The sequence below is a fragment of the Arthrobacter sp. UYNi723 genome, from assembly GCF_054057635.1.
The window spans coordinates 1-56137 of the sequence record NZ_JBSRZM010000011.1; the positions used below are offsets into that span (position 1 = coordinate 1).

At 66.2% G+C, this 56137-nt stretch carries 50 protein-coding genes and 4 pseudogenes (1 of these 54 cut by a window edge); 18 read left to right on the plus strand and 36 right to left on the minus strand.

All coding sequences use genetic code 11. From position 1 onward, the window contains the following. Positions 1-553: 553 nt before the first annotated feature. The 8 genes from ACVWY0_RS10290 to ACVWY0_RS10325 all read right to left on the minus strand — a co-directional run bounded on the left by ACVWY0_RS10290 (position 554) and on the right by ACVWY0_RS10325 (position 6874). Complete coding sequence (locus ACVWY0_RS10290) at positions 554-1102, minus strand: carboxymuconolactone decarboxylase family protein (protein WP_485836612.1); 549 nt, start codon at positions 1100-1102, stop codon at positions 554-556. A 106-nt stretch (positions 1103-1208) separates the two neighbouring features. After that, positions 1209-1997 (minus strand): Crp/Fnr family transcriptional regulator, encoded by a 789-nt coding sequence (locus tag ACVWY0_RS10295; protein WP_485836613.1) that lies wholly within the window; start codon positions 1995-1997, stop codon positions 1209-1211. Continuing rightward, a complete protein-coding gene (locus tag ACVWY0_RS10300) occupies positions 1987-2448 on the minus strand; it encodes a hypothetical protein (protein ID WP_485836614.1) in 462 nt (153 codons plus the stop codon). The genes ACVWY0_RS10295 and ACVWY0_RS10300 overlap by 11 nt, the downstream gene beginning before the upstream one ends. 330 nt (positions 2449-2778) lie before the next feature. After that, on the minus strand, positions 2779-3873 hold the full coding sequence (locus tag ACVWY0_RS10305) for an ABC transporter ATP-binding protein (protein ID WP_485836615.1): 1095 nt from the start codon (positions 3871-3873) through the stop codon (positions 2779-2781). Further along, on the minus strand, positions 3870-4304 hold the full coding sequence (locus ACVWY0_RS10310; protein WP_485836616.1) for an ABC transporter permease subunit: 435 nt from the start codon (positions 4302-4304) through the stop codon (positions 3870-3872). The genes ACVWY0_RS10305 and ACVWY0_RS10310 overlap by 4 nt, the downstream gene beginning before the upstream one ends. Positions 4305-4306: 2 nt before the next feature. Then, positions 4307-4735 carry an ABC transporter permease subunit gene (locus ACVWY0_RS10315; protein WP_485836617.1) on the minus strand — a complete coding sequence of 143 codons (429 nt, stop codon included), beginning with the start codon at positions 4733-4735 and terminating at the stop codon, positions 4307-4309. Next, complete coding sequence (locus ACVWY0_RS10320) at positions 4726-5622, minus strand: ABC transporter permease subunit (RefSeq protein WP_485836618.1); 897 nt, start codon at positions 5620-5622, stop codon at positions 4726-4728. Before ACVWY0_RS10320 ends, ACVWY0_RS10315 begins: the two co-directional genes overlap by 10 nt. Further along, positions 5609-6874, minus strand: coding sequence for an ABC transporter substrate-binding protein (locus ACVWY0_RS10325; protein WP_485836709.1), 1266 nt, complete (start codon positions 6872-6874; stop codon positions 5609-5611). Before ACVWY0_RS10325 ends, ACVWY0_RS10320 begins: the two co-directional genes overlap by 14 nt. On the opposite strand from ACVWY0_RS10325, the pseudogene ACVWY0_RS10330 reads away from it, so the two are divergent. Both ACVWY0_RS10330 and ACVWY0_RS10335 read left to right on the plus strand, forming a co-directional pair. Further along, positions 6764-7087: pseudogene (locus ACVWY0_RS10330) on the plus strand (integrase core domain-containing protein); the annotation flags it as partial. The gene ACVWY0_RS10325 and the pseudogene ACVWY0_RS10330 overlap by 111 nt on opposite strands. A 664-nt stretch (positions 7088-7751) precedes the next feature. After that, positions 7752-8021 (plus strand): annotated as a pseudogene (locus ACVWY0_RS10335) (NlpC/P60 family protein); the annotation flags it as partial. 69 nt (positions 8022-8090) lie between these two features. Here ACVWY0_RS10335 and ACVWY0_RS10340 read toward each other — a convergent pair. From ACVWY0_RS10340 to ACVWY0_RS10350, 3 genes are all read right to left on the minus strand, one after another. Continuing rightward, positions 8091-9554: a protein adenylyltransferase SelO gene (locus ACVWY0_RS10340; protein ID WP_485836619.1), complete on the minus strand. Its 1464-nt coding sequence runs from the start codon at positions 9552-9554 to the stop codon at positions 8091-8093. Positions 9555-9679: 125 nt separating this feature from the next. Beyond that, a complete protein-coding gene (locus tag ACVWY0_RS10345) occupies positions 9680-10657 on the minus strand; it encodes a dienelactone hydrolase family protein (protein WP_485836620.1) in 978 nt (325 codons plus the stop codon). A gap of 73 nt (positions 10658-10730) precedes the next feature. Continuing rightward, positions 10731-12206 carry an acyl-CoA dehydrogenase family protein gene (locus ACVWY0_RS10350; RefSeq protein WP_485836621.1) on the minus strand — a complete coding sequence of 492 codons (1476 nt, stop codon included), beginning with the start codon at positions 12204-12206 and terminating at the stop codon, positions 10731-10733. Between the two features lie 242 nt (positions 12207-12448). Here ACVWY0_RS10350 and ACVWY0_RS10355 point away from each other — a divergent pair, with 242 nt between their 5' ends. Then, positions 12449-12997, plus strand: coding sequence for a recombinase family protein (locus tag ACVWY0_RS10355; RefSeq protein WP_485836622.1), 549 nt, complete (start codon positions 12449-12451; stop codon positions 12995-12997). A 57-nt stretch (positions 12998-13054) separates the two neighbouring features. Here ACVWY0_RS10355 and xylB read toward each other — a convergent pair whose 3' ends face one another. Further along, on the minus strand, positions 13055-14455 hold the full coding sequence (gene xylB / locus ACVWY0_RS10360) for a xylulokinase (RefSeq protein ID WP_485836623.1): 1401 nt from the start codon (positions 14453-14455) through the stop codon (positions 13055-13057). After that, positions 14452-15402, minus strand: coding sequence for a sugar-binding transcriptional regulator (locus ACVWY0_RS10365; protein ID WP_485836624.1), 951 nt, complete (start codon positions 15400-15402; stop codon positions 14452-14454). The genes xylB and ACVWY0_RS10365 overlap by 4 nt, the downstream gene beginning before the upstream one ends. Before the next feature lie 227 nt (positions 15403-15629). On the opposite strand from ACVWY0_RS10365, the gene ACVWY0_RS10370 reads away from it, so the two are divergent. The 6 genes from ACVWY0_RS10370 to ACVWY0_RS10395 all read left to right on the plus strand — a co-directional run bounded on the left by ACVWY0_RS10370 (position 15630) and on the right by ACVWY0_RS10395 (position 22399). Beyond that, positions 15630-16979 carry an ABC transporter substrate-binding protein gene (locus tag ACVWY0_RS10370; RefSeq protein WP_485836625.1) on the plus strand — a complete coding sequence of 450 codons (1350 nt, stop codon included), beginning with the start codon at positions 15630-15632 and terminating at the stop codon, positions 16977-16979. 65 nt (positions 16980-17044) lie between these two features. Continuing rightward, the gene (locus tag ACVWY0_RS10375) at positions 17045-18013 is read left to right on the plus strand and encodes a carbohydrate ABC transporter permease (protein ID WP_485836626.1); all 969 of its coding nucleotides are present in this window, start codon (positions 17045-17047) and stop codon (positions 18011-18013) included. Beyond that, positions 18010-18927, plus strand: coding sequence for a carbohydrate ABC transporter permease (locus tag ACVWY0_RS10380; RefSeq protein ID WP_485836627.1), 918 nt, complete (start codon positions 18010-18012; stop codon positions 18925-18927). The genes ACVWY0_RS10375 and ACVWY0_RS10380 overlap by 4 nt, the downstream gene beginning before the upstream one ends. A 39-nt stretch (positions 18928-18966) precedes the next feature. Continuing rightward, positions 18967-20028, plus strand: a complete 1062-nt coding sequence (locus ACVWY0_RS10385) for an NAD(P)-dependent alcohol dehydrogenase (RefSeq protein WP_485836628.1) — start codon at positions 18967-18969, stop codon at positions 20026-20028. After that, positions 20028-20693 (plus strand): nucleoside/nucleotide kinase family protein, encoded by a 666-nt coding sequence (locus ACVWY0_RS10390; protein WP_485836629.1) that lies wholly within the window; start codon positions 20028-20030, stop codon positions 20691-20693. Before ACVWY0_RS10385 ends, ACVWY0_RS10390 begins: the two co-directional genes overlap by 1 nt. A gap of 227 nt (positions 20694-20920) precedes the next feature. Continuing rightward, positions 20921-22399 carry a mannitol dehydrogenase family protein gene (locus ACVWY0_RS10395; protein WP_485836630.1) on the plus strand — a complete coding sequence of 493 codons (1479 nt, stop codon included), beginning with the start codon at positions 20921-20923 and terminating at the stop codon, positions 22397-22399. Between the two features lie 249 nt (positions 22400-22648). On the opposite strand, the gene ACVWY0_RS10400 is transcribed toward ACVWY0_RS10395, so the two are convergent. The 3 genes from ACVWY0_RS10400 to ACVWY0_RS10410 all read right to left on the minus strand — a co-directional run bounded on the left by ACVWY0_RS10400 (position 22649) and on the right by ACVWY0_RS10410 (position 27333). Next, a complete protein-coding gene (locus ACVWY0_RS10400) occupies positions 22649-25717 on the minus strand; it encodes a Tn3 family transposase (protein ID WP_485836631.1) in 3069 nt (1022 codons plus the stop codon). A 65-nt stretch (positions 25718-25782) separates the two neighbouring features. Further along, positions 25783-25917, minus strand: a complete 135-nt coding sequence (locus ACVWY0_RS10405) for a hypothetical protein (protein ID WP_485836632.1) — start codon at positions 25915-25917, stop codon at positions 25783-25785. 51 nt (positions 25918-25968) lie between these two features. Next, positions 25969-27333, minus strand: coding sequence for a flavin monoamine oxidase family protein (locus ACVWY0_RS10410; RefSeq protein WP_485836633.1), 1365 nt, complete (start codon positions 27331-27333; stop codon positions 25969-25971). Positions 27334-27863: 530 nt separating this feature from the next. On the opposite strand from ACVWY0_RS10410, the gene ACVWY0_RS10415 reads away from it, so the two are divergent. Next, positions 27864-28550 carry a hypothetical protein gene (locus ACVWY0_RS10415; RefSeq protein WP_485836634.1) on the plus strand — a complete coding sequence of 229 codons (687 nt, stop codon included), beginning with the start codon at positions 27864-27866 and terminating at the stop codon, positions 28548-28550. A gap of 430 nt (positions 28551-28980) precedes the next feature. Here the strand turns inward: ACVWY0_RS10415 and ACVWY0_RS10420 are convergent. The 17 genes and pseudogenes from ACVWY0_RS10420 to ACVWY0_RS10500 all read right to left on the minus strand — a co-directional run bounded on the left by ACVWY0_RS10420 (position 28981) and on the right by ACVWY0_RS10500 (position 46323). Continuing rightward, a pseudogene (locus ACVWY0_RS10420) lies at positions 28981-29376 on the minus strand (transposase). Between the two features lie 25 nt (positions 29377-29401). Further along, complete coding sequence (locus ACVWY0_RS10425) at positions 29402-29875, minus strand: IS110 family transposase (protein ID WP_485836635.1); 474 nt, start codon at positions 29873-29875, stop codon at positions 29402-29404. Between the two features lie 409 nt (positions 29876-30284). Then, positions 30285-31379 (minus strand): COG1470 family protein, encoded by a 1095-nt coding sequence (locus tag ACVWY0_RS10430; RefSeq protein ID WP_485836636.1) that lies wholly within the window; start codon positions 31377-31379, stop codon positions 30285-30287. 53 nt (positions 31380-31432) lie between these two features. Then, positions 31433-32008: a hypothetical protein gene (locus tag ACVWY0_RS10435; RefSeq protein ID WP_485836637.1), complete on the minus strand. Its 576-nt coding sequence runs from the start codon at positions 32006-32008 to the stop codon at positions 31433-31435. Positions 32009-32105: 97 nt separating this feature from the next. Continuing rightward, a complete protein-coding gene (locus tag ACVWY0_RS10440; RefSeq protein WP_485836638.1) occupies positions 32106-32666 on the minus strand; it encodes a hypothetical protein in 561 nt (186 codons plus the stop codon). 477 nt (positions 32667-33143) lie between these two features. After that, the gene (locus ACVWY0_RS10445; protein ID WP_485836639.1) at positions 33144-34883 is read right to left on the minus strand and encodes a GMC oxidoreductase; all 1740 of its coding nucleotides are present in this window, start codon (positions 34881-34883) and stop codon (positions 33144-33146) included. After that, positions 34880-36469, minus strand: coding sequence for a succinic semialdehyde dehydrogenase (locus tag ACVWY0_RS10450; protein WP_485836640.1), 1590 nt, complete (start codon positions 36467-36469; stop codon positions 34880-34882). The genes ACVWY0_RS10445 and ACVWY0_RS10450 overlap by 4 nt, the downstream gene beginning before the upstream one ends. Before the next feature lie 84 nt (positions 36470-36553). Then, positions 36554-36751 carry an ANTAR domain-containing protein gene (locus ACVWY0_RS10455; protein ID WP_485836641.1) on the minus strand — a complete coding sequence of 66 codons (198 nt, stop codon included), beginning with the start codon at positions 36749-36751 and terminating at the stop codon, positions 36554-36556. A 97-nt stretch (positions 36752-36848) separates the two neighbouring features. After that, positions 36849-37976, minus strand: a complete 1128-nt coding sequence (locus ACVWY0_RS10460; protein WP_485836642.1) for an XdhC family protein — start codon at positions 37974-37976, stop codon at positions 36849-36851. A gap of 8 nt (positions 37977-37984) precedes the next feature. Next, the gene (locus tag ACVWY0_RS10465; RefSeq protein ID WP_485836643.1) at positions 37985-38761 is read right to left on the minus strand and encodes an SRPBCC family protein; all 777 of its coding nucleotides are present in this window, start codon (positions 38759-38761) and stop codon (positions 37985-37987) included. Beyond that, positions 38761-40014 (minus strand): vWA domain-containing protein, encoded by a 1254-nt coding sequence (locus ACVWY0_RS10470; protein WP_485836644.1) that lies wholly within the window; start codon positions 40012-40014, stop codon positions 38761-38763. The genes ACVWY0_RS10465 and ACVWY0_RS10470 overlap by 1 nt, the downstream gene beginning before the upstream one ends. Next, positions 40007-40930, minus strand: a complete 924-nt coding sequence (locus ACVWY0_RS10475; protein WP_459311528.1) for an AAA family ATPase — start codon at positions 40928-40930, stop codon at positions 40007-40009. Before ACVWY0_RS10475 ends, ACVWY0_RS10470 begins: the two co-directional genes overlap by 8 nt. Next, complete coding sequence (locus tag ACVWY0_RS10480; RefSeq protein WP_485836645.1) at positions 40927-41568, minus strand: nucleotidyltransferase family protein; 642 nt, start codon at positions 41566-41568, stop codon at positions 40927-40929. Before ACVWY0_RS10480 ends, ACVWY0_RS10475 begins: the two co-directional genes overlap by 4 nt. Beyond that, positions 41552-42511 carry an XdhC family protein gene (locus ACVWY0_RS10485; protein WP_485836646.1) on the minus strand — a complete coding sequence of 320 codons (960 nt, stop codon included), beginning with the start codon at positions 42509-42511 and terminating at the stop codon, positions 41552-41554. Before ACVWY0_RS10485 ends, ACVWY0_RS10480 begins: the two co-directional genes overlap by 17 nt. Position 42512: 1 nt before the next feature. Further along, the gene (locus ACVWY0_RS10490) at positions 42513-44906 is read right to left on the minus strand and encodes an aerobic carbon-monoxide dehydrogenase large subunit (protein ID WP_485836647.1); all 2394 of its coding nucleotides are present in this window, start codon (positions 44904-44906) and stop codon (positions 42513-42515) included. Beyond that, positions 44903-45439 carry a (2Fe-2S)-binding protein gene (locus ACVWY0_RS10495; protein ID WP_058932301.1) on the minus strand — a complete coding sequence of 179 codons (537 nt, stop codon included), beginning with the start codon at positions 45437-45439 and terminating at the stop codon, positions 44903-44905. The genes ACVWY0_RS10490 and ACVWY0_RS10495 overlap by 4 nt, the downstream gene beginning before the upstream one ends. Positions 45440-45444: 5 nt before the next feature. After that, the gene (locus ACVWY0_RS10500) at positions 45445-46323 is read right to left on the minus strand and encodes an FAD binding domain-containing protein (RefSeq protein ID WP_058932300.1); all 879 of its coding nucleotides are present in this window, start codon (positions 46321-46323) and stop codon (positions 45445-45447) included. A 122-nt stretch (positions 46324-46445) separates the two neighbouring features. Here ACVWY0_RS10500 and ACVWY0_RS10505 point away from each other — a divergent pair, with 122 nt between their 5' ends. Together ACVWY0_RS10505 and ACVWY0_RS10510 are read left to right on the plus strand one after the other, a co-directional pair. Beyond that, positions 46446-47423: a LysR family transcriptional regulator gene (locus ACVWY0_RS10505; protein ID WP_485836710.1), complete on the plus strand. Its 978-nt coding sequence runs from the start codon at positions 46446-46448 to the stop codon at positions 47421-47423. Between the two features lie 30 nt (positions 47424-47453). Beyond that, a pseudogene (locus ACVWY0_RS10510) lies at positions 47454-47804 on the plus strand (IS701 family transposase); the annotation flags it as partial. 219 nt (positions 47805-48023) lie between these two features. Here the strand turns inward: ACVWY0_RS10510 and ACVWY0_RS10515 are convergent. Next, complete coding sequence (locus tag ACVWY0_RS10515; RefSeq protein ID WP_485836648.1) at positions 48024-48338, minus strand: hypothetical protein; 315 nt, start codon at positions 48336-48338, stop codon at positions 48024-48026. Positions 48339-48424: 86 nt separating this feature from the next. Between ACVWY0_RS10515 and ACVWY0_RS10520 the strand changes: the two genes are divergently transcribed. After that, the gene (locus ACVWY0_RS10520; protein WP_485836649.1) at positions 48425-49489 is read left to right on the plus strand and encodes an FAD-dependent oxidoreductase; all 1065 of its coding nucleotides are present in this window, start codon (positions 48425-48427) and stop codon (positions 49487-49489) included. 6 nt (positions 49490-49495) lie between these two features. Here the strand turns inward: ACVWY0_RS10520 and ACVWY0_RS10525 are convergent, their stop codons facing one another. After that, a complete protein-coding gene (locus ACVWY0_RS10525; RefSeq protein WP_485836650.1) occupies positions 49496-50230 on the minus strand; it encodes an NUDIX hydrolase in 735 nt (244 codons plus the stop codon). A gap of 63 nt (positions 50231-50293) precedes the next feature. Between ACVWY0_RS10525 and ACVWY0_RS10530 the strand changes: the two genes are divergently transcribed. The 3 genes from ACVWY0_RS10530 to ACVWY0_RS10540 all read left to right on the plus strand — a co-directional run bounded on the left by ACVWY0_RS10530 (position 50294) and on the right by ACVWY0_RS10540 (position 53249). Further along, a complete protein-coding gene (locus tag ACVWY0_RS10530) occupies positions 50294-51355 on the plus strand; it encodes an SPFH domain-containing protein (RefSeq protein ID WP_485836651.1) in 1062 nt (353 codons plus the stop codon). Between the two features lie 9 nt (positions 51356-51364). Further along, positions 51365-52261 (plus strand): diacylglycerol kinase catalytic domain-containing protein, encoded by an 897-nt coding sequence (locus tag ACVWY0_RS10535; protein ID WP_485836652.1) that lies wholly within the window; start codon positions 51365-51367, stop codon positions 52259-52261. A 130-nt stretch (positions 52262-52391) separates the two neighbouring features. Continuing rightward, positions 52392-53249 carry an SDR family NAD(P)-dependent oxidoreductase gene (locus ACVWY0_RS10540; protein WP_485836653.1) on the plus strand — a complete coding sequence of 286 codons (858 nt, stop codon included), beginning with the start codon at positions 52392-52394 and terminating at the stop codon, positions 53247-53249. Between the two features lie 493 nt (positions 53250-53742). Here the strand turns inward: ACVWY0_RS10540 and ACVWY0_RS10545 are convergent, their stop codons facing one another. Next, positions 53743-54561 (minus strand): CPBP family intramembrane glutamic endopeptidase, encoded by an 819-nt coding sequence (locus ACVWY0_RS10545; protein WP_485836654.1) that lies wholly within the window; start codon positions 54559-54561, stop codon positions 53743-53745. 204 nt (positions 54562-54765) lie between these two features. Between ACVWY0_RS10545 and ACVWY0_RS10550 the strand changes: the two genes are divergently transcribed. After that, the gene (locus ACVWY0_RS10550; protein ID WP_485836655.1) at positions 54766-55236 is read left to right on the plus strand and encodes a DUF4383 domain-containing protein; all 471 of its coding nucleotides are present in this window, start codon (positions 54766-54768) and stop codon (positions 55234-55236) included. Between the two features lie 147 nt (positions 55237-55383). Next, positions 55384-56137, plus strand: partial view of an FAD-dependent oxidoreductase gene (locus ACVWY0_RS10555; protein WP_485836656.1) — the start only. 776 nt of this gene lie beyond the right edge of the window; only the first 754 of its 1530 coding nucleotides appear in the window; the start codon lies at positions 55384-55386; its stop codon lies beyond the right edge, outside the window.

Sequence of the window (56137 nt, forward strand, 5' to 3'; positions counted from 1 at the left end):
TGCCCCGCCGAAACCCTCCGGCGGGGCATTTCCATGCCCGGCCCGTTGTCACCGAAACCGACGCCGACATCGGCAAATAACGCGACGAGTAACACTCACAGGCCTGATCGCTTTTTACGACGAGCGGACTACCATCAACGTCGAGGGCAAACCGGCAGCGCCCGGTCACAGCCGATAGCCTGAAGCCGAAGGTCGACACAAGACCGACTACGGCCCCGACCGGGCTCTGCAGTAAAGGGCACCTTCTGGAGCAGGGTTTGGCTCCCAGTACTTCCCTTACTGGGCGAGCGGGCAAGGTGCGGGGTATGGCACTTTACCTGCCGGGTTCGGTGCCAGCGAAGGAAAGCCACACCTCCACCGCCACGGTGCCGGGGACGGTGCTCGCTGCCGCGGACGGCCAGGCATCGACCGGTTTGACCTGGCCGGCCGCGACATCCGACAGTACGAAATGGTGGCCGCACGCGCCGGAACTACCCGCAAAGCCGCGGGCAGGACGCCGAGCGAGGATGAGGTCGCTGACTACGTCTCACCTTGGAAGGGTCCCGCCAGCTAGCTAGGCGCTCAGGGCCGGTGCGGCCGGGACGTCCAGCTCTGTCCTTGCGTAGTGGTTGAAGTAGTTCGTGAAGAGGTTCGCGGCAATGTGCGCGAAGGCTTCGGTGACCTCTTCGTCGGTCCAGCCGACGTCCAGTGCTGCCTGCCAGACGGGGTCGGAGACATTCCCGGTCCGTGCCGCGGCTTCGCGGGCCACTTCGGTGATGGCGGCCAGCTTCGGATCAAAGTCCACCTCGCCTGCGCGTACTGCGAGGATCTGGTCGTCGGTGAGCCCTGAATTGCGTGCCGAGACTGTGCGCGCTGCCTGACAGTAGTCACAGCCGTTCTGGTTGCCCACGGCCAGGGCAATGGCTTCCTTGGTCCGGGCGTCGAAGGACCCGTGGTCTGCGATGGCCTTCGAGATGCCGCCGTAGGCGCCGATCACGGCCGGTGAGTGGGCCATGCCGGCATGGATGTTCAGGAACTTTCCCATTCGCCGTTGCAGATGGGTGGCTATGTCCTTGGATCCGAGGGGGGCGCTGTCGAGGGTGTGGGCAGGGATGCGGGGCATGGTGGCTCCTTGGTTTTCGTTTCATGCGTCGGATCTCTGAAGGCTTTCGGTCTGGGTGGGGGTCCCCTGCTCATGCAACCTGCCCGGCCTCCGGGTTGATTCCCGGTCACACGACGGTGCTTCCAGCCGCTGCCCGCAAAGCCGCCGGGTTCTGGATGGTGATGCGGCCGCGGCCTTGACGGATGATTCCTTTGGCTGCGAAGTCGGCCAGGGCTTTACTGGTGGCTTCCCGGGTTGCGCCTAGAAGTCCGGCAATCTGTTCGTGGGTGAGCCGGATGGCCCGGCTTTGCCCGAACCTGCCACTGGGTGCCGCCGCATCGAGGCTGATCAGGATGGACGCGGTGCGGGCCGAGAGCGGACGCAATGCCAGGTCCGTCAGGCGTTCCTCGAGTCGGCCCACTTGCTCCCCCAGCAGCCGTGAGATGCGGATCGCGATCCGGGGGTCGGAGATCAGGTACGTCTCGACGTCCTCGACCCCCAGCTGGCAGATAGCGGAGTCCTCGATGGCTTCGGCATAGTTGTCATACATGCGCTGGCCCACCAGCATCATTTCCCCGAAGACAGCTCCCGGCTCCAGGATGGCCATCGTGAGGGCTTTCCCGTCCTCAGCGACCCGAAAGACCCTTATCCTGCCTGACTTGAGGATAAAGAGCGCGGTGACGGGCTGGGACTGGCTAAAGACGAGCTCCCCACGACGGAACATCCGCGCCGGGGCCATCATGTCCATCGCGTGCATCTCTTCAGCGGACAGGTCGGCGAAGAGGTCCACTTCGTTCAGGCAGGTGAAGGGGTCCTCCGGCCCTGCCGTGAGTGGATATGGTTCGCGTTGGCCCGGAGACCAGGGCTGGAGGCCGCCCACGGCGGCTTCCAGCCCTTTTTCCCAGTTATCGCTCATGTGCGGACTTCAGGATGCGGAAGGCCACCGGGGCCAGGATGACGCCGTAGATCAGGTGGCCCATGAGGGACAGTCCTGCGGTCGCATCAATCATGAACAGGGGCATGCCCAGCATCATGGGCATGATCAGCAGGGGGCCCAGTACCCACCAGAGTGCCCCGTAGGCAAGGCCGATCAGCGCAGCCCGGCCATAGGAGGTCAGGAGACCGGCGAAGGGCACGGTCAGGCCCCAGCCGATCAGGACTGAGATCACGAGGTGGATTCCAAAGCCCACCACGGCAGAATCTGAACCGACCATGGAGGCAATCATGGGCAGCATGCCCATCATGGCCATAAGAACGCCGAAGACCAGGCCCCCTGCAATACCGCCGATGGCACCCGCGGCGATGCGCCGGGCGAGATGATGAGTGAAGGCGTGTGGCTGGTGTGCCACGGGAGATGTTGCGGACATCGTCTTGCTGCCTTTCATTGAAACGGAACTGCTTACCCTAGAAAGGTAGGCCTCTGGTCGCTCCTTGTTCTGTGAACGCGGACACATAACGTGCGTCGGTTCTGCTTCTCCCGCCACTTGGGCGCCGGGCTGCTCCCTCCGGTTTCAGTCCACTTTTTCCATGCTGTGTCCGCAGCAGCAGACCGGGTCCTGGTCTCCGCCGTGACCCGGGGCTGCCCCTTTGGTGACCGTTATTTCACACCCGCAGGCGGTATCCGGGCAGCGGTAAACCTCTCCTTGTTGCAGGGCCATGGCCATCTCCTTCACTTCAGTTTTTGGTTGCTGATACTGTCACGCTAAAACCTTCCAGTCAGGGGAAGTCAAGGGCGCACTTCGGTGTTCTGACGTCCCGCCGACTACTGCCAATGCGGGAGTGGGAAGTTGGATACGGACGGCATCCCCTGTGGCGAGGGCGGGGCTGGCGGTTGCTTCTGCATGCAGGTTCACTCCGGCGGCTTCCATGGTGACCAGCTTCCGGGGCCCGCGGTTGCGGATGCCGGAGACCACCGCTGGCAGGCCCGGGCTGTGTTCGTCCAGGAGGATGATGCGTTCCTGGCGGATGACCATCGTGGCCGGTCCTTCCGGCCATTGGTGGTTTCCGGGCAGCGCGTGGGCGCCCAGTGCGGAGTAGTGCACGCCATCACGTACTGTTCCCGGTATCTCGTTGGTCCCTCCCATGAGGCGGCTGACCTGGAGTGTGGCGGGCCGGGTGTACATCTCTTGGACAGTGCTGTGCTGGAGCAGCTTGCCTTCACTGATCACGGCGAGATGATCGGCCACCGCCGCAGCCTCGTCCCGGTCATGGGTGACCATCAGGATCGTGGGGTTCAGTTTCTCCCGCACCTGTGCCAGCAGCTCATGCATGTCTGAGCGCAGTTCGGGGTCCAGGGCGCTGAAGGGTTCATCCAGAAGCAGCACCTCGGGGCGGGCGGCCAGGCCGCGGGCAATGGCCACCCGCTGCTGCTGGCCTCCGGACAAGTCAGAAACTGCCCGCTTGCCCGTCCCTTCCATCTGGACCAAGTCGAGAAAAGCTTCCGCATCTGCGCGGGCCCGCCGGCGCGGAACACCACGGATTGTCGCAGCGAAAGCCACATTGTCAAGAACGTTCAGGTGCGGGAAAAGCAGCGGCCGCTGGAAAACCATCGCCATCCCCCGCCGTTCGGGCCGGACCGCTGCAAGGTCCTGGCCGTCCAGCAGAACACTGCCGCGGTCCGGAATCTCCAGGCCCGCCACCGTCCGCAGGAGCGTGCTCTTACCGGACCCGGACGGCCCCAGTACCGCGGTACAGGAACCGGGCACCAGCGAAAGGCTGAACTCCTCGAGTGCGGGCACACGCGATCCCTTGAACGACTTTGAAAGCCCCTGCAGATCCAATCCCTGCCTCATGACCGGCCTCCCCGCCCTCGTCGTCCTGTCAGACCCAGCAACAGCAACAGTCCCAGCGGGGGCGCCAGCGCCATCACGGACAGCACCGCCACGATACCGTCGTTGCCGGTCCCCGACGCGGCGGATGCCACCAGCAACGGTACCGTCACCAGGGAACCGCCGCCGACGAGGAGGGTGACCAGGTAGTCGCTCCATCCAACCAGGAAGGCCAGGAAAGCCGCCCGGGCCAGGGCCGGTGCGATCAGGGGCAGCTGGACCCGAAGGAACACCTGGCCCCGGGTGGCGCCCAGAGTGCAGGCCTCTTCCTCGAAACCGATGTCATGGGCTGCATACGCCAGCCGCATGATATAGGTCGTGTAGGGCAGGGCATAGACCGCCAGCACAAGGACGACGCCGGCGTAGGAGGGAATCTGAAGCCGGACCAGCAGCACATTCAGCCCGAAACCGCGACGAAGGCCGGCAGCGCCAGCGGAGCGAACAACAGGGCACTGACCGCGGCCGACCACCGGGAAGGGTGGAACGCCAGGCTCCGGGCGGCCAGGACACCAAGCGGGGTGGCAACGGCACTGACCACAAGGCCAAGGCCCAGTGAGCCGGCAAAAGCCGTGGCCGCGCCCCGGGACAGGGCGGACTCAACGTTCTGCATGCTCCAGTCCTGGGGCAGAGGTGCGGGGTAGGACCAGCGGTCCGCGAAGACCCAGAGACCCAGGGGCACCAGCGGCAGCACAAACCACACCGAAAGGGCCGCGGCAGTTGCCGACCACAGGATCCGCCCGCCGGCACGGGTACGCGTCAGCCCGTTCTGCGCCGCGTCTTTCGGTAAGGTCTGCTGGTTGAGCCCCGGCGGCAGGGTTATCGCCATAGTGGAATCCTTCGGAGGCAGGCGAGTGCCGCGAGTGCCGCACCCAGGGACACCACTGCCGTGACGACGGCGACGGCGGCCGCCTCAGGCCGCGAGGTGAGCGTCACCGAGTTGTACAGGCGCAGGGCCATGACGGGCAGCGGCTCGGGATAGGGCCGGCCCAGAAGCCAGGCAACTTCATAGGAACCGAAACTGTAGATGAACGCAATGGTGCCGGAAATAATCAGGGAGGGCAGGCTCAGGGGCAGCAGCACGTGGCGCAGACGGCGGAGCCTCCCTGCGCCCAGGAGGGCGGCGGTTTCCTCGTAATCCACGGATCGGGTTGCCAGCGTGCCGGCCAGGACGAGTCCCACGAACGCTGACTCCTTCCATGCGTACTCAAAAATGACGGCCAGCCACCACTGACCTCCCACGATGTCGGGCCAGCCCTCTGCTGCACCAAAAACCCTGGCCAGCAGCCCGGAATCGGCCAGCAGCAAACCTGCCGTGGCTGCCCCCACAATGTGGGGAACGGGGATGGACAGTGAACTCATGGCCGCCACGAGCTTTCCGTACCACCTGCCCTGCATCATGATCAGGGCTGCCGTGAACCCGATCAGGCACGCCAGGACAGTGGACGCTCCGGCGATGGCCAGCGAGAGCCCCACTCCAACCAGGAGGTCACCGCCATGGGCTGTGTAGGCCGCCGTCGAAAGTTCCGGCCTGCCAACCAGCGGCATCAGCCCCAGACTCTGGGCCGCGACCATGGCTGACCCGCCAACCACCACGAAGGCGACAAGCAGGACAGCGGGGACCGCCAGGAGCGCCCCCAGGACGCGGGCCCTCCTCCCGGGACCACCCTCCGTCCGCGGCCGGAACCGGGCCCTCAGGACCTCAGCCGCCAGCAAGGATCTGCCTCCGCCAGGCCTCATCCAGAGCAGGCACCCACTCAGCGGAAAGCTCCGGGTTCGCGTTCTTTGACAACACCTCATAGCCCGGCACCACGGGGGATGACGGGAGCTGTTCGAACAGGGCACGGCCCTCAGGGCTGAGTGCTTCTGAATCAAGGACGGGGAACTGTCCCCAGATCCTGGGGTCCGCCTTTGTGGCCTGCTGCTCCTCCGACAAGGCCACATTGGCCAATACCATGGCTCCGGAGCGCTGGCCCGAGGTTGAAGGAATGGCCAGAAAGCTTGCGTTGCCTACGGTTCCCTCGTCGAGAGTGAGCACTTTGGTCGTGGCCGGGTAGGTTCCATCCGCCACCAGCTTGGTCAGGGCGGCCGGGCCGTAGGTCATGGTGAAATCAACCTGTCCCCCCGCATAAAGCGCATCAAGCTCGCCGGAAGACTTCGGGTAGGTGGATCCCTGCCGCCAGAGGGATGGTTTCAGGTCTTCAAGTTCGTTCAGGAGGGCGGGACTGAGCCTGTCAAATGCGTCCTGGTCAAAGGCCAGCGGCACCTTGGCGTAGCCGCCGGAGACGCTATAGAGCACTTCCCGCATAAAGACGGAGCCAGTGAAGTCCGGCGGCGCCGGGTATGTGAAGCGCCCCGGGTTCGCCCTGACCCACTCCAGCAGGCCGGTGAGGGTGGTCGGAGGCTCAGGGACGGCGGCGGAGTTGTACGCGATGGTAAATTGCGCTTTGCTCCAGGGGGCTTCGCAGCCGTCCACCGGAGTCCCAAAGTCCTCCGAGAGCAGCGGATCCGCCGGGTTGGTGAGTTTCATGTTGGGCAGCAGCGAGGTCCAGCCGCAGGCCCATGCCCCGGCCTCTTTGCCGGTGCCGAAGTTGTTTCCGTTGACCCAGACGAGGTCCACTTCGCCGTCGGTGGTGCCGGACTGGATCTCGGTCAGGACACGGTTGAGGGCGTCCTTGGTGTCGGCCACCGGTACGCGTTCCAGCGTGACTCCTTCATCGGCGGCAGCAGGGATGAGGTGCTCGTCCACGTAGGAATTGCCTTGTGTGTCTCCGCCGTACATCCACAGCTTGATTGTTTGTCCGGCGGAGGCGACCTCTTCCCAGCTGTCGGGTTGCGGGGAATCCGCCGGCGTGACGGCATGGCTTTGAACCCCTCGCGTCGCGGGTGGGAAGGCCAGTTGGTCACCTACGTGTCCTCGCTCGGCGTCGAGCCGATCACCGGCAAACCATACAAACCGACCACTCAGGGAAAGAACGAGCGGTTCCATCAGACATTGTTCCGATGGCTGGACAAGCAGCCCCTGGCCCAGACCCACGGAGAGCTCCAAGCCCAGGTCGACCGGTTTGACCTGATCTACAACACCGAGCGTCCGCACCAAGGATTGCCCGGGCGCATCACCCCACAGCAGTCGTGGGACGCCACAGCAATTGCCGAAGCACCCAGGCCGAAACCTGTGCCGATTCTTCCCGAACCTCGGGGCCCGGGGCCGGTGGCTCAGCTTCCGGGCGCTACCGAACCCGTGGTGGCCGCCGGTACGGAAACAGCAGGGCGCACCACCACAGCGCTGTCGGCACCGACACCTCAGGAGACCGACCGGTCCCAGAAAATCAGCGGCAGCATTGCCCACCCGGCAGTCACCGGTAGCCAGAAGCTACGGGTCTATCCCAACGGCGTCGTCAGTATGGGTAGGACCCTGTTCTCTTTGACCAAGCAGATGGGTGGGCGAATCGTCATCGCTGATTGGGACCTTGAAGGCATCCTGTTCGCCCGTACTGAAGGTGAGGTCATTGCGGCGTACTTCTGGCCGCCCGAAGGCACCGCTTACGTGGGGATCAGCAAGGCCCGCACCCGCTTCCGCAAATAAGGCATGCACGGGGAAGCGTCACCGATGTCCTGAGACATCGAGTGTCACCAATGTCCTGAGGCCGAACTGTCACCGATGTCCCGAGACATCACACTCCTGGCAATCCAGCGGCTTAGACACCATCTGGATTAACAGGAGTTCTCACCTTTTAACAGCCACGACCCAGTTCGTCTCACATCTTAAGACGCGGCCCACTCACAAAAGACTTTGCAGACGCCCTGGGTCGAAGGTGGGGCTGATTGGGCCCCCCTTAGCAGTCCAGCTCGGCATCCAGCAGGACTGCACCGCCATGGTGGAGAAGGCGCTGCGCTCGGTGGGTAAAAGCGTGGGTGACCTGGCTCCCGGCCAGTTCTTCCAGTACGGCTCGGTGGTGGGCACGCCGGCACCAGGGGATCTGGTCATCACGGCCGGCCATGTGGGCGTCTACGCCGGCAACGGCCAAGTTGTCAGTGGCGGGGTGGACGGTTACAGAACCGAAGTCCACTCCATCAGCTGGCTCGCCGGAGCGTCCTTCGTCCGCGTCGCGTGACCCGACCATGCTCGACGGCGGCGGGCGGCACCCGGCCGCGCGCCGCCGTCGTCCATCCCTGGTGTTCGCTCAGGTCCCGCAGAAGGTCCGGTAGCTCCCGAAGTCTTCAGGGGCGGGGCCGGCGTAGCGTTCCAGCCCGGGGCGCTGCGTGTACGGATCGGCCAGGACGTCCACCAACCGGTTGAATGGGTCCAGGTCGCCTGCGATAGCCGAGTCCAGAGCCTCTTCAACCAGGTGGTTCCTGGGGATGTAGACGGGGTTGACACGATCCATCAGGTCCGCGTCCGGCGCCAGGGCCAGCCAGCGTGCGGCCCAGGCGTCGAAGGCGCCCGGGTCCGCAAACATGGACCGCGCAGTTTCCGGGGTGCCGCGGGCCGCCGAGCCGAGGCTCCGGAAGAAGGAGGTGTAATCCACCTGGCCTTCCTGGAGCAGCGCCAACACGCCGTCCACCAGGGACGACGCGACATCGTCGTGCGTGTCCGGGCGCAGCCCAAGCTTGGACTTCATGCCGGCTGACCAGGCAGCGCTGTACAGGGCGCGGAAGGCGCCGAGGGATTCAACGGCGAGCGCCACGGCCTGGTCCTGGTCTTCATGGAGCAGGGGCAGGAGTGCTTCAGCGAGCCGGGTGAGGTTCCATTCGGCGATGACCGGCTGGTTGGCGTAGGCGTAGCGTCCGTCCGCGTCGATGGAGCTGTAGACCGCGCCGGGGTTGAAGGCGTCCATAAACGCGCAGGGACCGTAGTCGATGGTCTCGCCGGAGATGGCCATGTTGTCGGTGTTCATCACGCCATGGACGAAGCCCACCAGCATCCATTGCGCCACCAGGGACGCCTGCGCGGCTATGACCGCCTCGAAGAACGCGAGATAGGGCTTGTCGGCGAGCGCCACGTCCGGGTAATGGCGGCTGATGGCATGATCGGCCAGACGGCGCAGAAGGTCCGTCTCGCCGTTGACGCGGGCGAACTGGAAGCTGCCGACGCGCAGGTGGCTGCTCGCCACCCGGGTGAGCACCGCCCCGGGCAGCATGGTTTCGCGGCGGACGGGCCGGCCCGTGGCCACGACGGCGAGGGACCTCGTGGTGGGGATGCCCATGGCGTGCATGGCTTCGCTGACGATGTACTCGCGCAGCATGGGACCGACGACGGCGAGACCGTCACCTGCGCGGGCGAAGGGTGTCCGGCCGGAGCCCTTGAGGTGGATGTCCCGAAGCTGCCCGTGGATGTCCGTGACCTCACCCAGCAGGAGGGCCCGACCGTCGCCGAGCAGGGGTGAGTAGCCGCCGAACTGGTGGCCGGCATAGGCCTGGGCCACCGGTGTGGCACCTTCAGGAATCTGGTTGCCGATGAGCAGCCGCGTCCCGTCGGGCGTCCGCAGCGAGGACGGGTCGAAGCCCAGTTCGCCGGCCAACGGCTCGTTCAGGACCAGCAGCTGCGGGTCAGGTGCTTCTTCCGCCTGCCAGGGAACCGCCAGCTCCTCGAGTTCGCGGGCGAAACGCCCGCCGAAGGTGAGCGTTAGTGGGATTGCGGTGCTCATCCTTCAAGACTACCCGTGGCCGCGGGTGAGCGCCCCGCCCTCCCAGCTGAGTAGCGCTATCTGTCGTTCTGGAGGCTCAAAACGTCAGATAGCGCTACTCAGATCAGCCGTGCTGGCGTCACGCCTCAGACGTGCTGTCCGAACCAGGCGAGGGTGTCGTTCCAGGCGGCCGTGGCCTGGGTTTCGTTGTAGCGCTCGCCGGTGTCGTTGTGGAAGGCATGGTCCACGCCGGGGTAAACAGTGAGCTGATGCGTCACTGTGGTGGCGTCAAGGGCATCCCGGAGGGCCGGCATGGCACCAGTGATCCGCTGGTCACGTTCTGCATACACGCCGAACGCCGCCGCCTTGATGGCCGGCACCTTGTTCAGGTCCGGCGCCGGACCATAGAACGCGGCGATGGCCTTCAGTCCGGCCAGCTCGGTCGCCGCCTGCCAGGTGATCCCGCCGCCGAAGCAGTACCCGTTCATGGCGATGCGTCCGGAGTCCACGAAGTCCTGTCCCTGAAGGTAGTCAAAGGCCGCGGCGAAGTCAGCAACATGGCGCTGTGCCCCGGCTCGGGTCAGTGCACCCGACACGACGTCGGAGTCAAGGCTGGCGGTGCCGCCCTCCCTGCTGAGCAGGTCAAGGGCCAGCACCGCGTACCCGGCTTTGGCAAAGCGGCGGGCAACGTCCTGGATGTGCGGGGTCAGGCCGCGGTTCTCGTGGCAGACCAGCACCGCAGGGCCGGCTGCTCCGGATTCGGGCCGGGCGAGGTACCCACTGATATCGGTTCCGTCGGCCGGGAACCGCACGGTCGCCGTCGTCAGCCCCGCGGCGCCCTCCGGGACGGAGAGCGGACTTTTGGCCCCCGGAACGGCACCGGCAGAAGCGGTGCCGGGGCCCGCCGTCGACGATGACGGCGTGGGTGTGGGCATGGGGTCCGTGCTGCGTGGGACTTCCTCGGGTGTGCATCCGACGAGCAGCATCGCGCCCGATGCCGCCGCCATGCTTCCCATGATGAATGCGACCCGACGGGTGAAGGTGCGGTGCGTCATTGCGCCGGCGCGGTAGTCATCGAAGAATTCCTCGATCAGGTACCGTTCAAACTTTCCAAGCTGGAGCATGGCTGGCCTCCTCGAGTGAGGCTCATATCCTTCTCCGAAGCCGGCGGTCCCGCAAGGGGTCCCATGCGCCCGGTCAGAACTGCTCGGCCGGGATGGACAGGCCGAGGTCGAGAAGTCCGCGGCCTGCCTGTTCCAAGATCGGATCCATGGTCAGCGAGGCGTGGTTGAGCAGTACATTGACATCGCGCTGGATCCGCTGGAGCGGGTGCGTCAGCCGGTGCACACTTCCGCCGGAGCCCGTCAGGATGAGGCGGACAGCCTCGGCCGACGCCGCGCCGCTGAGACCCAGCGAAAGCCGGTACCGCGCCCGCTCCTCATCGGTGAAAGCGACAGGCCGCCGGCCGTTGGAAGCGGCCACTACTCGGACGGCTTCCTGCCAGTGCAGCCGCGCAGTCGCCACCTGCCCGTAGGCCTGGGAGAACCGGGCCTGCGCGAGCGATGAATCCGCCTGCCGCGCCTGAGTTGTCTGCTTGACCTTGCGCACCATCATCAGATCCTGGAACACCTGGATGGCGTGCTCGGCCGCCCCCAAAGCGGCGGCCGGGGCAACCATGTTCAGGAACGTGGCCATGGGGGTGTGGATGCTCGGATCCGGGTGGATGCGACTGCCGGGATTGTCAGCGGCGGCCAGGAGATTCCACTCCAGGGCGCGGTGCGCCGGGACAAAGAGGTTCTCCGCGCGGAGATCGTTGCTCCCGGTCCCCCGCAGGCCGGCCGTGTGCCAGACGTCCAGGAGGTCAAGATCGGACACCGGTACCAGGCACTGCAGGCGGACCTCGCCGTGCTGCACGGCCAGGAGCGCCCACTCGGAGTGCATGATGCCGGAGGCGAAGCTCCAGCGGCCCGAGACGGTGTAACCGCCGGGAACCTTCTCTGCTTTCCCGGGAGGGGCACCGGTGGCGGCAGCCAAGGGCGCCGGCCCGTTGGCGAAGACTTCGTCCTGGGCTTCCTGCGGCCAGCGGGCCAGCATCCAGACATGTTCCACCAGGTGCCCGACGGTCCAGGCTGTGGAGACACATCCCTGGGCGAGGCGGCGGACCACCTCCACATAGGTTTCGAGGCCCATGCCGAAGCCGCCCACGGCCTTCGGCGCCAGCATCTGGAACACACCTGCTGCCTTCAGTTCAGCCATGGTGGCTTCCGGGATGCGGCGGATCTCCTCGGTTTCCGCCGCGCGCTCCCGCAGCCGGGGAATAAGGGCATCCACCCGGGCCAGCAGCTCGTCATGGGAAGGAATGATCACGGCCGGGAGGATCTCCGCGGGCAGGATCTCGGCCGGAAGGATCCCCGCCGGAAGGTCGATGGTGTGCGCTGTATGGCTGCGCTTCGCGGCCAGGTAGCGGTGATTGGCCGCCGAGAGGTGCACCCCGGTGGGGACCTGCTCCGAGACGTCGACGCCGAGAGCTGTCAGCTGCCCAACTTTGTCCGGGTTGTTGGTGAGGAGGCGGATCCGGGCCGCGCCAAGCGCGCCGAGCATCTGGGCGGCGGCGCTGTAGTCCCGCTCGTCCTCGCCGCGGCCCAGGGCCACGTTGGCTTCGTAGGTATCCAAGCCGGCTAGATCGATCGCGACGAACAGTATCCGAACCGTAGGGCATCGAACCTGCCCGGTGAGGGATCCGCTTACGGAATCACAAGCGCGGTGCAGACGACTTCTGATATTCCGTGCAGGCGACTTCTGAAAATGACAACATTCGCGGCGCGACACGGACAGGCGTTGTCTCGGAATGCCGTCCAACAACAGGTAGTCTCATAACGACAAGTTGTTCGGGATAAGAGAATGCAGGGACGGCCATGGCTGCTATCGGGTACGCGAGGGTTTCCACCACGGAACAGAACCTGGATCTGCAGCTCACTGCACTCCAGGCCGCCGGCGCTGCCCGGATCTTTGCCGACAACGGCGTCAGCGGGTCCACGACGGAACGCCCCCAGCTCTCCAAGGCAATGGAACGGCTGGAGGCCGGTGACGTGCTCACCGTCTGGAAGCTCGACCGGTTGGGACGCAACACCCGGCATGTCCTGGACGTTATCGAGAATCTCCGGGAACGGGGAGTGGGTTTCCGCTCCCTGACCGAGGGCCTGGACACCACCGGCCCGATGGGCACCGCCATGCTGACAATCATGGCGGCGTTCGGGCAGCTGGAGCGCGACACGATGATCGAACGCACCAGAGCAGGACTCGCCGCAGCCGCGGCCAACAACCGCCACGGCGGAAGGCCCCGAAAATTAGATGACGCTGCCGCTGCCAGAGCCAGGGAACTCAAGGACAAAGGAATCAACGCCCGTGACATCGGCAAGATGCTCGGGGTCTCCCGCGCCACCGTCTACCGGTACCTCATATAGGGAACACAAGGAACCCTTGTGTTCGAGCCTGCCCAGTGGGCGTCCGTCACAATTAGCTCAGACTCCGTAGATGTTTTTTCGGGCGTCGATGTAGCGTCCCCGCACCTCGGCGCCCCAGTGTCCTTCGGGTTCGTAGGCGGCTTCAACGCTTCGTTGCCAGTCGGGAAGGCTTCCGGAGGCTGACCATGCCGCTTGTCTAGCGGCCCCTAGCGCCACATATTCTTTCGTTGTCGGGATCTCGACGGGCATCCCGAAAATGCTGGCTGCGGCCTGGCGAAGTGCCCTGGACTTCGATCCTCCGCCGATCAGCAGCACTTTATCCGGGGCTACGCCGGACTGTTTAAGAATGTCGATGGCGTCGGCCAGTGAATTGAGTACACCCAGCACTGAGGCGCGGGCAAGGTTCTGCGGGGTCATGTTGCTTCTGCGCAGTCCGGTCAGGGATCCAGTCGCGTGGGGAAGGTTGGGGCTCCGCTCCCCGTCCAGATACGGAAGGAATGTCAGCCCTCCTGCTTCCCGGTCGGCGGCCAGCGCCAGCGAATCGAGTGCCGACAGGTCGATGTCAAGCATTGAGGCGGTGGCGGCCATGACCCGGGCGGAATTGAGCATGGCCAGCAGAGGCAAATGGTTGCCGGTGGCGTCCGCGAAACCGGCGACAGCCCCGGTTGGATCGGGGACAGCCGACGGTGTTGTGGTGAATACGGTTCCGGAGGTGCCGATCGAGACGACGATTTCGCCGGGGCGGACGCCCAGGCCCAGGGCTGCTGCGGCGTTGTCACCGGCACCTGGCCCAAGGAGCGCCCCTTCTATTCCCCAACCGCTTTGCACGCTTCCGGCCGGTTCGTCAGAGGGCACTACTCGGGGAAGCTGAGGAATGCGTCCGAAGAAGCGTTCCAGCAGGTCGGTGCGGTAGCTGTTGGTCACGGCGGAATAATAGCCGGTGCCCGAAGCGTCGCTTCGGTCGGTGGTGAACTCGCCGGCCAGGGCGCCGTTCAGCCAGTCATGAGGCAGCACCACCTGTGCGATCCGGTTCGCGGCGTCCGGTTCGTTCCGTGCCAGCCATGCCAGTTTGGTGATGGTGAACGAAGCGACCGGGACAAGGTTGACGGCGTCGACCCACCCCTCGGGTCCCAGTTCATCCCGCAGGCGCGCCGCATCCGCTGCACTGCGGGTGTCATTCCACAGCAGCGCGTCATACACGGGTTTTCGGGAACTGTCGAGGGCGACCATTCCATGCTGCTGGGCGGCAACGCTGACGGCGGCGACGGAGCCACCCAGGCGGTCCGCGCCGGCTGCCTGCCATGCTTCACGCAGGGCGGAGGTCCAGATTTCGGGGTCCACCGATGTGCGGTCCGGGTGGGCAGCCGCCCCTGAAGAAATGACGTCCCCGCTCTGGGCGTCCACGGCGAGGACTTTGCAGGACTGGGTGGAGGAATCCACTCCGATGACAACGCTCATTGGTTATTCTCCTCATCGATCTGGTCATTCAGGGCTTTGGCCAGCGGCTCATCAACGATCAACGTGGTGACAAAACCGGCCCTGGCCACGGCCCGCACGGCGTCTGCCCGTGCCTTCCCTTGCGCCACGGCAATGACCTTCGGGGTCCGCTGCAGCTGTTTGATGGTGACGGCTATGATGCGCTCGTCCAGTCCGGATTCGACCGGAACTCCCGCTGAGTTCAGCAGCCGCCCTGAACATTCCGCTACGGCGCCGGCCAGCACCGCTTCCTCGCGCACCGCAGGATCCGCCCGTTCCCAGACCGTGGAGCAGCCGGGCTTCCAGGCACCGATTGCCACCACAGCCAGGTCAAGGGAATCCGCCTTGGCCAGCGCCCCGGCAATCTCCGGCTGACGCAGCAGACCCGATGCCGTCGCCGGATCCTCAACCACCAAAGGTGACCACAGGGGCCAGGCCAGTCCGCCGCTCAAATGTGACAGGCGCTGGATGAGCTCAAGCGGATTGCTGTTTGCTTCGGCCGGAAGGGCGCCCGCCAGCTGGACGACGTCGCATCGGGGAAGTTCCCTGACCAGCCGGGAGGCAACGTCCAGGGTGCGGGACCAGGAGATACCGAGGGTCCCGCCGGAGGGCGCCTGACGTGAGATTTCCGCCGCCGCGGCCTTTGCCAGGATCCCGCGGGCCTGGATTTCTTCACCCACTGCGTCCACGACGATGACCTGGCGCACGTTCAGGGAAGTCTCAATCCGCCACACGTCCGCGCTCGAGAGGTGGGACGGAAAATGAACCTTGATCTCCACGATGCCGCTCTCGCGGGCTTCGGTCAGCAGCCGTGCGACCTGGAACCGGGAGAGGTCGTAGTTGGCCGCAATTTCCACTTTGGGGCGGTTCTCTAGGTAGTACTCCCTTCCGATGCGCGCCAGAAGCTCCTCATGAGATTGTTCGGGCATGTCGTTGCTCTTTCCACCGACTTAACGTTTGAGTCCGGGCTATTGCTCAAATGAGTATATATGACTAGAGTCACTTAACACATGAGCGGTTCCGGGTCGCTCAGATGTGCACATAGTGTTTTGAACGGGGCGGTGATGCCCCGACATCTGGGTCCTGGAATCCACGCAGAAGCATGCAGATGGCTCAGACAGCGGTATCCCGACCTCATAAGAACAAAGGAGTCCTAATGCGACCCAAGTCCCGTTTGGCCGCAGTCGCGGCCGGCACTATTACTTTTGCCCTCGCCCTGTCGGCCTGTTCCGGCGCCGGTGGCGGTTCGGCGGCAGGCGATCAGAACAGCCTCAACGTCCTGATGGTCAACAACCCCCAGATGGAGGACCTGCAAAGGCTGACTGCAGATAACTTCACCAAGGACACCGGCATCAAGGTCAACTACACGGTGCTGCCGGAGAACGATGTCCGCGCAAAGATCAGCCAGGAGTTCTCCAGCCAGGCGGGCCAGTACGATGTCGCGTCGCTGTCCAACTACGAGATTCCGTTCTACTCGGCCAACGGGTGGCTGGCGCCCCTGGACAACGTCGCCAAGGATGCCGAGTTCAACCAGGACGACATCCTCCCCGCCTACACGGCTTCCCTGACGGGCAAGGACGGCAAGCTGTACGGTGAACCGTTCTACGGCGAGTCCTCTTTCCTGATGTACCGCAAGGACATTCTGGACGCCAAAGGGTTGACCATGCCGGAGAAGCCCACCTGGGACGAGGTGGCCGACCTTGCAGCCAAGGCCGACGGTGCGGCGCCCGGCATGAAGGGCATCTGCCTGCGCGGGCAGCCCGGCTGGGGCCAGGTCTTCGCCCCGCTGACCACCGTGGTCAACACCTTCGGCGGCACCTGGTTCGATAAGGACTGGAACGCGAAGGTCAACTCCCCCGAATTCACTGCAGCGACCGAGTTCTATGTGGACCTTGTCCGCAAGCACGGTGAAGCGGGGGCCGCCCAGGCCGGGTTCACCGAGTGCCTGACCAACATGAGCCAGAGCAAGGTGGCCATGTGGTACGACGCCACGTCCGCAGCAGGTGCCTTGGAAGCCGATGCATCCCCGGTGAAGGGCAAGATCGGCTACGCCCAGGCTCCAGTGAAGAAGACCGACTCTTCCGGCTGGCTGTGGACCTGGTCCTGGGGCGTGCAGGCAGCGTCGAAGAAGCAGGATGCTGCCGGGAAGTTCATCGCCTGGGCGAGCTCGAAGAAGTACGAGGAACTCGTCGCCTCAAAGCTCGGCTGGGCCAAGGTCCCCTCCGGCAAGCGCATTTCCACGTATGAGAACGCCGACTTCCAGAAGTCCGCCCCGTTCTTCAAGGCCGAACGGACCGCCATTGAAAACGCAGACCCCAAGAACCCGGGTGTCCAGCCGCGTCCCGCCATCGGTGTTCAGTTCGTCGGCATTCCCGAGTTCGCTGACCTGGGCACCACTGTCTCCCAAGGTGTCAGCTCCGCCATTGCCGGCCAGGGATCTGTAGCGGATGCACTGGCCAAGGGCCAGGAAGCCGCTCAGAAAATCGGCGACAAGTACAAGAAGTAACCAGCAACCCACCAAAGGTTCTGTGGCCCGCCTGACGGCGGGCCACAGAACCGCAGGAGAACATCATGACTACAGCAACAGCGCGCGTCTCCGGTCCCGGACACAGCGCATCCAAAACCTCCAAGAACGCCAGGTCGCGTGAACGCGCACTGGCCTGGGCACGGCGTGCGCCGCTGCTGCCGGCCCTGATCTTCCTCATCATCGTCACCCAGCTTCCGTTCGTGGTGACCCTCATCATTTCGTTCCTGAACTGGAACAGCCTCCGCCCGGACCAGACCGGGTTTGCCGGGTTCGATAACTACGTTCAGGTCCTCACCAACGCCGACCTGCGCCAGGCCATCTTCACCACCATCGTCCTCACGGTCTCCGTGGTCCTGGCCAGCCTCGTCATCGGCCTGGGACTGGCACTGCTCCTGGACAAGAAGTTCATCGGCCGCGGACTGGCCCGTACCCTGCTGATCGCACCGTTCCTCGTGGTTCCGGTGGCCGCCGCCCTGATCTGGAAGCATGCCCTCCTCAACCCCACCTACGGGCTGATCAACGGGATTCTGACCTGGGTCTGGTCCCTGTTCGGCAGCGATAACGCGCCCCAGCCGGACCTCCTGTCCCAGGCGCCCCTGATGGCCGTGATCGTGTCGCTGGTCTGGCAGTGGACGCCGTTCATGATGCTCATCCTGCTGGCAGGTTTGCAGTCGCGTCCCATGGACACCGTCGAAGCGGCCCAGATGGACGGGGCGAGCCCCTGGGGCATCTTCCGCCACCTCACGTTGCCGCACCTGCGCCAGTACCTGGAACTCGGTGGCCTGCTCGGGGCCATCTACATCGTGCAGAACTTCGATGCCGTCTTCACCCTCACCTCGGGCGGCCTGGGAACAGCCAACCTGCCGTACGCCATCTACCAGACGTTCTACTTCGCCAACGAATATGGCCTGGCGTCGGCCGCCGGCGTCGTGGTGGTCATCGGCACGATCATCGTGGCGACCTTCGCGCTCCGCACCGTATTCTCGCTCTTCAAGAAGGAGGCAGCACGATGAGTACCCTCACCCCGGCCGCACCCCGCAACACGGTCCCCGGGCCCACGGCCCTGAAAACCGGTTCGCGTCGTCGCGGCAAGTCCCGCATGGACCCCACCCGCAACAATACGGCTGCCGGGATCGCGGCCTGGCTGCTGGCCCTGCTCTTCGCCGCACCGGTCCTGTGGATGATCCTGACCTCGTTCCACTCCGAAACGGACGCAGCGACCAATCCGCCGTCCCTCGCTGCGAACCTCACCCTCGACGCCTACAAGGAGTTCTTCGGGGCGAGCTCGGGGGTCAGCCCCTGGCCGCCGCTGATCAACTCGGCCACTGCCTCGATCCTCTCGACCGTGCTGGTCCTGGTCCTGGCCATCCCGGCCGCCTATGCGCTGTCGATCCGGCCGGTGAAAAAGTGGACCGACGTGATGTTCTTTTTCCTCTCCACGAAGATGATGCCCGTGGTCGCAGCGATCCTGCCGCTCTACCTCTTCGCCAAAAACGTCGGCGCTTTGGACAACATCTGGTTCCTGGTCCTGATGTACACCTCGATGAACCTGCCCATCGCCGTGTGGATGATGCGCTCCTTCCTCGCCGAAGTGCCCGTGGAAATGCTCGAAGCCGCCCAGATCGACGGCGCCGGCCTGCTCCTCACCCTCCGTAAGGTCGTCGCTCCCGTGGCGATGCCCGGCATCGCCGCCACCGCCCTGATCTGCTTCATCTTCAGCTGGAACGAACTGCTCCTGGCCCGCGTCCTCACTGGCGTGATGGCGGGAACCGCCCCGGTCTTCCTGACCGGCTTCGTCTCCAGCCAGGGCCTGTTCCTCGCCAAAGTCTGCGCGGCCGCCGTCGTGATCTCCCTGCCGGTGCTGTTCGCCGGCTTCGCCGCCCAGGACAAACTCGTCCAGGGCCTCTCGCTTGGCGCCGTCAAGTAGCCGGCCCTCACCACTTTCAATTCTTAGAGGATTACTCCGATGACAACACCCACCGCACAGTCCCGCACCCTGGCGCACCCCGAACTACCGGCCACGATGCGGGCCTCCGTCCTGAAACGCCAGGGCGAGATGGCCCTGGAAACCCTGGCCGTCCCGCAGCTTGAAGCCGATCAGGTTCTGGTCAAGGTCGCGGCCGTCGGCGTCTGCGGCAGCGACGTGCACTACTACGAGCACGGCCGGATCGGTAACTACGTTGTGGACCACCCGCTGATCCTCGGCCATGAACTCTCCGGCCGGATCGCCGCCGTCGGAAGCGCCGTTGACCCGTCCCGCATCGGCAAGCGGGTCGCCGTCGAGCCCCAGCGGCCCTGCCGCACATGCAAGCAGTGCAAAGCGGGACGGTACAACCTGTGCCCGGACATCGAGTTCTACGCCACGCCGCCGATCGACGGCGCGTTCGCCGAATACGTGAGAATCCAGGGCGACTTCGCCTACGACATCCCGGATAGCGTCAGCGACGAGGCAGCCGCCCTGATCGAGCCGCTCTCCGTCGGGCTCTGGGCCTGCGAACGCGCCGAGATCAGGCCCGGCAGCCGGGTGCTGATCGCCGGCGCCGGCCCGATAGGCATTATCGCCGCCCAGGCGGCCCGTGCCTTCGGCGCCACCGAAATCTACATCACCGACATCGCAGAAGACCGGTTGGCTTTCGCCCTGGAACACGGCGCGACCCACGCGCTCAACGCCAAAACCGACAGCGTGGAAGGGCTCGACGTCGATGCGTTCATTGACGCTTCCGGCGCACCGCAGGCAGTCCGTTCCGGCATCAAGGCCGTGGGGCCGGCCGGCCGGGTCATCCTGGTGGGGCTTGGGGCGGACGACGTCGAGCTCCCCGTCTCGTTCATCCAGAACCGGGAGATCTGGCTCTCCGGGGTGTTCCGCTACACCAACACGTGGCCTTTGGCCATCCAGCTGATCGCCGACGGCAAGGTGGATCTGGACGTCCTGGTCACCGGCCGGTTCGCCCTCGCCGAATCCGAGGAAGCGCTCAAAGCCGGCAAGCAGCCCGGCAAGCTCAAAGCCGTCGTCTACCCGGGCCGCTGATGGACCTCGCTGACACCGGACTGCCGGGGACCCGGAGGCCCCGGTCACCGGAGGCGGAACGGGCCGTGGCGGATCTTCGGCTTCGCCTCGCCGACGGGAACAGAATGCTGCTCGGTATTGTGGGAGCCCCCGGATCGGGTAAGTCCACCTTCTCCGCCTGCCTGCAGAAACTTCTCGGAGCCGGGTCCGCCGTCGTGGTGCCGATGGACGGCTTCCACTTGGGAAACAAGATCATCGACGGCACGCCGCTCAGGGAACGCAAAGGCGCCATCGACACGTTCGACGTCGGCGGATACCTCTCCCTGTTGCAGCGCCTCGCACGGCGGGACGAGCACGTGGTCTATGCGCCCGATTTTCGCCGCACCATCGACGAGCCGGTGGCCGCGTCCATTGAAGTACCCGCAGCCGTACCGCTCGTCATCACCGAGGGGAACTACCTCCTCGCGGAACTGCCCCCGTGGCAGCAGGTCCGGGCGCAGCTGGACGAGGTGTGGTTCCTGGATACACCCCGGCACCTGCGCCTTTCCCGGCTCGTGGACAGGCACATCCTCTTCGGCAAAGACCGCCCCGCAGCGCAAGCGTGGGCGGCCGGTTCCGACGAAACCAACGCCCAGCTGATCGAAGCCACCCACCATGCGGCAGACCGGATCATCCCGTGGTCCTGACCCCTGCACAAGCAAGGAGGCAGTAAATGCCACCGTCTGTTGCTCTTCCACCGGGCGTTCAGCCGAAAACGGCAGGCGCGGCTCCATCCCGGACACGTTCAACGCACTTTCTGTCCTTCCCGGCAAGGCAAGAATCATTGGCTGTTTCCGGGAAAAGGCCAGCCCGCCATGGGCCCGGGAACCGGGCTCCATGCCGATCGACCAGCACATTCTGAAAGGCTAAACACATGCATTCACTCACCAGCTCAACTCTCCCGGAACTCCCCGCTGCTGTGGGCAAACCCTCTTATGACCGCTCAGCTTTGACGGCGGGAATTGTCCATTTCGGCGTCGGCGGCTTCCACCGCGCACACCAGGCCATGTATCTGGACCGCTTGATGAACACCGGCCACGCACTTGACTGGGCGATCTGCGGCGTTGGGATCCTGCCCGGCGACGCCCGCATGAAGCAGGTAATGGACAGCCAGGACTGCCTCTACACCCTCGTGGTGAAAAACCCGGACGGCACCCGGGAGGCGCGGGTCATCGGCTCCATCATTGAATACCTTTTCGCCCCCGACGACCCGGATGCTGTTATCGAAAAGATGGCCTCGGACGCCGTCCGCATCGTCTCGCTCACCGTGACGGAGGGCGGCTACAACTTCCACCACGTCACCGGGGAATTCAACACCGAGAACCCGGACGTCATCCACGATCTCCAGCCCGGAGCCGCACCGCGGACAACCTTCGGGCTGGTCACCGAGGCCCTTGCCCGGCGCCGCGAACGGGGTTTGGAGCCATTCACGGTGATGTCCTGTGACAACATTCAGGGCAACGGCGACGTCGCACGGAAAATGTTTACCGCCTTCGCATCTCTCAAAGATGCCGAGCTTGGCGGGTGGATCGAGGAAAACGTGCCTTTCCCCAACAGCATGGTGGACAGAATCACCCCCGTGACCACGGACGAGGACCGAGGCGCCATTGAGGAGGAATTCGGGGTGAAAGACGCATGGCCCGTGGTCTGTGAGCCCTTCGAACAATGGGTGCTCGAAGACCATTTCAGCCTCGGCCGTCCGCCCTTCGAAGACGTCGGGGTCCAGCTGGTGGAAGACGTGGAACCCTATGAGCTCATGAAGCTGCGCCTGCTCAACGCCAGCCACCAAGGCATGTGCTATTTTGGCTACCTCGCCGGCTACCGCTACGCGCATGAAGTCTGCCAGGACCCGTTGTTCTCCCAGTTCCTGCTCGACTACATGGACAAGGAAGCCACGCCGACCCTGCAGCCCGTTCCGGGCATCGACCTCGACGCCTACAAGCACACTCTCATCGAGCGCTTCTCCAATGAATACGTCCGCGACACCCTGGCCAGGCTGTGCGCCGAGAGCTCAGACCGTATTCCCAAGTGGCTCCTGCCGGTGATCCGCATCAATCTGGCAAACAACGGCGAAATCCATCGCTCTGCAGCAATTGTGGCCAGCTGGGCGCGGTACGACGAAGGCACCGACGAGCAGGGCAACCCCATCGAAGTGGTTGACCGCCTGAAAGACACCCTGATGGCCGCCGCCGCCCGGCAGCGCCAGGACCCGCTGTCCTTCATCTCGGACCGCGAAGTCTTCGGCGCCCTCATCGATGATGAACGGTTTGTCATGGCCTACTCCGACGCACTGACGGGCCTCCATGACCATGGCGCCAAAGATACCCTTCGATCCCTAAAACCGGGGCTCTAGACTCCACGAAACGTATCTTATGGAGGGGCGCGACCGACTGCCGAGCTCCTGACCGGCCCGAAATTCTAATCCCTCGAGCGCCCGTTCAGGTTTCCGCATGACCGACGCCGAAACCGGCAACTCATCCCGCGAATTAACCGCCTTTCTCGGCTAACAATCACACGCCGGCAGTGACCGGGTGTCGGTAGATGATCGTTTTCCGACACCCCTTAATGCCCCGGTTTCTTTCCGTTGCCTCTCAGGCTCTTCTTACTCCTCGTTGCTGTCGCGGTGATCGGGATCGCGCAGAGTGCGCCGGCCGCCGGCGAGGTCGGGAAGTTGGAAGGAGTAGTGGCCGTGGACGTTGATGTGCCGGCGCACGTACGCCGACAGGCGGGCGACATCGGCACCGAGCACCGGGTGGCCCTCTTCCCGCAGCGCGGTCAGGGCGTGGTCGAGGTAGACCGTGTTCCACAACGTCACACAATTCAAGACAAGACCCAGGGCGCCGAGTTGGTCTTCCTGCCCGTCACGGTACGCCTGGTGGAGCTTGCCCTCGCGGCCGTGAAAGATGTGCCTGGCCAGGGCGTGGCGGCCCTCCTGGAGGTTGCGCATCGCTTTCATCTCCCGGCGGTAGGCCGGGTCATCGACGAAGGTGAGGACGTGCAGGGTTTTGAAAATCCGGCCGTAGTGAGCCACCGCCTCGCCCAGATCGGTCGGACGGCCGTCGCGTTGCAGGATGCGGATCACATCGTGGGTGGAGACCTCGCGGGTGTGGATCGAAGCGGCGATCCGGCAGATGTCCGGCCAGTGCCGGCGGACCTTCTCCACGTCGATCTTTCCCCGGGCGGTCCTGTCGAGCCGGCCGTAGTCGGCTGACCGGTTGATCCGCCATAGCTTGGCGTCGGGCAGGTCCGCGAGGACCGGCCGGTAGTCGAACCCCAGCAAGGTGACCAGTCCGAACACGATGTCGGAGTAGGAACCCTGGTCGGTGATCAGCACCTCGGGCCGCTGGCTGCCGTCGGGGTTGTAGAGCAGGTCCACGAAGTGAAGGGTGTCCTTCGGCGTGCCCGACACCACCTTGGCCGCCAGCCCGACGGACTGATCGGAGATCATGTTCAGCCAGGTCACGCCCTTCTTTCGGTGGAAGTACTTCGGGTTTGGGCGGGCGTCGACGGAGCGGACCGGCACGATGAACCGCATCCCGTCGACGGCGGCGACCAGCCCGCCGCCCCACGCCTGCGCCAGGTCGCTGGCGCCCTGGGCATCGATGAGCACCGCGTTGGCTGCGGCGTAGGAGTCCGAGCCGAGGTAGTGCTGGTCGACGTGGGAGAGCCGGTCGCGGGTCAGCGCCGGAGCGTCGGCGATCACCGGTCCGAACCCGACATTAAGCGCGTGCGCGGTCAGCAGCGGAGCGAGTGAGACGTGCAGGTCGGTCAGCCGGGAGGACACGCCGGCCGCGGAGGTGAAGGAGGCGGTGAAGTCCGGGTGCCAGCCCATCACCTCGAGCACCAGTTCGGACAGGTCCACGCGCGGGATCATGCCCGCCACACGGGTACGCAGGTCTTTCAGGCCGGGCGGCTCCTCCAGGGCGTCGTCCTTGCCGAGGTGCATCCGGCCGTCGGCGTCCACGGTGATGTCCCCGCCGGCGGTCATCCCACCGGACACCGTCCGCCATGCCGCATCCAAGGTCCCGGCATGCCGCATCCAAGGTCCCGGCATGCCGGCGAGCAGAGAGTCGGGCTGCTCCGGCAGCAGCAACGCGCCCAGCGCCGGGCCCTCCGCGTTCTCCCACGCCGGCCCCGACAGTAGCCGGGCCCGGGGATCTGACCAGCGGTCGGAGGTTGCCGCGAAGATGTCGCGGTGCTTGAGCGCGGTGTGGAACTGCTCCAGGACGCAGAACACGTAGGCGTTGCGGTCCACCGTTTCCTCGGGCCTGCCGGCGGGGAACACGAGCTTCTGCCACCAGCCCTTCGGCACCACCGACAGGTCGACCTTGCGGGCATCGAGGTACCCTTTGGGCACCCTCACCGTCTCCCGCAGGTCCAGCAGATGCGCCAGGTCCTGCATCGCCGCAAGGATCTTGTGTGCGTCGGCGGTCGCCGCGAACCCGACGACCTCGCAAAGCATCTTGGCGAAGCCGCGTACGGTGGCGTACCGCTCCACGACCGCCTCCCGCCACTGCCCCTCCGGTTCGGCCTGCGGCGGCGGGAGGATCTCCCGGATTCCCTCTACCGCCGCAGCGATCTGCGCCCGGGAGCCCACCTGGTGCTCGATCATCGCCCACACCAGGCCCAACGGAATCTCCTCACTCGCCCCCTCGGCCTCGAGCAGAAGTTCCACCACCGCCTTGAGTACCCGGGCGTGCCGGGCGACCACCGGCGCCCGCTTTAGCGTGGCCTTCTCCGCGGCCTTGTTTGCCCGCCCGATCAGCTCGTTGGACATGAATACATCGAACAGCTCCAGGGCATCGTCGGTGGCACTCACCTCCAGCCACCGCACCGTGGCCAGCAGCGTGGCGCCCTTCTTCTCATACGGCAACCGGGAAAGCTTGGTCGCCGTCTCGTTCCTGCCCTCCTTCGCCAGAGCAATCAACCGCCGCTTGGGCACCCCGCCCACATCCACCTCGCCCAGGTGCATCCCAGCGATCTCCGATACCCGGTTCAGCGCCATGACCATGCCGCGCCCGGTCGTGTTCTTCCCCGCCTTGGGCCACATCTCCAACTGCGACCAACGGCTGCGCTCGGGCACCTGCAGCAGTTTCTCCAGCTCAAGGGCCTGCCCGCCGGTCACCGCCCCCGCCAGGGCGGCGTATAGCCTGGTCTCCGCCTTCTTACGGACACTGGCCACCTCGTCCCGTAACGTCGTGACCCCCGGCAGCAGCACTCTCCGCGCGCGTAACCATCCAACCGCCGCGTAGAACAGTGGCTTCGGCTGATCACCGGTCGTCCACGCCTGCCCGTCCAACCAGCCGATCAACTCCGCCTCCGCCGAGGCGTAGGAGACATAGCCGTATACCTCGGCGATCTCCGCCTGATGCTCAAACCGCGTCGGCCGCCGCTCCAAGTACCCCTTCACACACGACGGATCCGCCACCCCCACTTGTCCGGTCACATAATCCACCACCATGGTCGGTACGTCGAGGGGGTCCTCCAGAAACGTGCCCAGGTGCCGGACGGTCACCAGCTGGAGACTGAACCCGAGCCGGTTGCGAGCGCCGCGCCGTTTCGCGACGAGGTCCAGATCGGCGTCGTCCAGGAAGAAGAACCGCTCCAACACCGCCTGTTCCGGGGCCTGCGCCTCGAATCGCCCGTACGAGGCCTCCTCGGCCGCAGTCAAATATTTATGTTTAGCCATACAGGCTCAACGAACCGAGGCAACCATCGTTACCACTGGAGATCGGCTTAGCGTGACTTTTCCGAGCATTGGTCCTCAAGCCCATCGTGAGCCTGGGCCGGTGCCGGACCGATCAGGGCGGTGAGGGCCAGTACGGCGGTCAGTGCGCCGGTGATTCGGGCGCGGCGGAGGGGAAAAGCCATGGGGGGGCTGCCGATGACGACGGCGGATGGGACGGTCCTCGAGACGCAGTCTCAGGGGGCCGTCTGGACGCCGGCAGCGAGGACGTCGCGGGCGGCGCGTTCGCCGGAGCTGATGGCGCCGTCCATGTAGCCGTTCCAGACCTCGGCGGTCTCGGTGCCAGCCCAGTGGATGCGCCCGCAGGGGCGTCGCAGCGCGAAGCCCAGCGAGGTCCACGTTCCGGGCGGGAAGTAGCCCGCATAGCAGCCGCGGCTGTAGATCTCCTCGGCCCATGCGCGCTCGACGTACTCGATTGGCTCCTTGGCGCGGGGCCCGAAGAAGCGGGCGAAGCAGGCGATGACGGCGTCGCGTCGCTCCTCGAGCGACACGCGTCCCAGAGCGCGGGCCTGTTCGCCTTCGAGGAACCCGAGAAGCACGCCGACGCCACCGGTGGACGGCGTGTTGTCGAAGACGACCTTTATCGGCCCGTCGGTGCTGGTGACCTGGCCGGAGAACCCGTCGCCGCGCCAGAACGGCTCGTCATAGACCGCCATGCACTTGATGACCGAACCCTGCGGCGCGCGCTGAGTGAACTGGTCGCGCCACCCCGGCAGCCCGGGCTCGTAGTCGAGGCGCCCGGCGAGGGTCGGCGGGATCGCGACGATCACGTGGGCGCCATGAGCCTCGACAGCGCCATAGACGGCCACCGACTCGCCGTCGTCGACGATCTTGCTGACGGGGGCGTTGAGCACAACCCGGTCGCCGAGCCGCTCGGCGGCGCGCTGTGCGATCAGCTGTGAGCCACCGACGATGCGGTGTTGCTGGCCGCCGCCGTCGGTGGAAATCAGCGTGTCGATGCCGCCGCCGGAGTTGACGTAGAAGAGGAAGTGCAGCAGCGAGAGATCGGCGGGCTCGGCGGCAAGCACCCCCTCGCAGATCAACTGGAAGAACCCGCGGGCGCCGCCGGAATAGGTATGGCGCGAAAGCCAGGTCGCGACGGTCTGCGAATCCCATTCGGCGGCCTTCGCTGCGCGCCAGGGTTCGTCAAGGGGTACCTGCTTGGCCATGCGATCAAGGCGCGCCTGCGCCTGGGCGACATCAGCGAGCACGACCGGGTTGAGCTTGGGGATCGCGCCGCGGTATCGCGAAAGCCGACCCTTGTACTCGAACTGGTTGAAGCCTTCGTCGTAGGTCTCGAAGAGCTCCAGGCCGAGCTCGCGGATCCAGGCGTTGACACGCAGCTGCGTCGGGCCGACCCACTGGCCGCCGACCTCGACGATCCCGCCACCTGCGAGCTGGTGGTTGAGCAGACGTCCACCCACACGATCCCGCGCCTCCAGAACCGTCACGGACAGGCCCGCATCGGTCAGGTTCTGGGCCGCCGCAAGGCCCGCCAAGCCGGCTCCGACGACGACGACATCGGCTTCGTGGCGCTTCATGATCAAAAGTGTCCCACAACTGGCCCTCGGCGTGCTTCGCAAGATCCGTCGATGACGCATGCTCCGGACGAGAAGCAGCAGCGGTAGCGCACGCGCCCCGCTGCGTGATCCCCAACGCGACCCCTCTCTCCGAATATCCCTTGCCTCGATGGTGACCGACGCCTTTGCGGGTCCATCCCGATGACTACTTGATCCATAACAGCCTCTCCTCGCATCGTCGAACATCTATCAGCGAGGACGGGCACCGCTACTTCGAGCTGAGCAGACCCTACTTGAGCCACGCCTCGCCACGGCGCCCCGCCGGTCCGCATGCCATGAAAGAGCCACGCCCAACCGAGGTGGGCAGCCGCGATGAGAGCGTCCGACCGGGCACCTGACTCGAGCCTGCGCCGGCCCGAGCGGTCTTGGAAGACATAAGTAGCCGCAGATAGCGTGCGCTGCGGCCATCCGGAGCCGCGAATCGGCGACGAGTGAGCAGCCGATGATGCGCTTGTCTGGTGTCAGGTCGCGGAAGGGGGTACGTTCGGGACGTGAAGTCTCCACGCGATTGTGCGCTTGAGTCCGAGCAGCATCCTCAGCTCCCGCCGGGCACTGACGAACGCGTCTCGGGTTACGGCGTCATGGGGCAGCCGTTCGCATCTGGCCATGTGCTCGGGCTCCGCCGGTGGACCGCATCGTCAGTCGGTGACCAGTTCACCTCGATATGGCACCGCGACCCCGACGGCATCTGGCACTTCTACGAGTCCGCACAACCCCAGTTCGCCTGTTCGCGCTGGTTCGGCCACGGCGTGCAGGAGTCGACCATCGTCGACATCGATGTCACCTGGGACGCGCCGAATGTACTGCGCGTCACCTCGCCGCAACTCGTCGACTGGACGCTCACCCTCGACAGCTCGCCCATGACACGGGTGATGAGTAGCGTCGGCCGACTGCTGCCGCTCCCCGCCTGGAGGTCGCCAGCGATGCTCAAGGCGATGGGTGCTGTTGCGTCGTCGACGTTGGGAGTAGGGAAGGTCGGCATGACGGGACTGACCGCCAATGGGCTGCCCTTTGACGCCAATCCGCAGCGGATTTGGCGGGTCGTCGATGCGAGCGCGAGGATCAATGGTGAGGACGCCGGGCCGCCAGCGCCCTTGCGCGAGCAGGCCCGCCTTGGTGATTTCTGGATCCCTCAGCAGGGGATCTTCGCGATGGGACGTGTCTTCGTCGGCACCTGAGGGAACGCCCGGATCTTGCCGCGGATACCGTTCGCTCATCCGCCATCCGGTCATGGCTCCCTTCTATGGCGACTTGTGTCAAGGGGTAGGGGTCCGGGAGGCCGTCGAGTATGCGCCGACGCTGGTCGGTGTCACAACGTCGTTCGTCCGGTGGGGCGCTCCACGTTGACACCTCCGGCGCGTCGTCGCGACGGGGCGGCTGTCCCCCGAGCGGTGCTCTTCCTCGGCGCCGTGGGAGCGGGTAGCGTCGCGGGTGCGGGTCCGGGCTGTGGCTTGTCCGAAGAGCCGATGTCCGGGGTCACGTCGGTCGCGCTGGATGACAGAGTCGCCCCCGAGTGCCCTCCCGAGCCCGCCTCCTTCCCCACGGCAATGGTGCGATCCCTGGCGTCGGCGACCTGCTGGCGGTAGACCACGTCGGACAGGCGACGTTTCAGGCACCGCAACGCCTCCAGGGATGCCTTGCCCTCGGAACGCTTGCGCCGGTAGTAGCCCGTCCGTCGGTTTCGTTGCGGAGTTGGACGATGCCGGCCATGTACAGCACGTGGTTCAGCCGCCGGTTGCCGGCCCGAGACAGGCGGTGGTGGGTGTGTTCGCCGCTTCAGGCATCGATGGGTGCCGTCCCGGTCCAGGACGCGAAGTGGTTGCGGTCGGGAAAGCGGGCCACGTCCGCGACGTCGGCCAAGATCCGGGCGGCCCCGGGCGGCCCGATGCCGTGGATGTCCATCAGATGCGACCCGAGCGCGTTGACCGCTGCCTTCAGCTCGACCTTCATCGCCTTGAGCTTGACGTCGAAGCGTTCCAGGTCGGCCAGTTCCTCGGCGGCCATCCGCCGGCGGGTCTTGCCCACGACATCACGTGGGCGCACCGTAGGCAAGCAGCGCCTTGTACTGCGCGGTCGACTTCTTCACCGGGGCCCCACCCGGGAGCAGCTCCAAGAACAGCCGGTGCAACCGGTTCAGGGCCTGCGCCCGAGCGTGAGAGATCTCGTCGCGGCGATCACACAAGAAGCGCAGCGCTATCAGCGCCGGGTCGAGACTGACCTCGCGCAATCCCTTGTCCCGCAACGCGAGTATCACGATCGCGTGGGCGTCGGTGGCATCGGCCTTACGACCCTGCCCGGTATCGAAGACCCGGGCTCGGGCCGCGAGCTTGGCTGGCACGTCCAGTACACGTTCCCCGTCGGCCAGCAGCCGTTGTGCGATCGGACGGCCGATGCCGTTCGCGCCCTCGACCGCCCACACCCGCTCGGGCCACTGATGCGCCACCTTCAACAGTTGCCGATAATTCCCGGTGTCCGTGCCGAACCGGCCCGTCGCACGCAGCACCTCTCTGTCACAGCTTCGCGGATTTCGGACATGGTGCGTTTGTGAAGTTCTGAGAGTCCGCAGTCGGATCCCATGTGACACAGCCGGAGCGTTGACGACGGGTTCATCCTGGCCGTCCGGGTCCGGGCGTTGGCACGTCGAAAGTGGTTCCGCCTAGGAATTAGTTGGTAGCGGTCCGCGGCCGCTGCCCTCCAAGGGTGGACGTCAGGGCGACGCCGTGTCCACAATGGTCGGATGGGTGGAGCAGACCGGCGAGTACCGCAGCTTGGACGCCATGCCAGGTGATGCGCCGCCCGAGCCAATGTAGGAATGGGAAGCGCAACGGCGGTCGAAGGACGGTTGAGTGACCGTCGGATGCCATGCTCATGCCCCGACACCTTCCGGCGACGGGTGGCCAGGGGTGCGGGCCTCAGTTGACCGGTCTGTTTTCTCTGCCGGGGTTGTCTGCGGCGGTCCGGCGTGCTGCCACTCTGCGCCCGCGCCGTTTGCGCCGTATAAGGACGGCACCCGCCAGTGCGGCAAGCACTCCGGCGCCCAGCAGGTAGGGCACCTGACCGGCGCCGGCGTCCTGGATGATTTGGGGCAGTTGTCCCTGCTGCTCTCCCGTGGAGGTCGCAGCGTCCGGAGCGGTGACGGTGAACGGGATGGTGCCGGCGGCACCGGCCCGGGTGGCCGGGTCGTTCAGGGTGATGGTGATGGTGTAGTCGCCGGGCTGGAGTTTACCGTCAAGGGTGGTTTCGACCTGGGTGTCGGTGCGCGCGTAGACCGAGTCCAGGGTCACCGCTGCCTGGCTAACGGTTTTACCGTTATGGTCACGGATGACCAGGTTGCCTGCGGGTTTGAGGTTGGTGGTACCTGTATTTTTGATCTGGACGTCGACCACGGAACGGTCCGCGGTGATCTTATGGCTGGCGGTGCCCAGGGCAAGGGCCGGTTGAAGCGGGCCGGGGACATGGATGGACACGGCGATGGCTTGGCGGACGATCTGATTCAGGACCACGGATCCGGAACCCTGAAGGGGGACATCGTTCTCCAGGACCAGGCTACTGATGTAGTCTCCGGGGGCCGTGCCGGCCGGCACGGCGACGGTGAAGGTGCGCGTGCTTCCCTGCCCGGCGGCCAGTTGCAGAACCTGTGCCGGGTAGGACAGCCACGTGGTGGTCCCGGTCGGGGCGCTGTCCCGGTCTCCGGCCCCGAAACCGCCCCCGATCAGGGAGTAGGCGTCGGCGGCGTACGTGCGGGCGGCGGTTAAGGCAGCACCGTGGTTACCCAGTTCCACCTTCAGCTGCCGGCTCTGGCCGGGATCGATGATCAGGCTGAAATAAGGGCCGGGCTGGTCAACGGGCTTGAGGCTGAGGTTGACCGGCTGCGGAGCATCTGCGGCAGCGGCACCACTGAGGGGTCCCGCCAGCGCCGCGACGGCGCACCCGGATAGCAGCAGGACCATGGTCAGTAGGAGCCGGGTCAGGTGCCGGGCCCGTCGGCGGGGAAACGGCTGGGGCATCAGGAAGAACTTCTTTCGCAACGACGGTGGCAGGCCATGGTTTCGCGGGCCGGTCACGGCCCGGACCCGATCGTGGTGGTAATGGTCGAGGTGTAGGTCCCGGCCCGGCTCTGGGCCGGGATGGTCAGAGACAGGTTGATTCCCTGGGTGTACGTGCCGGCACCGTAGCCGGAGTTGGCGTGCAGGACCATCCGCGCACTATCCAGCGATCCGGCCGGCGAAACCGTCGGCACCATCGGCCCGTTCACCGGATCAACGGGCTGGCTGCCCGAGGAAGCGACCGGAGCCTCGACGGAGATGATGGCCAGGGCCGCGGCGGGAATGGCCGTCCCGTTGTTGGGACCGGTGTAAACCAGGGCCGACGCCCGTTGGGTCACATTCCAGCCGACGCCCATACCCGTACCCTGCGTCATCGGCGGCACCGGGGCAATGTACGTGGAGGTGTCGGTGACGGTCAGCACCGCCCGTCCCGTGGTCGTCTGCGCGTTATGTGAGTAGGGCGCGGCAGGCATTGTCAGGGCCTGTAGGCTCGCAGTCAGGGAGGCTGACGCCGGGCCCACGCTCGCGGTCGCCAGCGCGGCCGCGAGCAGCACCGCGGCTGCGGCCCGTCTGGACCATCCGGTCATCATCGGTACTCACTGTCCTCTGGGCCGAGGGGTATGGCTGCAGGGCCGGGACCTTGGAACCGGGTCCCGTCCCTGCAGGTTTCATCCGTCCGGGCAGGTGTTACGGGGCGGCAGTGATGGTGGTGGTCAAGGTTCCGGTGTAGGTGCCGGCGCGGCTGTCGGCCGGGATCGCCAGCGTCACGTTAATTGGCTGCGTATAGGTTCCGGACCCGTAGCTCACCCCGGCACGGATGACCGTTACCGCCGCGTTCAGGGTCCCGGAGACGCCGCTGGTGATGTTAGCGCTCTGCGGGCCGGTCGGCGCCGCGTCGGTGCCTGTGGTGCTGATCGCCTGGCCCGCCGAGGATGTCACCGCCCCGACCGAGGTGATGGAGAATGCAGTCGCCGGGATCGCCGTGCCGGAGTTCGATCCGGTGTAGGCGAAGGCGCTGACCTGTTGTGTGACGTTCCAGCCGGCCCCGGTGCCGGTGCTGTCATCGGCGGTCAGCGTCATTGTGCCGGTGTTGTTCTGAACTGTGTGCGTCGTGGCCACACTGGTAAGCGACAGGGCAGCGACGGAAGCGGTACGGGTGCCACCGGTCACGGCCTGGGTTACCGAATCTGCAGCGAAGGCCGACGGAGCGATTAATAGGGCACCAGCGGTCAGAGTGGCTACGACCACCGCCGTCAAAGCCCTGCGCGTCAAAGCCCTGCATGTTGAAAACCGAAACATATTGAGACCTTTCGTCAACCACTCCGGTGGCCTTGAAGTCCCATAACTGGCGGCTGCATGGCGCTTCCCGATCAGCATCGGGTCAGAAGCCCAGCGCTTCTGCAAGAGTGAACAAACCGTACCAGAATGAACAGTGTTGCGGTTGTTATTTATGCTACGGATGGGATAACACCACGCCTGCCTTCGGGAGAGCACCCCACCGGTCCGCGTGCCAGGGGGTTCCAAGGCTGGCAACCAACATTCCGCTCCAACACCGCCAGTTCCGGGGCCTGCGCCTCGAATCGCCCGTACGAGGCCTCCTCGGCCGCAGTCAAATATTTATGTTTAGCCATACAGGCTCAACGAACCGAGGCAACCATCGTTACCACTGGAGATCGGCTTAGCGTGACTTTCCCGAGCATTGGTCCTCAAGCCCCTAAACGGTCGTCAGACCCGCGCACTCTGGTGCGTGAACGTCGTGACGGCCGGGTGCAGCGCCGCCACCGGCTCCATGCGCACATAAGCCTCGCCCGGCGCGGGACGGGGGTCCGCCTCCCCCTTGTTGGGCCAGAGCGAGAACGCACGTTCCGCCTGGGCCGTGATCGACAGCGACGGATTAACGCCGAGGTTGGCCGAGATCGCTGCACCGTCGACGATGTGTATGCCTGGGTAGCCCCAGACCCGATGGTAGGGGTCGATGACACCGTTCTCCGGGCTGTCGCTGATGCAGGCGCCGCCGAGGAAGTGGGCGGTGAGCGGCACGTCGAAGATCTCCCCCAACGTCGCTCCGGCGTAGGTCCTGCGCCCGCCGCGCTCCTGCAGTAGCCGTGCGATGACGCCCATCGCCCGGTGGCCCGGCTCGATGTAGGTCGGGTTGGGCTCGCCGTGCCCCTGCCGGGAGGTCAGCTTGCGGCCGCCGAAGAGCCGCCGTTTGCCCGATACGGTAAGCGAGTTATCCCGGGTCTGCATAACGAGCCCGATGATGGTGCGCTCACTGAACTTCCAGGGGGTCGGCTCGATGCTTGGGATCGCCAGCGGGTTCTTGAGCGCGACGCCGATGAACCGCACCCACCGTGGCAGCCGCCCGTCACCCGGCACCGCCATTGTCGAGAGGGCCCCCATCGCGTTGGAGCCCTTGCCGTAGCGGACGTTTTCGATATGGGTGTCCTCGTCCGGGTGGAACGAGGCGGTGATGGCGACACCCTTGGTGAGGTCCATGCCTTTGGGCGGGCGATGCGACGTCATGGCACCGAGGAGCGCCTCTGAGTTGGTCCGGGTGAGAACCCCCAGGCTGTCCGACAGCCCGGGCAGCTGACCGCCGTCGCGCATCTCGTGAAGAAGCGACTGCGTCCCCCAGGTACCGGCAGCTAGGACCACGTGCCTGGCGGTGAGGACCTGCCGGTCCTTGCCCCGTTTGGTCCAGGACCCCGTGCGCTCGGTGACGATTTCGTATTCCGGCGCGTCGGCGTCGGTAAGCGGGCGGACGGCGACGACGGTGCGCAGCGGCGTCACGCGCACGCCGATCTTTTCGGCCAGGCCCAGGTAGTTCTTCGTCAGGGTGTTCTTTGCGCCCACGCGGCAGCCCACCATGCAGTTGCCGCACTCCGTGCAGCCGGTACGCTCGGGCCCGGCGCCGCCGAAGTAGGGGTCCGGGACCCGGACACCCGGCATGCCGAAAAACACGCCGGTGGGCGCCTTCTTGAACGTGTGCCCAACGCCGAGCTCGTCCGCGGCGGCGCGCATCAGCTGCTCCACCGGGCCCTCGCACGGGTTGGTCACCACCCCCAGCATCGACTGGGCCATCCGGTAATGCGGCGCAAGCTCGTCCTGCCAGTCCGTGATGTGGCCCCACTGCTTGTCCTGGAAGAACGGCGCCGGAGGGATGTAGAGCGTGTTCGCATAGTTGAGGGAGCCACCGCCGACGCCGGCGCCCGCCAGGATCAGTGCGTCCGGGAGCTTGTGGACGCGCTGGACGCCGAAGCAGCCAAATTTCGGGGCCCAGAGGTACCTGCGGAGGTTCCACGATGTCTTGGCGAAGTCTCCGTCCTCGAACCTGCGGCCGGCCTCAAGCACGTGCACGTCGTAGCCCTTCTCGGCGAGGCGCAGCGCTGCGACCGAGCCGCCGAAACCGGAGCCGATGACAACGACATCGTGGTCAACGGCCGGGCCGCTGTCCTGGGCGGTCACTTCTTTCCCGCTGCCTTGAGCACGCGCAAGAGAAAAGTCAGCATTCTGGAGTGGTCGCCGTCGGACATTCCGAACGCGGGCCCGAACGGCAGCAGGTGCTGGGCCGTCACAGTCTGGCCCTCGGTGAAGCGCAGGATGCCCTCGGAGCCGTGACGGCGGCCCACCCCGGAGGCTTTCATGCCGCCCATGGGCGAGCCGGTGCTGCCCCAGGCGACGCTGTAGGCGTCATTGATACTCACGGTGCCCGTTCGGATCCTCGCCGCAAGCTCCCGGCCGTGGCGGACACTGCCCGTGAACACGTTGCCGTGCAGGCCGAACTCGGTGTCGTTGATGAGCTGGACGGCCTCGGCATCGTCCGCCACGCGGTAGATCGCCACCACGGGACCGAACGTCTCCTCGTTCCGGCACAGCATCGACTCGGTAACACCGGCCAGCAGGGTGGGCTCGTACACATATGGGCCGAGGTCCGGGCGGTGCCGGCCGCCGGTGAGGACGGTGGCGCCGTGCCTCCTCGCATCCTCAACGTGGGCCGTGACTGTCTCAAGCTGGGAAGCCAAAGCGAGCGAGCCCATGTCATTGCCGTAGTCGAGCGCTGTGCCGACTTTCATGGCCTCCACCGCGGCGATGAGCTTTGCGGTGAAGGCGTCCGCCACCGTCTCGTGCACGATGACCCGCTCTGCCGACATGCACAGCTGTCCCGCCGATGCGAAGCAGGTGCGGATGGTACCGGTCACGGCTTTGTCGAGGTCGGCGTCGTCGGCGATGTACACGCCGTTTTTCCCGCCGAGCTCCAGGGAGTAGCCAATCAGCCGGCCGGCCAGGGATTCCGCCACCTTGCGGCCCACGGGCGTCGAGCCCGTGAAGCAGGCGTAGTCGGCCCGGTCCAGGACGGCCTCGCCGATGCGACGGTCACCCAGGACCACCTCAAGGACGCCCTCAGGAAGCCCGGCATCACGCAGCATCTCCACGCCGAGGAGGGCCGACAAACTCGCCTGACGGTCTGGCCGCAGGACGACGGCGTTGCCCGCCACGAGTGCGGCGATCGCGTCGGTGACGGCGAGGCTGAAGGGGTAGTTCCACGGCGAGACGATGCCCACCACACCCTTGGGATGGCGCAGCTCGCGCGCCTGGGACAACACCGGGTAGGCACCGGAACGGCGGCGGGTCTTGAGGTAGCCGGAGGCGGCGCGGCCGTAATGGCGTGCCGTGACGGCGACGTCGGCAACCTCTTCGAAGGCGTGGCCCCGGGACTTGCCCGACTCGAGCTGGATGAAGTCCAGGACCTCATCCTGGCGGTCGAGGACGATGTCATGGAACCGCTCCATGATCCGCTTCCGATCCTTGAACGACGTTCGGGCCCATTCGACCTGGGCTTGCCCCGCCCGGGCGTAGGCCTCCGCGACGTCAGCCTCAGTAGACAGCGGCAGGGAAGCGAGCGGGCCGCCGGTGAGGGGCGTGTGAATCAGTTCGAGATGGGCGTCCGCGGGATGCCGGGCTTGGGCGACAAGGATCCGCACGCGGGCCGGTTCCACGGCGAAGGTTTCGATGGGGGCGGTGATGTGGCTGGCCAGCGTCTCTGATGACATGGACACAGAGTACCTGATAGTTGAATATCGGTTTTGTCATTCCACACCAGGGCGCTTTATATGCCCGCTGGCAGGCGCGTAACATCACTGGTCAGTGGTCGAAACGGATCCGCACAGGGTGGGCTCGTCCGCGGCGGCGACAATCTCGGCCGCCAAATCGCGGATGCTGACGTTGCGCGTCCGTGATGCCCGGAAGAGCCACTCGAGCGCAACATCGTAGCTGCACCGTTCGTGGCCGATGATGACGCCCACCGCGAGGTCGGTGGGTGTCCGCGAAGCCATGGCGGCCCGAAGGATTTCCTGCTGGCGCAGAAGGCCGAGTACAACGTCGCCGCCAGCAGCACAGCGGTCATTGCCCAGCGAACGGCGTCGTTGGCAATCAACGTAGCTCGTCGTGGTGAATCCGCTCGTCGAGTTGCCTCAACGGCTCCCCGCTCCCGCTCCACTGCTTGGCGATGAACTCCGCGGCGATGGACACCGCCGTCTCCTCGGGGGTACGTGCGCCCAGGTCCAGCCCCACCGGGCTGTGGAGTCTGGACAGCTCAGCCTCGCCCAGCCCCGCCTGGCGCAGGCGGGCAATCCTGCCCTCATGGGTCCGCCGGGAACCCATGGCTCCGATGAAGGCCACGGGGCCGCCGCGCAGGGCCACTTCCAGCAACGGGATATCGAATTTAGGGTCATGCGTGAGGACACAGATGACAGTCCGTTCGTCCACCAGGCCCTTGGAGAGCTGTTCGGCCAGATAGCGGTGCGGCCACGCATTGACGACTTCCGCCGCCTCGGGGAACCTGGCGGGAGTGGCGAAGATGGCCCGGGCGTCGCAGACCGTGACGCGGTAGCCGAGGAAGGTCCCCAGCCGGGCCAGCGCCGCGGCGAAGTCGATTGCTCCGAAGACGAGCATCCGCGGCGGCGGGGCGTAGCTTGCGAAGAAGACCCGCATGCCGGTGTCGAGCCGCTCGCCGTCCAGGCCGTAGTTCAGGATGCCGGTCCGGCCGGCGGCGAGGAGGCCCTGAGTATCATCGCCGACGGCGTGGTTGGACCGCTCGGAGCCGAGGTCACCTTCGAATCCTTCCGGCCTTACGACGAGGTGCCGGCCAAGCCGGCTGCTGTCCGGGTGCTCGATCACCGTTGCGACCCCCACCCGGCGCTCGGCGGCGATGTCCTGTCCGACGTCGTCGAGCTCGGCAAAGCTCTGCCGCGACACCGGTTCCACGAAGATGTCGATGATCCCGCCGCAGGTCAGGCCGACGGCGTACGCATCGTCGTCGCTAATCCCGTAGCGCACCAGGACCGGCTTGCCCTCCTCCTTGACCTGTGTGGCGAGCTCATAGACGGCGCCTTCGACGCAGCCACCTGAGACCGACCCGACAGCATCGCCTCCGGCCGTGACCAGCATGGACGCCCCCGGGAGCCTAGGGGCGGACTTGAAAGTGCTCACGACAGTGGCCAGGCCGGAGGTGCTGCCCTTCCGCCAGTCCGGCATCATTGCGGCCAGAACATCACGCATGGCGGTCCTCAGAGCCTGCCGCAGCGCCGGAGCATGCGGAATGCCGACCTGCGGCCGGCCCAGTAGGCGAGGCACGCAACCACAGCCACGAGGCCGAGGACCTTGCCGGGGCTGGAGAGCTGATCCGCGGCGATGCCCTTCGTGAGGCTCAATGCGTCCAGGCTGCCGGCCGGGTGCGCCGAGGGCCGGCTGGCTGCCGGGGGGACGCGCGCCGGAGCGGGGCCCGGGAGCTCCGACGACGGCGGGGCCGAACCCGCCGCCGAACCCGCCGCGATGACGGGCTCGGGCGCTGAGACCGGCGGCGGAGCCGTCTCGGAAACAGCGGCCTGCTCCGGAGCCGGCTCTGCCAGCATGGCCTGCAGGTTTCCGGCGAAGAGGGACATCATCTGCTCCGTGATGCTGCCGATAACGCCCTTTCCCATGGCGGCGGCCTTCCCGGAGAGTGCCAGGTCTGCGGAGACCGTCCCGCGCGTGGTGCCGCCATCTTCCGCCAGGACCAGGGTGACCGATGCCTCGGCGGTGCCCTGCCCGCGCGTCTCCTGCGCCTTTCCGCCGAGCACGGCGCGGTGTTCGGCCGGATTGCGCTCGACGACGTTCAGCAGGCCCTTGTACTGCATGCTCACGGGGCCCAGTTTCACCGTCATGCCCACCTGGTACGCGTCGTCTGAGAGCTTGTTCAGGATCTTGGCCCCGGGGAGGCAGCCTGCCACCCGTTCAAAGTCCATGAGCGTGTCCCATACCTTGTCGATCGGGGCGACTACCGAGAATGTGCTGTCAATTTGCATTAGCTCGTCCTTTGCCTCTCAAGTGATGACCGGCCGTCGGCGCGGATTGCGGCTGCCACCTCTGCCAAAGCCGTGTAGCTGTGGCCGCTGACGAAGGCGTCGCAGTACGGCAGGGCGGCTGCCATCCCGCCCGCCAGCGGCTGGTATTGTGGCGCAGCCTTGCGCGGATTCACCCAGACGATCCTGTACGCCAGCCTCCGCAGCCGGGCCATCTGCACCGCCACCTGCTCCGGGTCCTCCTGGGCCCAGCCGTCGGAGAGCACCACAACCACCGCGCCCCGGGCCAGTCCGCGGCGGCCGTGCTCGTCCACGAACCGTCGAATGCTCTCGGCGATCCGGGTCCCGCTTGCCCAGTCGGGGGCGGTGGCAGCGGCGCGGGCCAGCGCCTGGTCAGGATCGCGCTGCGACAGCTGCCTGGTCAGCCGGGTCAGCCGCGTGGAGAACACGAAGGCCTCGGCCCCCGCACTCGCCACCGCGCCCTGCAGCAGCGACAGGAAGATGCGGGCGTACGGTTCCATCGAACCGGAGACGTCGCACAGGAACACCAGCTTGCGCCGTTGCTCACGCCGCCGGGCATAGAGCAGCCGGGTGGCGTCGGAACCGGACCGCCGGGCCGCTCGCACCGTGGCCCGGACGTCCAGCCGGGCGCTGCTGTGTGCGGACTTGCGGGTGCGGCGGCTCAGCCGCGCCGGTGTAGCCAGCAGCATCCGGGCGGCCAGCCGCCTGACCTCGAGGACTTCCTCAGGGGAGAGCTCCGTGAAGGACATTTCGTGCAGGTGCTCCTCGGCCGAGGCCATGGCGAGGACGGCCTCCCGTCCAGGGCCGGCGCGGTCCTCGGAGCCGTCCCGGCCCGCTGACGCCACCGCCGGAAGCGGCTGCCGACTGGGCGGATTCTCCGCTGCCCGTGCGTCGGCGGGAGAGGGCGTGATGCGTGAATCGGGGCCGAGCGACGGCGATGCGGCCGGCGCAGCCGGGCCGCCCAGCTGCGCGGCGGGGTCAAATCCGTTGCGGAACACGGCGTTGAACACGGCGTCGAAAACCGGCAGCTGCTCGCGGGTGGACACCAGGACCACCCGGCACGTCCAGTACAGCTGTTCGAGGGCGGTCGGCGGGACCATCTGGAGTGCCTCGGCCAGCCGTGCTGCCTGGTACGGGGAGCTCGAAAGCCCGACCCTCCGCAGTGCTGTGACGAAGGCGGCGGACAGGGAGGCTGCCTCAACCGTCGGCGACACGGAGCCGGTGCCCTCAGCCATCGGTGCCGCCCACGAGCCAGGCTGCCCCTCGCGCGCCGACCAGCTCCAGGTCGTCGCGGTTCTTGACGATCGAGCCCCAGGTCTGCTCCGCCGTCCCGGCGTCGATGCGTTCCACGCCCAGCACGGCGAGGGCGGAAACCCAGTCGATTGCCTCCGAAATCCCCGGTGGCTTGGCGAGGTCCAAGGTACGGAGTCTGGTGACCACGGCACCAGCCTGCAGCGCCAGCGGCCCGCTGCTGGCCGGCACCCGGCGGCGCACGATCTCGGCGATGCGGCCCGGCCCCGGGTAGTCGATCCAGTGATAGAGGCACCGGCGGGTCAGCGCGTCGTGCAGGTCCCTGGTCCGGTTGGACGTCAGGACGACGATCGGGGGATGGGTAGCCCGGATCGTGCCCAGCTCCGGGATGGTGACCGCGGCCTCGGCCAGCAGCTCGAAGGTGAACGCCTCGAACTCGGCGTCGGCACGGTCAATCTCGTCGAGGAGGAGCACTGCGGGTCGGGGCCCGGGGTGCTCAATCGCCTGCAGCAGCGGCCTGCGCAGCAGGTATTGCGGCCCGAAGAGGTCGGTTTCGGTCACGGCGGCATCGCGGACCTCGGCCAGCCGGATCCCGAGGAGCTGGCGCTGGTGGTTCCATTCGTAGAGCGCTTCTCCGGCGTCGATCCCCTCGTAGCACTGCAGCCGGTACAGCGGTGTATCGAGGAGCTGGGCCAGCGCCTTCGCGGCCTCCGTCTTGCCCACCCCGGCTTCGCCCTCCAGGAGGATGGGCTGCGGGAGGCGCACGGCCAGGAACAGCGCCGTGGCGAGTCCGACGTCGGCCAGGTAGTCGTTACGGTCCAGCGCTGCCATCAGGGACGCGACGTCGGGGACCCGCAGCTGCACATCCTCCTCCGCTCCGGACCGCGCCGCCGTGGTCATGCCGCCCCCTGCAACCTGTCCAGGAGCCGCCGGTAGTCTTCCTCGGTGTCGACGTCCAGGGGGATGGAGCCCGTGGTGGCGACCTCGACGACGTCGGCCTCCCTCTGCTCCAGCAGCTTCCAGACCCCCTTGTCGCCGTGCAGGGCCGCTAGCTCGGGAAGGAGCCGCCGGGCGAACGCGAGGGGATGGCCGATGCCGTCCTCATAGCGGCACACGGCGATGCCGCTGCCCCCGGCGCCGCCCACAACGTTCGACGGGCCGCTGAACAGGGCGCCGAGCAACGCTCGCACGTTCTCGGACCGGGCCCCGGGCTGGTCCCCGAGCAGGAGGACCACAGCATCCGTCTCCGGCTGCAGCACCGCAAGAGCCGCGGCAATGGAGGAGGAACACCCGTCGCCATAGTCCGGGTTGAGCACGATGTCGCAGTCCCTGGTGTCGACGGTCTGCCGCACCTCCTCGGCGGAGCCTCCCAGCGCCAGGACCGTCTGGGCGAAGCCGCAGTTCCGGGCAGTCGCCAGGACGGCGTCGAGCAGGACGCCCTCGCCGTAGGGAAGTAGCTGTTTCGGCCGGCCGAGGCGCCGGGATCCTCCTGCAGCCAGAATGATGCCTGCAGTCCTGGGCTCAGGGAACGAGGGCATAACGCTCAGGATCCTTGCGGAAGGCGGCACGGCAGCCGGGCGAGCAGAAGTACACGGTGACACCGTTGTGCTGGACATGCAGTGACGACTCAACAGCCGGAACGTTCATGCCGCAGACGGGGTCGACCGCGCTCGCCGGCGCGGCCGGTGCGGCAGTTCCCGGAGATGGAGCCGCGTGAGATTCTGCCGCCGGTACGGCCGCCGCCGGTGTGGCGTGCCTCGCCTTGGATCGCTCCCCAATGAGCTGGGCAAGGATCGAGAGCGCGATCTCCCCGGGGGTGCGGGCCCCGAGCTGCAGGCCCGCGGGTGTGAAGACCCGCCCGCGCAATACGTCGTCGACGTCGAGGGAGTCCAGGACGGCGGCCCCGCGGATCTCGCTGGCCACGAGGGCGACGTAGGGCACACCGGCGCGCAGGGCCGCTTCGAGGGCGCCTTCCTCCGCCTTGCCATGCGAGGCGACGATCAGCGCGGCATCGTCCGTCCGGGGGTCCGCAGAGTCGCCGTCGGTGAGCTCGACTGCCAGGCCGACGCCGGATCCCAGCGTCGCGAGGGCCTGGGCCACCGGCGTCGTGCCCACCACCAGGACGCGGGGGGCCGGAATGCGCGGCTGAAGGAAGATCTCGATTGCCCCTCCGCTCAGGCACGGGTTGGAAACCTCGACGGCGCCCTCCTCAGCGGTTCGGGAGGGTTCGCCGGGAACCACGCGCAGGAGGAGCGGTTCCTGAATAGCCAGCGCCTGGAGGCTGTACTCCCGCACCGAAGCCTCGACGCAGTTCCCGCCCACAAAGCCCTGGATCTCGCCGGTGGAGAGCACCAGTGCGGTATCGCCAGCGTGCGCGATGGTCGGCCGATGGGCGCGGACAACGGTGGCGTGGACGAACGGCTCACGGCGGCCGGCGAGTTCGTTCGCGCGGGCCGCAAGGGATTCTGCGGTGGAGGTCATGTCAGATCGGAGGCCTCGCCCGGCCCTGCATGGCGGCCCAGACGCGGGCCGGGGTGCATGGCATGTCCATGTGCGTGACGCCGAAGGGTGCCAGGGCGTCGACGACGGCGTTCACGATCGCCGGCGGTGAGCCGACGGTGGCTGACTCTCCGATGCCTTTCGCGCCGATCGGGTGGTGCGGGGACGGGGTGACGGTGAAACCGGTCTCCCAGTCCGGCACTTCCATGGCCGTGGGGATCAGGTAGTCCATGAAGGATCCGCCGAGGCAGTTCCCGGCCTCGTCGAACTCGATGATTTCCATCAGGGCCATGCCGACGCCATCGGTCAGTCCGCCGTGCACCTGGCCCTCGATGATCATCGGGTTGATCCTCGTCCCGCAGTCGTCCACCGCGATGAAGCGCCGCACCTTGACGTGTCCGGTGCCCGGATCGACGTCGACCACACAGATGTAGGCGCCGAAGGGGAAGGTCAGGTTCGGCGGGTCGTAGGTCACCTCGGCGTCCAGGTTGCCGTCGATTCCTTCGGGCAGGGCCACCGTGCCGTGGGCGCCCATGGCGATCTCGGCGATGGTCTTCCCGACGCTGGGGTCACCCTTGACGAACCAGCGTCCCTTTTCCCATTCCAGGTCTTCGGGACGGGTTTCCAGCATGGCCGCGGCGATCAGCTTCGCCTTCTCGCGGACCTTGCGGGCAACGAGGGCCACGGCGCCGCCGCTGACCGGCGTCGACCTGCTGCCGTAGGTGCCCAGGCCGAAGGGGGTCTGGTCGGTATCGCCGTGGACAACATCGACGTTCTCCGGCGCGATGCCGAGTTCCTCCGCGACGATCTGGGCGAACGTCGTTTCATGGCCCTGCCCCTGGGTCTGCACCGAGATCCTGACGACGGCCTTGCCGGTCGGATGGACGCGCAGCTCGGCGCCGTCGGCCATTCCCAGGCCCACAATGTCGAAGTGCTTGCGCGGGCCTGCGCCCACGGTCTCGGTGAAGAACGAGACGCCGATGCCCATGAGCTCTCCGCGGGCCCGCTTTTCCTTCTGCTCACGCCTGAGCTCGTCATAGCCGGCCAGCTGCATGGACAGCCGCATGGCGGGTTCGTAGTTGCCCGAGTCGTAGATCCAGCCGGTCTTGTTGGCGTAGGGGAACTGCTCCGGTTTAATGAAGTTCTTCAGCCGCAGTTCCGCCGGGTCCATCTCGAGTTTCCGGGCCAGGATGTCTACCAGCCGTTCGACCAGGTAGACGGCCTCCGTGACGCGGAACGAGCAGGCGTAGGCGACCCCGCCCGGGGCCTTGTTCGAGTAGACGCCAGTGACGGTGCAGTACGCGGCCTTCAGGTCATAGCTGCCGGTGAAGATGGAGAAGAAGCCGGCCGGGTTCTTGGTCGGCTGCGCGGTGGCGTTGAACGCCCCGTGGTCGGCCAGCACGTTGGTCCGCACGGCGAGGATCTTGCCCTCCTTGGTGGCTGCGATCTCGCCCTGCATGATGTAGTCGCGCGCGAACGACGTCGACATCAGGTTCTCGGAGCGGTCCTCCACCCACTTCACCGGGTGGCCGGTGACGATCGAGCCGACGACGGCGAGAATGTAGCCGGGGTAGATGCCCACTTTGTTGCCGAACCCCCCGCCGATATCGGGAGAGACGATGCGGATTTTGTGCTCCGGGATGCCGGCGACAATCGCGTACAGGGTCCGGTGCGCATGGGGTGCCTGCGTCGTCTCGTACAGCGTCAGCCTCCCCTCGACCGGTTCGTAGTCGGCGACGGCGCCGCAGGTCTCCATAGGCGCGGGATGCACCCGCGGATAGACGATCTCCTGGCTGACGACCACGTCGGCGGAGGCGAACACCGCCTCGGTTTCGGCTTTGTCGCCTATTTCCCAGTCGAAGATCCGGTTGTCCGTCCGGCCCTCGATTTCATCACGGATCACGGGCGCGTCCGGGTCGAGGGCCTTGCGCGCGTCGACCAGCGGGGGCAGCACGTCGTATTCGACGTCGATTAACTCCAGGGCATCGCGTGCGGCGTAGCGGTCCTCGGCAACAACGAAGGCGACCTCCTGCCCCTGGAACCTCACTTTGTCGGTCACCAGCACTGCCTGGACATCTGCGGAGAGGGTGGGCGCCCACGCGAGCTTCAGGCCCAGCAGGTCCTTGCCGGTGATGACGGTCACCACTTTGGGATGCGCCAGGGCGTTGGTGGTGTCAATGGACACCAGGCGGGCGTGCGCTACCGGGGCCCGCAGAATGGCGCCGTGCAGCATCCCGGGCAGGACGATGTCGTCGAGGTAGTGGCCCTTGCCCCGGACGAAGCGCGGGTCTTCCTTCCGCTGGATGCGGCCGAAGCCGATCGGGCGGTCCTCGTCGCCGGCCCCCGGATTGCTCGGCCGCTCGTGGATGACGGTCATGCCTTCACCTCTGTGTCCTGTGTTTCTGCGCCGACAGTGGCTGTGTCTGCTGTGTCTGTGCTGTCGGTGACGCCAGCCGGGTGGGCGGCTGCCCACTGCACCGAGCGGACGATTGTTGCGTAGCCCGTGCACCGGCAGATTTGTCCGGAGATGGCCTGCCGGATCTCGGTATCGTTCGGATGCGGGTTTTTATCCAGCAGGGCGCGGGCCGTCAGCATCATTCCGGGGGTGCAGAATCCGCACTGCAGTCCGTGTTCCTCCATGAACCCTTGCTGGACGGGATCGAGTGTCCCTCCCGTGGCCAGTCCCTCGACGGTGCGGATGTCGTGCCCGGCGGCCATGGCCGCGAGGACGGTGCAGGATTTCACCGGCTGCCCGTCCATCAAGACCACGCATGTCCCGCAGTTGCTCGTGTCGCAGCCCCAGTGGGTGCCGGTCAGGCCCAAGACCTCGCGGATGTAGTGGACCAGGAGAACACGGGGTTCAATCTCGCTCGTGACTTCGTTTCCGTTCACGGTCATGCTGATCTGCATCTGCTTCAGCCTTCCTGTGTCTGGGCGGCGCGGGAGCAGGCAAGCCGCAAAACCCGCCGGGTGAGCTCGTCGGCCAGATGTCGTTTGTAGTCGATCGGCCCGCGTTGGTCCTGCACCGGATCGCAGGCAGCCGCGGCCAGCCGTCCGGCCTCAACGAACAGCTCCTCCTGGGGGAGCTGCCCCCGCAGCAGGGCCGCGGCCTCGGCAACGGTGTGGTCGAGGCCGAGCGCGGTGAGTCCGACGGAGGCGTCGTCGATGGTGCCGTCCTCGGCGAGCGAGACGGCCGCTCCGGCCGCGCCGACAGCCCAGTCGCCCACGCGGCGTTCAACCTTTTCATAGGCGCTGCCCGAGCGGGTACGGATGGGGAATCGGACTTCGCAGAGCAGCTCGTCCGGACCCACCGCGGTCTCGTAAGGGCCACGGTGGAAGTCGACCATGGAGAGGATGCGCTCGCCGCCGGGTCCGCGGATGACCGCTTCCGCACCCAGGACTTTGCAGACCGTGGACAGGTCCTCGGCCGGGTCGGCCTGGCAGAGCGAACCGCCGATGGTTCCGCGGTTGCGCACAATCGGGTCGGCGATCACAGATTCGGCGTCCCGGACAATGGGGAAATGTCCGGCGACCTCGGCGGACTCCAGGAGCGTCGTGTGGCGGGTCATGGCACCGATACGCAGCCGGTCACCGTCGCGGAGGATGAAATCGAGCTCGTAGAGGTCGTTGATGTCGATCAGCCACTCCGGCCGGGCCAGCCGCAGCTTCATCATTGGCAGGAGGCTGTGCCCCCCGGCAATTACCCGGGAATCGGGCCCATGGCGTGCGAGAAGTTCCAGGGCGTTGTCCACCGTCGTGGCCCGGACATAGTCAAATGGAGCCGGAATCTGCATAGTCCCTACCTCACTCCGAAGCGGCCGGGCGGCGTTGGGCAGCACCGGATTGAGGCAAGTGTTGCCCCGGCGGAAACGGGGTGTCAATATCGTCATAAGCGAAAGGTTATGAAGCCGTGTCGATGACGTTGAGCCAATTGCGGACCTTTGCGCTCGTGGCAAAGCTTGGCTCGCTTCATGCCGCCGCGGCTGCCCTCGGCGTCAGCGAGCCCGCCGTGTCCACGGCCATCGCTGCGCTTCGGCAGGACCTTGGCGACCCGCTCTTTGTGCGTGCCCATGGCGGCATCGCTCTGACGGCCGGCGGCCGGGCGCTTGCAGACTATGCCCAGGAAATCATCGGCCTGGCAGACCGGGCCCGGTGGGAGGTTTCCCACGCCTCGACGGACACGGGGCGGCTGAGGATCGTAGCGACGGCTCCTTTCGCGGAACATGCTGCGGGGAGGCTGCTGGACCTGTTCACAAAACGGGTTCCCGGGGTTTCGGTTGATGTGGTCGTGGAGTCTGCGGCCGATATTGCCTCTCTGCTGTTGGAGCGCGCCTACGACATCGCCCTTGGAGCCCGGCCAGCGGAGACCGTCGCCACTGTAGCCGGCCGGGAATTGGAGATGATCCCCTTCCTCCGCTACCAGCGGGTCTTCGTAGTGGCGGCAACGAATCCCCTCGCGGGGCTGCACGGCCCGGTGGCGCTCGCGCAGTTGCTGGACCGTCCGTGGTTCGCCGGGCCCTCAGGGATCCAGGAGCACTCGGATGAAGGCCGGTGGCTTGCCTCGACGGGCGTGGCGCCGGAGATCATCCGGCTCAGCAGTGAAACCGACGCCCTCGCCGCCGTCAGGGCGGGCGAAGGCACCATGCTCGCAATCGGGCACATTGTCCGGGCGGAATTACAGAGCGGGGCCTTGGTCCGTGTGCCCGTCGTGGGAACTCCGGTGTCCGGTCTCTGGTGGGTGACTACCCTGGACCGCCGCCGGACAACCACCACGGCAAGGACGCTACAGCGGTTCGTCACCATAGCGGATGCCACCGCCGCGATGATCGCCCCGGGCGGCTCACGTGGACTTGAGCGTCGTGGGTCGAAGTTCCACGTGGCCCTCTGGAGCTGATGCTGCCCCCCGCGCTGCTGCTCAACGCAGGGCGAACGGCTCTACGCCTGGGCAAGGATCCGCATCAACGGCCCCGCCGAGACCGGTGAGCACTGGCTGCTGGCCCGCCGCTCCCTGAAAGACCCCACGGACCTTGCCTACTTCATCTGCCACAAGCCGGAAAACGTCATCCTGATCGAACTGGCCCGGGTTGCCGGAGCCCGCTGGGCCATCGAGGAAACTTTCCAAACCTCCAAGGGCGAAACCGGGCTTGACCACTACCAGGTACGGCAGTACACCGGCTGGTACAGGCACATCACCCTGTCCATGTTCGCCCACGCCTTCCTCAGTGTCATCCGCTCAAAAAAGGGGGCCCAGATTCAAGCGCCGAGCACCTGGTAAGGCTCTTACTGCCCGAAATCAGGCACCTCATCACACGGATTGCCTGGCGCCGGGAACCAGACCACCGACACGTCATCCGCTGCTCACTCTGGCGACGAAAACACCAACACAGAGCCCAGCAATGCCACTACAAATCCCGCGGCCACACCCCACAAACGCGACTGTAGTACTAGGACCTCAGGTCCGTGACCGTGACGACTCCTACCCCCAGCGAGGCGATCAATTCCGGCCCTTCACGGTATCTGGTCTGAGAATCCTCAAGGCTTCGGCCGCGTTCGTCCGAGCCACCCATAACGGGGCACCTGACGGCCGGAGCACCGTGATTCCGCAGGACATATCCCCGGAAAAACGTGAAAGCTCGTCCGCGCAGAAGACCGCCAGGTTCTCAAGAAAGCCGGGCAGGGCCATGGAATTCAACACGAGGTCCTGGATGTGCCGCGTGATGTCGGCGGTTTCATAGTTGAGGGGGCTCGAGCAGCCATTTTGAACACCGCCGGGATGCTGGGGTGGTTCCACGCCCAGCTGGACGGGCACCGCACACTGCCTAACGGTCATCCCAGCGTACCCGTCCACCCAAACGGGAGGAATGACCGGCTGGGTGGAGTCTGTACCCTTGAGGCGTGGGACATTCAGCGGTCATCATCGGCGCGGGCATCAGCGGCCTGAGCACGGCACGGGCCCTGAAGCGTCACGGCTGGTCAGTGACAGTCTTGGAGCAGGCTGCGGCCCTGCCGACGTCGGGCACCATGCTGGGCATGTGGCCGGCCGCCATGAAGGCCCTCGATGGTATTGGTGTTGACGCCTCGCGCCGCGCTGTCGGCTGGGCGCATATTGCTGCTGGCGCAGGAACCCAACTGTGGACGCCGGCGGGGCGGACATTGCTGACAGCCCCCGGCGGCGCCGACCTGAACCTGGTCTCTCGGCCCGCGTTGCTCGCCGCGCTTGCCCGGGACATCGACGTCAGATTCAACACGCAGGTCATCGAGGCCGAACAGCTGGACGATGCGGAGCTGGTGGTCGGTGCAGACGGCACGTTCAGCCGCACCCGGCAGCGGATGTTCGGTGACCGGTTCCCCGCCCGTTCCCTTGGAGCCGTCGCATGGCGGGGCACCGTCAAGGGCGCCGTGGCCGAATACGGCGAGACCTGGGCACCCGGGGCACTGTTCGGCATCACGCCGGCAGGTCCTGATGCGACCAACTGGTATGCATGCATCTGCGCCGATCGGACGTTTGATGGACCACATCTGCCGCACATCCTGAACCATTTCGGGTCCTGGCACCGCGGCGTGCGGGAGCTGATCGACAGGATCGAAGAAAACGCCATCCTACATCATGGACTCTTCGAGGCGCCGAAGTTGCCGCGGTACATCACCGGAAAGACAGCGTTGGTGGGCGACGCTGCCCACGCAATGGCGCCCTTCCTTGGACGCGGCGCCTGCGAGGCCATCGTTGATGGGGCCACGCTGGGGCGGTCCGTGGCGCAGGCTTCCTCTGTCGAGGCAGGTCTTGCCGTGTTCGACAAGGAGCGCCGGGCGCGGACTCAGCGGCTCGTGCTGGCCTCGCGCCTGACAGGCCAATTCGCCATGATGGATACCGGCTCAGGAATCCGGAACGCCGCGGTCGGTGCCGCCGGCCGGCTGGTGAAGCCCAGGCCACGGCGGGATCCCACACTCCCCCGACACTAGGGGGCGTCAGTCACGCGGGCGCATGAGCGGCGGATTCAGCACGGCATGCGTGGGCTGGCCTGCTGTGGGGCGGGCTGTTTCGGCGAGCCTGAAGAGAGCCGCGGGGCGGCCGGCGTCGCCCGCAGTCATCCGTCCGGTACTCTCCAGAAAACCAGGTGTTCCCGTGGCCTTCCGGTGGAAGTTCCTGGGGTCGAGGCGGGTACCCCAGACGGCCTCATAAACAGCACGGAGCTGTGCCACGGTAAATTCCTCACCGCAAAAGGCCGCCGCCAACGGCGAGTATTCGAGCTTTGATTTCGCCCGCTCCAGGGCATCGGCGAGGATCCGCTCATGGTCGAAGGCGAGCTGCACTTCGCCCCTCAGGACCTGGCTGACCGGATACCAGCCGGCGTGTTCGGCGTCGCTCCCGGCGGACAGCACCGGGAAGTTGGGCGCGAGCAGCAAGTGAGCCACGGTGAGCACGTCACCGCGGGGATCGCGCCCCCTCGGGCCGTAGCTCCCCAGCTGCTCCAGGTACCCGGGGACGTGCTCGACGCCGGTCTCTTCAGCAAGTTCGCGGGCCGCAGCAGACGGCAGGTCCTCGCCAGCCAGCACAAAACCGCCCGGGAGGGCGAGTGTTCCGCGGAACGGTTCAATGAGCCGGGTGATGAGCAGGACGTTCAGGGTGTCGTCGGCCACGGTGAGGGCGACGACGTCGACCGTCACCGGGAAGCGCGCGTGCTCCGGGTGAGATTCAGGCATGTCCCCATCCTAGGAATTTATCGTCATCTTGACAATAAGTTCTGGCGGCGCCTATCGAATCCCATGGCCAGCATCAAGAACTACCCCTGGATCAGCCACTTCCTGGGCAGACCCACCGGCTACGTCGTCCACCTCCAGAAAGGCTCGGTCCGCCACGAAGGAGTAGGCCAGGCGTTCTGGTACCGCCCCGCGGTCTCCGTGCTCAGCGAGGTTCCCGTCGATGACCAGGAACTGCCTACCCTCTTCCACGCCATCACCCGGGACCACCAGGACGTAAGCATCCAGGCGAACGTGACCTACCGCTTCGTCGACCCCGTGGCCGTCTCCAGCCGGCTCGACTTCGGCCTCCAACCGGCCGGCGCGGGTCCCGCGACCGGCAGGGACCAGGTGGCCACCATCATCGGCCAGCTGTGCCAAAGCCACGCCATTGACCAGATCGCCACCACCACATTGGCCGAGGCCCTGGAGCGCGCTGTCAGCCAGCTCCGCACGGTCCTTACCGACGCGCTGCGCTCGGACGCCCGGCTCCTGTCCACAGGCATCGAGATCCTTGGCGTGCAGGTCCTGGCTGTCCGGCCGGAGTCGGACGTCGAGAGAGCCCTCCAGACGCCGGTCCGCGAACAGCTCCAGGCCGAAGCAGACCGCGCCGTCTACGAACGCCGGGCCGTCGCCGTCGAACGTGAACGGACCATTTCCGAGAACGAAATGGCGAGCCAGATCGAACTGGCCACCCGCCGCGAACACTTGGTGGCCCAGGAAGGCGCCAACGCACGGCGTGCGGCCGAGGAAAAGGCGGCCGCGGGACTGATCGACGCGCACGCTTCGGCCGAACGGCAGGGCATTAGCGCCGACGCCGAAGCGAACCAGATCCGGCTGCTGGGAGAGGCTGCGGCCGCACGCGAGGCCGCCACCATGGAGGTCTACCAGGACGTGGACCAGGCCACCCTTCTGGGCTTGGCCCTCCGCGAGGCAGCCGGTTCGCTGCCCAACATCGGGAACCTCACCATCACCCCGGACCTGCTGAGCGGGGCGCTGGCCGGGCTGCTCCGGGAGCCAGTGGGCGGCACGGCCTTGGCTGATGCAGGCCGCATAGCTGCAGGCACCACCGGCAACGCCGGGAAGTAGGATCCCGGCATGGCAAATCCACGCCTTGTCATCGTCCACCGACGGACCGAGCTCCAGGAACTGCTGGACCGGCACGCCACGCGCGGCCAGGCCGAATTCTTCCTCCGCACTCGGGGACGCAACATCCAGGATGTCCAGGGGCAACATGACAGGATCACCGTCGCGCTGGAGACGGTACGGGCAGCAGTTCCAGACGAATGGCGTCACGCCGAGGTGGAGCGCACGGACCTCAGCCGCTTCCTGCTCACGGCGGAGGATATCGTCGCCGTGGTGGGCCAGGACGGGCTGGTGGCCAACGCCGCCAAGTACCTCAACGGCCAGCCGGTCATCGGGATCGATCCGGAGCCGGGAGCGAATCCCGGCGTCCTGGTCCGGCACACGCCGAACGGGGCAGCAAAGCTGCTCCGGGAAGCTGTCCTGGCCGGGCCGGAACGGCTGAACAGCCAGGAGCTCGCCACCGTGACAGCGCGCCTCGACGACGGGCAGGAACTCTCGGCGCTCAACGAAATCTTCGTCGGGCATGCCTCGCACCAGTCGGCCCGGTACCAGCTCACCACCCCGGACGGCCGGACCGAACGGCAGTCCTCGTCTGGGCTGATCGTCTCCACCGGCACCGGGGCCACCGGCTGGTGCGCTTCCATCGCCCTGGCGCGTGGAGGGCGCGCGCTGCCGGCGCCGGCGGACGCCCAGCTCGCGTGGTTCGTCCGCGAGGCCTGGCCCTCCCCCATCACCGGAGCCTCCCTGACGGAGGGGGTGCTGGACGCGGGCGAGACACTCCGGATCACCGTGGCATCCGACCAGCTGGTGGTGTTCGGCGACGGCATGGAATCAGACCGCCTGACCGCATCCTGGGGCCAGGAAATCACTATGCGGTTGGGCGAAAGGTCGCTGCGGCTGGTGGTGTAAGCAAGTTGTCTGGTCAATCCGGCTCGCGTGTGTTGTGATTTTGACTAGTCGAGGAATAGCGCCGGAATTCCCCGGCTCCGCGGCGGCCTCATCGTTACGACAAGATGGCAACGCGTCAGGAGGCGAGGCGATGGCATCCATGGACGGAACCGTGGCACTGGTGACAGGCGCGGCTGGCGGCTTGGGAGGCGCTGTGGCATCGGCCCTTGCACGTGAGGGTGCCTTGGTGGTCGTGGCGGGGCGATCAACAACCCGGGCGAGCGAGGCGATGGCGGGCATCCGCCGGCTGGTTCCGGGCGCCAAACTTGAACCACTGGTCTGTGACCTCTCAGACCAGTCCTCGATCCAGGCGGCGGCGGCTGACTTCCTGTCCCGCCACGACCGGCTCGACGTGCTGGTCAACGCAGCGGGCGTGTTCCGCAAGGAGCGTCAGGTAACCCGCGATGGAATAGAACTGACCTTCGCCACTAATGTGATGGCGTACTTCCTCCTGACCAACCTGCTGCTGGACGCGCTCACGCACCACGCTGCCGCACCTCCCAGCAATTCCCGTATCGTCAACATCGCGTCCCGGTATGGCAATGCCAGGCTGAACTTCGACGACCTCCAGACTGCAAGCGGCAAGTACAGCTACCTTCGCTCGACGCCGCCCACAATGCTGGCCCGGGTTCTGCTCACACAGGAGTTCGCTGAGCGTCTGCGCGGCTCAGGCGTGGTCGCCAATGCCGTCCATCCGGGACTGGTCAAGAACACGACGCTGCTGCAGGACGTCGGGGGCCCATTCCGCTGGATCACGAACACGTTCGGAGCACCGGCAGAAAAGGCGGCAGATACACCGCTCTGGCTCGCCACGTCACGCGAAACAGCGGGAGTCTCAGGAAAGCTATGGGCCAAGCGCAAGGAGCTCCCGACGCCCGGAATGGGATCGGACCCCGAAGCCCGGACGCGCTTGTGGGACGCGTGCGCGCACCTGGCCGGGATGCCCTGACGTTGAGCTGTTGGAGCAGGCGTCAGGATCAGACATACCGTCAGAATCAAGTAGCCGAGTGCAACACCATCGAACGAGGTCAACGTGAAAGGTGAAGACCTGCGGGCCGGGCTGAAGGAGTTGTACCTGCCACCGGTCACCGATTTCGTCCTGGTGGACGTGCCAGAGATGCGATTCGTTACCGCTGGAAGGCCTTTGGTGGGCGGACGATATCCAGGACTTCATCCACGGAAACCGAGACAAACTGAACTGGCGGATGATGATCGTCTTTGAACCGGGCTGGCTGACGGCGGCGATGTTTGAGGATGCCGTGGATAAGGCGAAAGCAAGAGTGGCTCCGGGGAATCTAAGGACTGTGCTGCGCCAGCCAGCACGTCCATTGGGATAGGCCAAGCTACGACCGCTCCTGGTACAGCCGCTCCGGCGGGACCGCCGTCGGATAACTGGTGAAAGTGCCGCTTTCACAATTGGCACTGATCCACGCAAGCAGGCCTCAATACCAGAAGATCGGCAGCCAGTCGCGGTTGTGCGCGTGCACGAGTGCGAGGAACAGCACGAAGTCGAAGACCAAGTGCACCGTCACAACGTAGGTGAACGACTTGGTCAGCTTGAAGGTGTATCCCTGCAGCAGCGCGAACGGGAACGTAAGGAGCGGTCCCCAGGCCATGTAGCCGATCTCCCACAGAAAGGACGAGAAGACCACGGCCTGCAGGATGTTGGCGAGCCAGTCCGGGAAGTGCCGCCGCAGCAGCGTGAACGTGGTGCAGATGAAGAACAATTCGTCCCAAATTCCAACCGCATTCACGCCGAGGAACAGCCGCCAGAAGATGGTGGGGTCGGACGCGTCCGGCCAATTCTGATACACCTCCGTGCGGATCAGGTAGACCGGCAGGATGAGGTAGCCGAGGGCCACAACAACGATCAGGTACAGCTTTGCGCTCAGCGGCCACTTGCGGCCCGTGTTCACCGGAAACTTGATGATCCTCTCGCGGTAGGCGAAACGGGACACCAGCCACGGCACCAGCACGGCCAACGCGAGGGCACCACCCATGAGCGTCATGTGCGGGATGCTCAAATCAGCGTTCAGCGGAACCAGGCTGATGATCACCATTCCCGCCGCAATCAGCGCGAGGTGCCGTAGGAATTCGCGGTCGATGACTGCGGCCGTGACGAGGCTCAATGCAAGCACGCCGTAGCCCATGAGGTCATTCTCGACACCGAATAGCAGCACTCCGGACACCGAGAGCAGGACCGCTGGCACCAGTTTCCATGTGAGCGCGGTACGGGGTGGTTCGGTCAAGATCGAAGTCACCCTACCAGCATGTCAGCGACGGCGACTTCTGGGAAAGATGGCCGCGGCGGTCAGCGCCTGGGCGAGGCCCCAAAGCACTGTTACCCCTGCCCACACGCGGTTTTCCGGAGTACGATGTGGGCGTCGGCAGGATTCCTGCGATTCCTTGCCGCAAGGCCGGCTCTCCACCTGAAGAGCCGGCAACCAGCGCGAAAGGGAGACAAAATGACTACCGCGTCACACCCTGCCCAACACCACATGATGGGGTTGTCACTTCACAACACCGCCATCGGTATCGGTGCAGTTTTCCTGCTGGTTGGAGTCCTCGGGTTCATCCCGGGAATCACCACCAATTACGGGGCCATGACCTTCGCGGGACAAGAGTCCGGGGCCATGCTCCTTGGCGTCTTCCAAGTGTCAGTGCTGCACAACATCGTGCATTTGCTGTTCGGTGTGGCTGGGATCGTTATGGCCCGGACAAACCCGATGGCCCGCTGGTTCCTGCTCGGCGGCGGCATCGTGTACCTGGTCCTGTGGATCTACGGCCTGGTCATCGACATGAACGCGGCGGCCAACTTCGTCCCGTTCAACACTGCTGACAACTGGCTGCACCTGGTTCTGGGCCTCGGCATGATCGGCCTGGGCCTCTGGCTGGGCAGGGATGCCATGGAGAAGACGAAGGGAAGCACCTCATAAGTCCACGGTTCGTGGGAAACCGACGACGGCGGCCGTCCCCCGGGGTACAAAATCCTCGGGACGGTCGCCGTCAGTCCCTCGGCGTCGGCTGCTGCTGACGCAGCCTTAACACAGCCGAGCAGTACCGGGTGATCCTGAGGTGACGCAGTGAATGACGCATCGAACAGTGGACGGCCGGAAGGTGAACCCCGCTCCCTCTGGGTCGCTACCGCCGGAACCACCGATTATCCGGTCCTGCGGGGGGATCTGGAGGTGGACGTCGCGGTCATCGGGGCCGGCATCGCCGGGCTGACCGCAGCGTTGGCGCTCAAACGCACCGGCCGGACCGTCGCGGTCATCGAGGCCGCCCGCGTCGGAACCGGCGTCACCGGCCACACCACCGGCAAGGTCACCTCCCTTCACCGCCTTGCCTACACGGAACTTGCGCGCCGACACGGCAACGACACCGCCCGTATCTACGGGGAGGCCAACCAGGCGGCAGTCGAACACGTCGCGCAACTCGTGGCCGCCGAAGCCATCGACTGTGACTTCCGCCGCGTCGCCAACTACACCTACGCCGAATCCGACGACGCCCTCAACATCGTGCGCGCCGAAGCCAACCTTGCCGCCCGCCTCGGCCTGCCCGCCGCTTTCACCACCGACGTGCCGCTGCCCTTCCCGGTCAAGGGTGCGGTCCGATTCGACGGGCAGGCGCAAATCCATGCCGTGAAATACCTTCAGGGTCTCGCCCGCGTGGTCGATGGCGAGGGCAGCTTCGTCTTCGAGCAGACCCGGGCGCAGCAGGTCCACGACGGCTCCCCGGCCGCCGTCGATACCGAACACGGCACCGTCCGGGCCCGCGACATCATCGTCGCCACGAACGTGCCGTTCGGCGGCCAGGGCCTGTTCTACCTGCGGAATC

What these genes read in the sequence shown, in the direction of transcription:
- ACVWY0_RS10290 (WP_485836612.1), bottom strand. Translation starts at nt 1,102, where the DNA reads ATGCCCCGCATCCCTGCCCACACCCTCGACAGCGCCCCCCTCGGATCC.
- ACVWY0_RS10295 (WP_485836613.1), bottom strand. Translation starts at nt 1,997, where the DNA reads ATGAGCGATAACTGGGAAAAAGGGCTGGAAGCCGCCGTGGGCGGCCTC.
- ACVWY0_RS10300 (WP_485836614.1), bottom strand. Translation starts at nt 2,448, where the DNA reads ATGTCCGCAACATCTCCCGTGGCACACCAGCCACACGCCTTCACTCAT.
- ACVWY0_RS10305 (WP_485836615.1), bottom strand. Translation starts at nt 3,873, where the DNA reads ATGAGGCAGGGATTGGATCTGCAGGGGCTTTCAAAGTCGTTCAAGGGA.
- ACVWY0_RS10315 (WP_485836617.1), bottom strand. Translation starts at nt 4,735, where the DNA reads ATGGCGATAACCCTGCCGCCGGGGCTCAACCAGCAGACCTTACCGAAA.
- ACVWY0_RS10340 (WP_485836619.1), bottom strand. Translation starts at nt 9,554, where the DNA reads ATGAGCACCGCAATCCCACTAACGCTCACCTTCGGCGGGCGTTTCGCC.
- ACVWY0_RS10345 (WP_485836620.1), bottom strand. Translation starts at nt 10,657, where the DNA reads ATGCTCCAGCTTGGAAAGTTTGAACGGTACCTGATCGAGGAATTCTTC.
- ACVWY0_RS10355 (WP_485836622.1), top strand. Translation starts at nt 12,449, where the DNA reads ATGGCTGCTATCGGGTACGCGAGGGTTTCCACCACGGAACAGAACCTG.
- xylB (WP_485836623.1), bottom strand. Translation starts at nt 14,455, where the DNA reads ATGAGCGTTGTCATCGGAGTGGATTCCTCCACCCAGTCCTGCAAAGTC.
- ACVWY0_RS10365 (WP_485836624.1), bottom strand. Translation starts at nt 15,402, where the DNA reads ATGCCCGAACAATCTCATGAGGAGCTTCTGGCGCGCATCGGAAGGGAG.
- ACVWY0_RS10370 (WP_485836625.1), top strand. Translation starts at nt 15,630, where the DNA reads ATGCGACCCAAGTCCCGTTTGGCCGCAGTCGCGGCCGGCACTATTACT.
- ACVWY0_RS10375 (WP_485836626.1), top strand. Translation starts at nt 17,045, where the DNA reads ATGACTACAGCAACAGCGCGCGTCTCCGGTCCCGGACACAGCGCATCC.
- ACVWY0_RS10380 (WP_485836627.1), top strand. Translation starts at nt 18,010, where the DNA reads ATGAGTACCCTCACCCCGGCCGCACCCCGCAACACGGTCCCCGGGCCC.
- ACVWY0_RS10385 (WP_485836628.1), top strand. Translation starts at nt 18,967, where the DNA reads ATGACAACACCCACCGCACAGTCCCGCACCCTGGCGCACCCCGAACTA.
- ACVWY0_RS10390 (WP_485836629.1), top strand. Translation starts at nt 20,028, where the DNA reads ATGGACCTCGCTGACACCGGACTGCCGGGGACCCGGAGGCCCCGGTCA.
- ACVWY0_RS10395 (WP_485836630.1), top strand. Translation starts at nt 20,921, where the DNA reads ATGCATTCACTCACCAGCTCAACTCTCCCGGAACTCCCCGCTGCTGTG.
- ACVWY0_RS10405 (WP_485836632.1), bottom strand. Translation starts at nt 25,917, where the DNA reads ATGGCTTTTCCCCTCCGCCGCGCCCGAATCACCGGCGCACTGACCGCC.
- ACVWY0_RS10410 (WP_485836633.1), bottom strand. Translation starts at nt 27,333, where the DNA reads ATGAAGCGCCACGAAGCCGATGTCGTCGTCGTCGGAGCCGGCTTGGCG.
- ACVWY0_RS10430 (WP_485836636.1), bottom strand. Translation starts at nt 31,379, where the DNA reads ATGCCCCAGCCGTTTCCCCGCCGACGGGCCCGGCACCTGACCCGGCTC.
- ACVWY0_RS10435 (WP_485836637.1), bottom strand. Translation starts at nt 32,008, where the DNA reads ATGATGACCGGATGGTCCAGACGGGCCGCAGCCGCGGTGCTGCTCGCG.
- ACVWY0_RS10450 (WP_485836640.1), bottom strand. Translation starts at nt 36,469, where the DNA reads ATGTCATCAGAGACGCTGGCCAGCCACATCACCGCCCCCATCGAAACC.
- ACVWY0_RS10455 (WP_485836641.1), bottom strand. Translation starts at nt 36,751, where the DNA reads ATGGCTTCGCGGACACCCACCGACCTCGCGGTGGGCGTCATCATCGGC.
- ACVWY0_RS10460 (WP_485836642.1), bottom strand. Translation starts at nt 37,976, where the DNA reads ATGCGTGATGTTCTGGCCGCAATGATGCCGGACTGGCGGAAGGGCAGC.
- ACVWY0_RS10465 (WP_485836643.1), bottom strand. Translation starts at nt 38,761, where the DNA reads ATGCAAATTGACAGCACATTCTCGGTAGTCGCCCCGATCGACAAGGTA.
- ACVWY0_RS10470 (WP_485836644.1), bottom strand. Translation starts at nt 40,014, where the DNA reads ATGGCTGAGGGCACCGGCTCCGTGTCGCCGACGGTTGAGGCAGCCTCC.
- ACVWY0_RS10475 (WP_459311528.1), bottom strand. Translation starts at nt 40,930, where the DNA reads ATGACCACGGCGGCGCGGTCCGGAGCGGAGGAGGATGTGCAGCTGCGG.
- ACVWY0_RS10480 (WP_485836645.1), bottom strand. Translation starts at nt 41,568, where the DNA reads ATGCCCTCGTTCCCTGAGCCCAGGACTGCAGGCATCATTCTGGCTGCA.
- ACVWY0_RS10485 (WP_485836646.1), bottom strand. Translation starts at nt 42,511, where the DNA reads ATGACCTCCACCGCAGAATCCCTTGCGGCCCGCGCGAACGAACTCGCC.
- ACVWY0_RS10490 (WP_485836647.1), bottom strand. Translation starts at nt 44,906, where the DNA reads ATGACCGTCATCCACGAGCGGCCGAGCAATCCGGGGGCCGGCGACGAG.
- ACVWY0_RS10495 (WP_058932301.1), bottom strand. Translation starts at nt 45,439, where the DNA reads ATGCAGATCAGCATGACCGTGAACGGAAACGAAGTCACGAGCGAGATT.
- ACVWY0_RS10500 (WP_058932300.1), bottom strand. Translation starts at nt 46,323, where the DNA reads ATGCAGATTCCGGCTCCATTTGACTATGTCCGGGCCACGACGGTGGAC.
- ACVWY0_RS10505 (WP_485836710.1), top strand. Translation starts at nt 46,446, where the DNA reads ATGACGTTGAGCCAATTGCGGACCTTTGCGCTCGTGGCAAAGCTTGGC.
- ACVWY0_RS10525 (WP_485836650.1), bottom strand. Translation starts at nt 50,230, where the DNA reads ATGCCTGAATCTCACCCGGAGCACGCGCGCTTCCCGGTGACGGTCGAC.
- ACVWY0_RS10530 (WP_485836651.1), top strand. Translation starts at nt 50,294, where the DNA reads ATGGCCAGCATCAAGAACTACCCCTGGATCAGCCACTTCCTGGGCAGA.
- ACVWY0_RS10535 (WP_485836652.1), top strand. Translation starts at nt 51,365, where the DNA reads ATGGCAAATCCACGCCTTGTCATCGTCCACCGACGGACCGAGCTCCAG.
- ACVWY0_RS10540 (WP_485836653.1), top strand. Translation starts at nt 52,392, where the DNA reads ATGGCATCCATGGACGGAACCGTGGCACTGGTGACAGGCGCGGCTGGC.
- ACVWY0_RS10550 (WP_485836655.1), top strand. Translation starts at nt 54,766, where the DNA reads ATGACTACCGCGTCACACCCTGCCCAACACCACATGATGGGGTTGTCA.